We start from the raw sequence: 57671 nt of genomic DNA, 5'->3' as shown, positions 1-57671 counted from the left end.
AGTAATTATCAAACCGGTCTGAAAACCCTGCTGCCAAGAAATTATTCCATTATAATTATTCTTTCTTTTTTCCAAAAGTGCAAATACATATACAAGAATAGCAGGAATTGCAAATAAATTCGTAATAGTGGCATGGTTAGATATATTCTCGTCATGCAAACCCGAAAACTTTTCCATAGATATCCACATAAGACTCATAACGGAAAAAACTAAAGCCCATTTAAATTCAACAGAATATTTCTTCATAAAAATTAATATTTATAAAAACATTATTTAGTAATGCAAATATACGAGTAATTAATTACAAAAAAAAGCCTGACACATAATTGTATCAGGCTCATCTTAAAGATAGCTTGGCGACGACCTACTCTCCCACAAGGCTGCCCTAGCAGTACCATCGGCCCTGTGGAGCTTAACTACTCTGTTCGGAATGGGAAGAGGTGTACCCTCCACGGTATAGCCACCAAGCAAATTTTCTAAAAAATAAAAGAACTTAAACTGGAGATTTGAAGTAAGTTATAAGTCTGCTTAATTAGTAAGTACCAAATAAGCTTAGAAACTTTGATATAACAACCAAAGAAATTCGGAAAGCCCATGGATTATTAGTACTTCTCGGCTGAATGTATTACTACACTTACACCTGAAGCCTATCAACCAAGTAGTCTACTTGGATCCTTAGAGATACCTAATCTTGGGGTAGGTTTCGTTCTTGAGATGCTTTCAGAACTTATCCTTTGCGGACATGGCTACTCTGCAATGCCACTGGCGTGACAACAGATACACCGTCGGTCCGCTCACTCCGGTCCTCTCGTACTAAGAGCGGGTCCCCTCAAGTATCTTACGCCCACACTGGATAGAGACCGAACTGTCTCACGACGTTCTGAACCCAGCTCACGTACCGCTTTAATTGGCGAACAGCCAAACCCTTGGGACCTTCTCCAGCCCCAGGATGCGATGAGCCGACATCGAGGTGCCAAACCTTGCCGTCGATGTGAACTCTTGGGCAAGATCAGCCTGTTATCCCCAGCGTACCTTTTATCCTTTGAGCGACGGCCCTTCCACTCGGAACCGCCGGATCACTAAGACCTGCTTTCGCATCTGCTCGACTTGTATGTCTCACAGTTAAGCCACCTTATGCCTTTATACTCTACGCACGATTACCAACCGTGCTGAGGTGACCTTTGTAAGCCTCCGTTACCATTTAGGAGGCGACCGCCCCAGTCAAACTACCCGCCTAACACTGTCCCCGCGGATCCACTCCGCCGGGTTAGAATCCAGCTATAACAAGGGTGGTATTTCACCAGTGACTCCACAAAGCCCACAAGCTCTGCTTCGCAGTCTCCCACCTATCCTACGCATGTTATAACCAAACCCAATATTAGGTTATAGTAAAGGTGCATGGGGTCTTTCCGTCCCAGTGCGGGTAACCGGCGTCTTCACCGGTACCACAAGTTCACCGAGCTCGCGGTCGAGACAGTGCCCAGATCGTTACACCATTCGTGCAGGTCGGAACTTACCCGACAAGGAATTTCGCTACCTTAGGACCGTTATAGTTACGGCCGCCGTTTACCGGGGCTTCAATTCAGGGCTTCGCTTGCGCTAACTCCTCCTTTTAACCTTCCGGCACCGGGCAGGTGTCACACAATATACATCCTCTTTACGAGTTAGCATTGTGCTGTGTTTTTGTTAAACAGTCGCCTGGGCCATTTCTCTGCGGCCTCATTGCTGAGGCACCCCTTCTCCCGAAGTTACGGGGTCAATTTGCCGAGTTCCTTAACCGCGACTCACTCGCGCGCCTTAGTATACTCAACCCATCTACCTGTGTCGGTTTGCGGTACGGTCACCTATTCTCGCTTTTCTCGGCAGCTTAGAACCATACCGGGATAGCCATTAACCCGGCATGACATTTCAACTGCGTCACTTTTATTAAATAGGTGGTTCAGGAATATTTTATTTTGCCTGATTACCATCGACTACGCCTTTCGGCCTCGCCTTAGGAGCCGACTAACCCTGAGTTGACGAACAGAGCTCAAGGAAACCTTAGACTTTCGGCGTTAGGAATTCTCATCCTAATTATCGTTACTTATGCCAACATTTGCGCTTCTGTACGCTCCAGCAAAGCTCACGCTTCACCTTCACCGCCTACAGAATGCTCCCCTACCACTCAATAAATTGAGTTCTAGACTTCGGTGATATGCTTAGTCCCGGATATTGTCGGCGCTGAATCGCTCGACCAGTGAGCTATTACGCACTCTTTAAATGAATGGCTGCTTCTAAGCCAACATCCTGGCTGTCACCGCAACTCAACATCCTTTCTCTGTTAGCATATACTTTGGGACCTTAGTCGTAGATCTGGGTTGTTTCCCTCTCGGCCGTGAAACTTATCTCACACGGCCTCACTCCCGAGAAACATGTATCCGGAATTTGTGGTTTGTCAGGGGTCGGTACCGCTGTAACGGCCCTAGCCCTATCAGAGCCCTACCTCCGGGACACTATCTCGAGGCTGTACCTAAATACATTTCGGGGAGTACGAGCTATAACCGAGTTTGATTGGCCTTTCACCCCTATCCACAGTTCATCCAAATGGTTTTCAACCCAAACTGGTTCGGACCTCCACGTAGTGTTACCTACGCTTCATCCTGACCATGGATAGATCACACGGTTTCGCGTCTGCCGCTGCATACTAATCGCCCTATTCAGACTTGCTTTCGCTACGGGTACGTTTCTGAGAAACTTACCCTTGCATGCAACGAGCAACTCGTTGGCTCATTAAGCAAAAGGCACGTGGTCACTTTCGCTCCCACCGTTTGCAAGCATACGGTTTCAGGTTCTATTTCACTCCCTTCTGAAGGGTTCTTTTCACCTTTCCCTCACGGTACTGGTACACTATCGGTCACAGAGGAGTATTTAGCCTTGGAGAGTGGTCTCCCCAGATTCCCGCAAAATTCCACTTGTTTCGCGGTACTCAGGATACCTCATGCCCGAATCAGGATTTCACTTACAGGACTATCACCTTCTATGGTTGGCCTTCCCATGCCATTCTGTTATCCTTCAACGTAGCGTCTAGAGGTCCTACAACCCCGAAGTGCGTACACTTCGGTTTGGGCTTTTCCCGTTTCGCTCGCCGCTACTCAGGGAATCTCATTCGATTTCTTTTCCTCCGGGTACTAAGATGTTTCAATTCCCCGGGTTAGCTCACTTTCGTGTGACAGAACATTACTTCTGTCGGGTTTCCCCATTCGGAAATCTACGGATCACAGCTAATTTCCAGCTTCCCGTAGCTTATCGCAGGTAGTCACGTCCTTCATCGCCTCTCTGTGCCAAGGCATCCACCGTATGCCCTTAATATCTTAACGAATTTCTTTGGTCGAATATACCAAGTCTCTAAACTTGATTTATTTGATACTTACTAATTAAAAAGACTCTAACTTACTTCTGAGATATTATTAAAATATCCCCATTCCAATTATCAATGTACTAATTTTTGTGGACCCTAACGGGATCGAACCGTTGACCTCCAGAATGCAAATCTGGCGCTCTCCCAGCTGAGCTAAGGGCCCTGAAGTATTTCAAGAGCTTACCGCGCCTAACATGTGGGCCTGAATTGACTTGAACAATCGACCTCACGCTTATCAGGCGTGCGCTCTAACCAGCTGAGCTACAGGCCCATGTTTTCAAGGAACCTCTTAGGTATATCAGCATCTAGCTGACTGAGCAAAGGACCATTTACAATGAACACTAAGTTCACTGAAAACAGAAAGTATAAAAGTTAACAGCCTATTGTTTTATTATGTTTCTTGCGAAACTCTTTAAAGGAGGTGATCCAGCCGCACCTTCCGATACGGCTACCTTGTTACGACTTAGCCCCAGTCACTGATTTCGCCTTAGACGTTATTGCTAACGGCTTTGGGCGCCCCCAGCTTCCATGGCTTGACGGGCGGTGTGTACAAGGCCCGGGAACGTATTCACCGTGGCGTGCTGATCCACGATTACTAGCGATTCCAGCTTCATGGAGTCGAGTTGCAGACTCCAATCCGAACTGAGACAGGTTTTGGGGATTTCCTCAACCTCGCGGTTTTGCCCATTGTACCTGCCATTGTATTACGTGTGTAGCCCCGGACGTAAGGGCCATGATGACTTGACGTCATCCCCACCTTCCTCACCACTTGCGTGGGCAGTCTCCTTAGAGTGCCCAGCTTAACCTGCTGGCAACTAAGGATAGGGGTTGCGCTCGTTGCGGGACTTAACCCAACACCTCACGGCACGAGCTGACGACAGCCATGCAGCACCTATACAGATGTCCCGAAGGAAAGCTCCCTTTCAGGAACGGTCATCTGCACTTCGAGCCCGGGTAAGGTTCTTCGCGTTGCATCGAATTAAACCACATAATCCACCGCTTGTGCGGGCCCCCGTCAATTCCTTTGAGTTTCAACCTTGCGATCGTACTCCCCAGGTGGTATGCTTAACGAATTTTCTCCGGCACTAAGCTCTAGGAGCCTAACACCAAGCATACATCGTTTAGGGCGTGGACTACCAGGGTATCTAATCCTGTTTGATCCCCACGCTTTCGTGCCTAAGCGTCAGTTATGAGCCAGATAGCCGCCTTCGCCACTGGTATTCCTCCTGATATCTACGCATTTCACCGCTACACCAGGAATTCTACTATCCTCTCTCACACTCAAGACCTGCCGTATCAGAGGCACTTCCCGGGTTGAGCCCGGGTCTTTAACCCCTGACGCACAGATCCGCCTGCGCACCCTTTATACCCAGTAATTCCGGACAACGCTTGGACCCTACGTATTACCGCGGCTGCTGGCACGTAGTTAGCCGGTCCTTCCTTTGATGGTACAATCCCAGTCCCCCGAGGGGACTTTTTTTCCCATCCGACAGCGGTTTACAAGGCGAAGCCCCTTCATCCCGCACGCGGCGTCGCTGCATCAGAGTTTCCTCCATTGTGCAAAATTCCTCACTGCTGCCTCCCGTAGGAGTCTGGACCGTGTCTCAGTTCCAGTGTGGCTGATCGTCCTCTCAGACCAGCTACTGATCGCAGCCTTGGTAGGCCATTACCCTACCAACAAGCTAATCAGACGCAGACTCATCCCTATCCGTTACCTTTGACACATTGTGCCTCATCCGTTTTTAGCACCAATTTCTTGATGTTATTCCGGAGATAGGGGCAGATTATCTACGCGTTACTCACCCGTGCGCCAGTGACTCCGAAGAGCCCCTTGACTTGCATGTGTTAGGCACGCCGCCAGCGTTCGTCCTGAGCCAGGATCAAACTCTCCGTTGTGTTTAGTTTGATCTTTATTTTCTAGTTGAAAATTAGGCTATGGAATTGACAGTTCGCTCTATATTGCTACTGTCTTGTTAACTTTTTATACTTCCTGTTTTCAATGAACTTTTTTTTCATTCCCGTTCTTTAACGGGACTGCAAAAGTAATACTAATTTTTATTCTGTGCAAGAAAAATTTTAAATATTTTCTTTTTTCAGTTCTGCATTTTTGCAGGGCTTCAAAAATAATACTAATTTTTATTCTGTGCAAGAAAAATTTTACTTTTAATGAACTTTTTTTCGTTTCCGAAAATTTTCTCTGCAAATGTTTCTTAAAATCGCAATTGACAGAGCTTACAAAAGTAACACTTTTTCAAATTCTGTGCAAATTATTTTTTTATATTTTTGCAAATATTTTTTTTGCGACTTTCAATGAACATTTCTGAAAAACTTAATTTTATTCAAATCGTGTTTGACAGAGCTTACAAAAGTAATACTTTTTCAAATTCTGTGCAAATTATTTTTTTATATTTTTGCAAATATATTTTTTTTGCGACTTTCAATGAACATTTCTGAAAAACTTAATTTTATTCAAATCGTGTTTGACAGAGCTTACAAAAGTAACACTTTTTCAAATTCTGTGCAAATTATTTTTTTATATTTTGCATATTCTGATAAAATCTTATCAATATTTTTCTAAATAATAAAATGTTCGAATCACCATTATCACTCTAATTACGCTCATTATCAGCCTTTACAGAAATTTCATTTAATCTTATAATTTATAAAAAAACTGCAATATTTTTACAATATTGCAGTTTGTTCAAATAATAACAACTATTTCAAAATAGAATTTGTCTATTTTTTTGTATAACTTTCCATCATTTTTTTCAATTCATCAAGATTATCAGCCGACAAATTTTTTGCATTACTCATAAAAGGAGTCAGCAGGTCAATTGGAATCGGGAATAAAATTGTAGAATTCTTCTCGGTTGCCACGTCTGCAAGTGTTTGCAGGAACCTGAGCTGTAGTGCGATTGGCTGTTTGGATATTTGTTCAGCTGCATCAGCAAGCTTTTTCGCTGCCTGGAATTCACCATCAGCATTGATGACTTTAGCTCTTCTTTCACGCTCGGCTTGTGCCTGCTTAGCCATTGCACGTTGCATTTCGAGCGGAAGATCTATCTGCTTAACTTCAACAGCTGTTACCTTAATGCCCCATGGCTCAGTGTGCTCATCAATAATTTGCTGTAGCTGAAGATTGATTTTATCCCTATCTGAGAGAAGTTCATCAAGTTCGGACTGACCAAGTATACTTCTGAGCGTAGTTTGAGCAATTTGGTTTGTGGCATACAGATAATTCTCAATTGCTACTACTGCCTTATCCGGGTAGACAACTCTGAAATACAGAACTGCGTTGACTTTTACCGAAACATTATCTTTGGTAATGATATCCTGCGGTTCAACATCCATTGTAATCGTTCTTAAACTAACACGAACCATCTTATCAATTAATGGTACAAGGATTATAAGCCCGGGACCTTTGAAACCGATTAGTCTTCCAAGTCGGAAAACTACGGCACGATCATACTCTTTAATTACTTTTACCGATGAATATATCAAGTAAACTACTATAAAAACGAGAAAAATCATTATTTCCATAAATGCTCCATGTTATTTGAAAAATGTAAATAATTTTATGTAAATATAAGACTTATAATTTTTAGTTCAAAATTATATTTTGATAATAACAAAAAGTATATAATAATTGTTTACTGAACCTTTTAAATGATTACTTTTGCAATATATTTTTTTAAATTCAGGAATATAATAATGCTTTGTATATATAATAATTCAAATGAACCATATTATAATATGGCTGTTGAGGAGTATTTGTTCAAGAATTTCAATGATGATATTTTTATGTTGTGGCGCAATGATAATGCAATCATTGTTGGCAAACACCAGAACACATTAGCCGAAATTAATATTGATTATGTCAAAGAAAAAGACATTAAAGTAGTTAGACGCCTATCCGGTGGCGGTGCTGTTTTCCACGATTTGGGGAATCTTAACTTCACTTTTATTATGAATTCAGGAGAAGGCATGCCTGTTGATTTTCGTAAATATACCGAGCCGATACTTGATGTTCTTCAAAAGCTTGATGTTCCTGCAAAATTTGAGGGTAGAAATGATTTGACTATTGACGGGCGAAAATTCTCCGGTAATGCTATGCACGTTGTCAGAAGTCGCGTCCTGCAGCACGGCACCTTGCTTTTTGCCTCAGAGATGAAAGACCTTAGTGAAGCTCTCAAAGTCAACCCAGCAAAATATCAGGATAAAGCTGTTAAATCTGTACGCTCAAGAGTAACCAATATTTCCGAGCATTTAAAATCTCCGTTAAGCCTTGATGATTTCTCATCTATGATTATGCAACATATTATGGCTAAATATGAAGACTGCAAACTATATGATTTAAATGACCGCGATATAACGAATATTTCTGCTCTTGCAGAATCTAAATACTCAACCTGGGACTGGAATTTCGGCTATCAGGCAAAATACGATTTCTCGCACTTCATCAAATCAAGCGGCGGTAGTATTGAAATCAATCTGAATGTAACCGATGGAATTATTACAAAATGCAAGATTTTCGGCGATTATTTCAATACTAAGGATACTGAAGATTTGGAGCAGATATTCACTGGAATAAGGCATGAGGAGAGCTCCTTGAGAGAGGTGATGTCTAAAATCAATATCGAAGATTATTTCCGCGGAGTTCGTCTTGATGAGCTGATTGAGGGGATGTTTTAATTCTTTTGAAATACATTTGATATAGTCAATCACACTTCCTAAGGTTATTTATTTCGTATATCTGGAAGAAGAAGGTTTCTATATGAATTATTGAGCAATATATGATATTCACAAATGGAGATGCTTTTTTAAAATAATTTAAGTCTTTAATATAAGAAACGATGTTGAAGAAACAGGTCTCATTTGGATTCTGATTTATTTTAGTATATCCCTTAAAAAATCAGAATGATGGTGCATAGTATAATTTATTCATGGTTATTAAACCCATCTTCATAACAATCAGACTAATGACCGAAACCAAATATGAAAAAATAATATTTCATTACATTTTGAGCATGAATTTTAATATCGAATACTTCCAACGCCCTTCTGCGTCCTGCTTCTCCAAAAGATTTCAGCAAATCGCTGTCATTCATAAACTGAATAATTGCACTTGCAAGCTCCTTAGGATTTTTCTCTCCAACTAAGATTCCTGTTTGGCTAGTTACAGCTTCTCTAACACCTTTCACATTTGTTGCAATAACCGGTGTGGCGCAAGCCATTGCCTCAAAAAGAACCCGCCCCATCCCTTCAGTGCCCTCGTGAGATGGAAGCAGAAGCAAGTCGCTTGCCTGCATATATCTATGAATATTGCTTTGCTGTGAAAGTATTATGAAATTGTTTTTCAAATCATATTCATTGATTTTATCAATCATTTCACGATAAAAATCGTCGCTTGACGGTGTGCCGATAAGCAGAAATTTAAAATCAATATTAGTACTACTTGATTTTAATATTTTTGCGGCTTCTATAATATCATAAATTCCTTTTCCTATCTTGAATTGTCCTGTAAAATTAATCAGAAAGCAATTTCCGGGTAAATTTAGCTCACTCCGAATTTGATTTTTGTCATGAAGCGGAACAAATGTGTCGCACTCAACTCCATTATAAATAGTATGGTATTTTCTATCAATTTCTTTAAAATTTTCAAAACGATATTTTACATCATTTGAAATTCCGATTATACCGTCCGAAAATTTCACGGACAAATTATCTGTTTTTACTTTTCTTGTCAGTCTGACGTGCCAAATCATTTTTGCTTTGGTAAGTTTCTTTGCTAAGCCACCAATCAAGGAATCTCGCTCGTGGTCGGGATGAACGATATGAATATTATTTTGTTTAATGATATTTCTGATTGAAATAATATTTTTAATCTGTTGAAATATATGTTTTGGTTTAAGTGGAAGTAGCGGAACTATGAAACATTTACAATCTAATGCAGTTAAAACATCTTTTAGTTCGCCTTCTGATGGCAAGATTGCAAACGGAGTGATGCGACTTCTGTCCAAATTTTTAATTAAAGCAAGCATACTCTGCTGACCACCCATTTTTAAATCAGGAAAATGGCTTATATAAAGGACATTCAGCATATTGCTTTTCTATGAATAATCACAAAATTTAGCGTCAATTATTTTCCTCTGATAAACCATGCTTTAATAATTTTGCCATTCTGAACTTCGTAAATAGCTGTTGCGTGCACAATCTCACCTTCGACAAGACCTGCTACATGCTCTTCATCAATTACAAAATCACCGCAGGTGATTCTGCTTACTACTTCGCAATGCAGATTTTCACTTAGGTTGAACAAATCGCCATATATAGCAATAAGATTATCCCTGCCATCACAAAACAGCTCGCCGGTCTGCAATCTGAAAAGCTTAATATCATCAGAAAAGCAATTTACAAATTCTGATATACTTCTATTATTATAAGCTTCTAACTGCATTTTGACAGGCTCAGCCAGTTTATCGTCAATTTTTCTTTCCTGAACTGTAGAATGGGGCTCGCTTCGTTTAATTTCACTTTGTTCAATTCCTGATAAAACATAGATGAAAGCAAGAAGAGTCCCGAACATTACTAATAATTTTAACATTTTATTTTTTTAAACAACCTAATTTACAATACAAATTTATTTAAATACCTATCTATTTATAAGACTGAAAAAAGTCGAAAAAGTTTCATTATAATTTATAAAAATTAATTGAATTAATATCAGAATCGGTAATAAAACTATAAGCGAAAACTTGAACATATATGAGAAGAAATCAGGCATCTTGATTCCCTGCTCTTCGGCAATTGCTTTAACCATAAAATTAGGTCCGTTACCGATATATGTCATTGCTCCAAAGAACACAGCTGCAGTGGAAATAGCAATCATGATTTCCTGAGGAATACCAGCAACAATTGTGCCGTTAATCCGCTCAGGATTTACTGCCACAAGCCCAAGTTCCAAATAATAAAAAGTAACAGCTGTAGGAGTATTGTCTAAAAACGAACTTAATATACCCGTAGCATAATAAAACTGTCCGGCTGTCTGAATGCCCAGTTGGTTAGCATGTGCTTTCAAATATTCCAAAGCCGGTATCATAGTTAGAAATATTCCCACAAAGAGATAAGCTACTTCAAGAATTGGAGCCCAACTGAAATTATTTGCTTTTCGTATTTCATTTCCGGTTGTATATAAGGACAGCGATGCCATAACTATTAAAAATCCTTCCCTGAGAAATGAAAAATAATGATTACTATGAATGAAATCAACTGTTCCTTCATTTATAAAAGCAACTCCTATAACAACACCAATTAAAAATATGAAATTTCTTTTTCCAACAATTCTGATAGGCTTTATATTCGTTTTATCAAAGATTATATCCTGTGGCAATTCTTTACTATAAAAATATTTATCTACAAAATAATATACTGTAAGCAATAATATATTTGCGGTCAGCCACTCAGGAAACAACTTCAAAAACCAAAAGAACTCAGCACCACGCAAATACATCATAAATAATGGCGGGTCACCAAGAGGTGTAAGGAGTCCACCGCAATTTGCTACTATTGCTATGAAAAAAAGCACCGTATGAACTTTCAGTTTCCTTTCGTAATTTGTTTGCAACAGCGGTCTTATCAGTAGCATTGCTGCTCCGGTAGTTCCCATAAATGATGCAAGTACCGCCCCAATCATCAGAAATATCATGTTATTTTTTGGAGTTGCTTCAATGTCGCCCTTAATATGTATTCCGCCTGTGATGACAAATAAGGAGCCAAGTAAAATAATAAAAGGTATATAATCAAATAATAAAATATGCTCGATTTGATCTGAATAACCAACAAATATTAAATATATAGATGTTGGTATTGCAAGCGCTAATGATACAATCAACTTATTGCGATTGCTTTCCCAAAAATGATTTGCAAAAACAGGCATTGCAGCAATTGCGGCAAGCATAAGCACAAACGGCAACATCGAATACGCCGGCAAACTGTAAGTATGTTCCATTTCTTATAAATGTTCATCAATTTTAAAAAAGCAAAAGTATGAATTATTTTTCAGTTTACAATGAATAAAATATATTTTTATCATAATTTACTCAATTGATGTTATAATCGTGTCATTATATTTTATCACTTATCACTCTGCTGAGAAATAAACTTGACAGTGATACCACTTTTACAATTTAATATCCTAATTTAAACTATCTATCGTCTATAAGTTTTTATCATACTATATTATGTTAATTTATGCGAAATAAAACAGATAAGAATTCAGCTTATAAATTTTACTTTTCAGGTAAAATATTATTTACTTGTGTTTTATTTTTTTTTTCAGTTATAAATTTGCATAGTCAATGGATTCCTGCGGGTTCACCATCAGGTGGTTATATACAAAATCTTGTTTCTTTTAATGGCAATATATATGCAAATGCCATAAATTCAGGAATTTACAAAAGCACTTCACCTGATTATGTCTGGCAGTTAACTTCACCAAGAAATCATCCTTTAAGAGAAACTCAAGTTATATTTGCAGATAATTCTGTAATTTATGCTGCTACAATTCGGGACGGTTATTTTAAAAGCACCGATAACGGCAGTTCATGGGTCAAAATTCGAAATGGTACAGGTACCGGCGGAAAACCTCTGTTTACAAATAATATCAAAAAATACAGAAATGGAATAGCGTTTTGCACTGATGACGGAATATATATAACCAACGACCAAGGCGATACATGGATTCCTTTATTGACTGAAATCAATATGAACGTAATTGATATAGCCGAAGTTAATGAGACTACTTATATTATTGATATTAATGGCTTCCTTTTAGTCAGCCCAAATGGCACGCAATGGAACAGACTTACTTTTCCAAATTCTCCCAATCTGGAATTCTACAAATTATTCAGAGATGATAATTCACTCTTTTTTTGTGTTCATGACAGTCTTGGCTTCAGCGGATACAACTATAATATATTTAGAAAATTTGATTACGAAGATACTCTAAGACTTTATAATCCACAAGATTTTCAAAACAGATATATAATCAATACAAGCCAAAAAGGCTTAGACTTTGCTGTTTCCACATACAGAATACAGGATAACGCAATAGATTATAATGTGTTTGTATCCAATGATGAGGGTTTAAAGTGGAATTCTGTATTTGATACAACTATGTATTACAAGCTTATGCTTTCGCCTGCACTTACATTAGAAGGCAATTATGTTTTTGCCGGTACATATTTTGATGGCATAATTAGAATTAATGTTACAAACGGGCAGAAAACATTTCAAAGCAATAATATACATAATTTAATGATTACCTCACTTGCATTCAGAGGCAATGATTTTTATGCCGGAACTGCATTAACAGGTATTTACTATTCAGGCAACTCAGGATTAGGTTGGCAACAGCTTAAAGAAAGCCCCAAGCAAAATTCTGAAGAATACCTCCAAATTTTTAAGATTGGCTTTCTTAATGAAACTGTAATTGCAGCAACCCGCCAAGGTTTTCATAAATCAACCGATAAGGGTGAATCATGGCAAAGTATGGGTTTGTCTGACTATGTTATAATTGATATGTATATCGAAGGGAACCAAATCTTTGCAGCAGGGAATGTCTTTACGGGCAGTGTTTTTATATCCACAGATTCAGGGAATTCCTGGACAACAAGACAACTACCTGATGAATCTGTTATACAAGGGTTTTACAAGGATGGAAATAATTTTTTAGCAGTCACAAATCATGGTATATACCGTTCAACAAATATGGGAAATAACTGGAGTAAGGTTTTCTCGGATTTACCCGCAACCTCAGGTTTGCAGCGTATCATCCGAAGCGGAAACAACCTTCTTTCAACTTCTTCTGAGGGTGTATATATTTCAGGTAACAATGGCTTTTCATGGTTCAAAGCTGATAACACTTTGAGTAATTCCAATATTATAGATTTGCGAACATTTGGGAATTATGTATTTTGCTCTACTGACAGCAGCGTTTATATCTCTATGGATAATGGTTCAAACTGGGAGGATGTTAGTAAAGGACTTGGCAATAAACCGATAAGAGGATTTGCATCCAGACAAAATGATATATATTCATATTCATTCTATGATGCAATATTCAGAACAAATTTACAAACATTGTCAAAAATTAAAATTTCCCCTTTAAATGAAAATATTTTTTGCAATGATTATGAGTTCGTTATTAACTATACTTTGGATTCTGATATTGAATTTTCGAGTGATAATTTTTTCATAGCCGAACTATCAAATTCAAGCGGAAGTTTCGTAGATAATACAATAATAATTGGAACAATTCAGTCAACAAATTCAGGTATTATCTCAGCAAAAATACCTTCTGATATTACATTCGGTACTAATTACAGGATTAGAATCCGCTCGACTTCCCCTGAATATATAGGAATTGATAATCTTGCTAATCTGATAATTTTAGAAAGAAGTATTCCTCAAATAACAGGCGAAAACAGCGTTTGCTTAGGCGATACGACAGTTTTCAGCACTGAATTTAAATCCGGCTTTACTTACAAGTGGGAAGTAGAAAATGGTGAAATCATCGGAAATGATAACAACAGCACCGTCAGTATTGTCTGGAGTAATCCCGGAAGTGGCTCATTGAAAATTTTGCAGCAAAGCATTTCTGCTTGCAGTGATTCGAATTCTTTTAGTGTAATTATTAATCCGGCTCCTGAAAAACCTGTCATTACAGAAATTGATTCAATGCTCATCTCCTCAGCTGCTATTGGAAATCAATGGTACTTGGATGGTGATATTATATCAGGTGCAACTCAGCAGTCAATACGACCTGAGCAGGATGGCTATTATACTGTTCAGGTTGTTAATGAATGGGGCTGCAAGTCAGAAGTTTCGGATGAATATGCCTATATAAAATTTGAAGATAAGCTTGTTATATCAATTGATGATGCTGAAGCCACAGATGGAGAAATAGTTAGAATTAATGTCAGGCTATTGAAAAATTTGAAATTTTACGAATTAGATGTCCGAAGTATCAGGGCAAATCTTGTATTCAATGCCTCTCTTCTCTATCCATTATCTGATGACAAGGGCGTAATCATTGATGGCAAAAGATATATTCAGATAACACTTGATACAAATTATATCAATCAGGATATAATTAAGGTACTTGAGTTTACAGCAATGCTTGGAAATGCAGAAAGTACATATCTTGAGTTTGAAAATATATTCATAAATGAACTCCCTGAAAAAGATGTTGTTATTAATTCCGGAAAATTCTCACTACTTGATTTATGTTATGAAGGTGGAGTAAGACTTGTCACGAGTATGCAGTCTGCATCAATCATCAGCTTCAGCCCAAATCCTGCACTTGATAAAATCAGCTTTGCTGTAAGGGCAACAGAGCCTGCAAATGGAAGAATATACTTTCTTAATTCTGCGGGTGTAATAGAAGCAGAGATTTATAATGGACTTCTAAGCGATGGAATAAGTGAATTTTCTTACCCATTGAATAATTTTTCTTCAGGTGATTATTTGCTTGTACTTGAAAGCAATGGTGGTAAATCTGTTCAAAAAATTATTATTGCGAGGTAAGTTGTGAGGAATTTGGTTCATATAAACATAATACTAATAATCTTAGCCTCCTTAAATTTATCAGCAAATGACAGCAATAATTCATTCAAGCGATATGGTGTCTATGCTGGCTATGGTTTAGTTCGTGGAAATTCTGCTTTTTCTGCATTTCAGGGTATTCCGAACTGCTGTCCTGAATTTAAGAGAACCGACGGATACCAAGCATTTTTTGGTGGAATTTACGATTATTCCTTTGGAGAATATGGCATCGAAGGAAGACTTGGCGGGGAAATATACAGTGGCAGCTTTAAGCACAAAGAGCCAAGAATCTTTGGAATTAATGGAACCCCAACTCCCGGAAATTTCGAACACCATATTGATTTTGATATATATTCTATTAATTTTGACGCTCTTTTCAGAATGAATTTTTTGAAGAATTTCGGAATTTCCGCAGGAATTGGAACAAACTTTAACTTTTCCGGAAATTTCATACAATTTGAATCAGTTAGCTCATCAGCCGGAAGAGTAACTTTTGCAGATGCTGAGGGAAATAGCACAGGCTCTTCTGTGAGAAATCAATTCGAAGGTGAAATTCCCGAGCTTAGTAAAGTTCAATTTTCAATTCCGGTTAATATATACTATGAATTTAATTTAAAGAAAGACCGTTCATTGATATTAAGACCTGAGGCTGGATTTAGATATACTTTTAAAGAAACTGTAATGAACACCGACTGGAAATATTATGCAGCAAGAATTGGTGTATCACTGATTTTCTCAAACAAATCTTTTGAAGTTATTGAAGAACCCGAAATATCAGATACTGATTTATTAATGCTTGAACTTGAGGAAATTCGTCTGCGTGAAGAAAAACAAAAGCTCAGGCAAGCCGAACTTGAAGCAGAACTACTCAAAAAGCAACTCGAAGCCGAAAGTTTAGCACGCGAAATCAAATTAAGAGACAGTATAAATGAAGCTTCTGCTAAAAAAATGGAATTGCTTAGAGAAGAATTTGATATGCAAATCAAAGAGGAGAACCAAAAATATGGTGAGATATGCAAGTGCTATATAGTGCAGTTTATAAGCACAAGTAACAGGTCTGAAGCAGTTAAAGTAAAAAATTACATAACGAATGCCGGCTATACAAATATCATAATGACTGAATATAAGGAGCCCTATATGGGCGAGATTTTCTACCGAATTACATCCGATTGCTTCGATAATCATCTTGAAGCATTTGATTACAATGCTAAAATAATGCAGTCTGATTTAATTCTCAATTCCCGAATAATATGCAATAGGTAAATCCATAATGAAATATATTATAACTATACTCTTATTTATTATCTTTGCAAATTTATCAGCTCAGGATGAGTTGGGCGAAATGAGGCTGATTTTATTCAACAAAGTCGGACAAAAAGAAACCGTTAAGACATCAGAAAATATATCAATTATCTTCGGTTCGGATATTAATACGGATTATACATATTTATCATACTCAAGCGGAAAAAACAGAGGAGAATACATAATCGAGCTCAAATCTAACGAGCCTTTTTATAAAGCTCTCAGACAGTTAAAAGACGAAGTAGATGTGCTTAAAAGCGACTCAAAATCACATGACCCCAAAATTGATACTATATTTTTGGAGCCTCCCGGAATTCCTGAAAGTTCAAGGCTACCACAAATATTAAGAGTATCGGATATAGCAGATAGTTTGAGCGAAGAACTTTCCAAAAGAGAAAAACAGGATATCGTCGCAAAAATATCAAAGTCAGGTTTCGATGAATATTCTGATAGTATATTAATTAATGCCAATTTAAAAACAATAAAAAATAACGAAGCCGAGATTGACCGGAATAAAAATAGAATTGATACTCTGCTATCAGCTATTGAGGAGTCACGCCGTTCTGGAAAAGGACTTGAAAAAATTGATATGTTTTATGACGAAATTGACAGTTTAAGAGCAAGAAATATTGAAATCGAGCAAATAAATGACAGACTAAAAGCACGCAATTCAATTCTTTCAGCTGATTTGCGTGCAAGAGAAGCAGAATATACAGCACTAATCAGGCTGATATATTTTATTTCAGCAATTGCAGTAATAGTAATTCTTGTGGCTGTTTTCTTTTATATAAGTTATAAACAAAAGAAAAAATTCAATATTGAACTTGGCAAAGTAAATGTTGAACTTGAGCGCATAAACAAACATCTCAAAGTTGCAAATATAGAGCAGCAAAAGTTACTCAGAATTATAAGAAAAGAGCTTGATACTGCTTCAAAATATATTTATTCGCTTCTTCCTGAGCCATTAAATATGGATAATATAAAAAGCGAATGGGTATTTATACCTTCATCGCAACTGGGTGGTGATTCTTTTGGATATAGAAGTATTGATGACAATAATTACTCAATTTATATAATTGACGTTAGCGGGCACGGTGTTGGAGCGGCGTTGCACTCAGTTCAGGTTCTGAATATTCTTAATAATAAAGCACTTCCGGATATTGATTTCGCAAAGCCGGGTGAAGTACTAACCAAACTTAACAAGCTATTTCAAATGAGCAAGTACAATGGTATGTACTTTACTATTTTCTATGGAGTTTATAACAAAAGCACAAGAATACTGAATTATTCCTCAGCCGGCCATCCGCCGATGCTCCTTTTTGAAGGTGTTAAATATTCTGAACTTGCTGCTCAGGATATATTTATAGGTGCAGTTCCTGATTTGGAATATTCATCTACTCAGGTCGAGATCAAATCTTCAAGCAGCTTGGTGTTATTCTCGGATGGCGCTTTTGAAGTTGAAAAATCGCAGGGTGAGATGAATACTTTTTATGATTTCGCTTTTGATGTACAGTCAAGAATATTCAAAAATAAGAATAGCATCAAATCACTTTATGATAATGCCACTAAAATCAGTAATAAGACTGAACTTGATGATGATTTTTCATTTATAAAAATTGATTTTAAATAATATTACACTCGACTGAGATACAAATTGTAAAATTTTAATTGCAAAATTAACAAATATTTGCTAATTTTACATATTATTAAACAACATATTTAAAAAATAATTATGAAAAGATTAATACTGATAACTTTGATTGGAATCTTTGCTTATTCCATAAATCTCTTTTCCGCCCCCGGAGATAAAACAATCGTTCGGACAATTGAGTTTCAGGAGCGGCGTGCCGGATGGTACGACTTCCCATCGCAAGATAAGAAATACCAGCAAATCCTGTTGCACTACAAACTTCGATGTCCTCCCGGCAAGCAGTGCGGCGAATGGGATTATCTTTCCTATATATTCCTTCATGAATGGTATGCTCCAAGTTTCAGAGCCGATAAGAAAGTCGTTGAAACTCTTGCTTATATGAAAGATACATCATGGAATTTTTCATGGGTTGATAATCAAATCGTTAAAACACCCAAAGAATCTATTTTGCTTGAACTATATTCTGATACAGAAAATCCAACCAAGCTTACTGATTCCTTCAGGGTTTGGCCCACTTATTATGACAATTATTCGTTTGATAATTCAGGCAAAGCAATTGATTCCTCACTTGTCGAGCCGGATGAAGTGATCAATCTGACTAAAATCAGAGTAAATTACAATAACGATATTACATTTAGTGACAGGTGGGAAATTTTCAGATATATTACACCTTATGGCAACAGCTTAAATCTTGGCGATGGTGTAACCTGGACTCTTGATGTTACAGATTTCGCACCTCTTCTAACAGGAAGAGTCTATCTCGCTTCTCCAAATGGCGGATGGGGTGACCCCTATGACCAAAATGATCAGGAAGATTTGGAACTCACATTTGAATTTATAGAAGGCACTCCTCCAAGAGATGTTATTAATTTGAAAAGGTTGTGGAGTTTTTACGGTATTACATATGATAAACATTTTGAGGATAAAGTAGCACCTGTTGAATATACTTTCTCTGAAACTGAGAAAACCGCTGTAATGAGAGTTGTTCAATCAGGACATGGTTTTGGAGGTACTTCAGATAATTGTGCTGAATTTTGTCGTAAACTTGGAATGGCAAAAATTGATGATGTTATAAGATATCAGCAATATGTCTGGCGAAATTGCGGAAACATTCCGGTTTATCCTCAGGGTGGAACATGGATTTTCGACCGAAGCAACTGGTGTCCCGGAGCCGAAGTCAGACCATATCACTACGAACTGACGCCATATATTACTCCGGGCGGCACTCACAAAATTGATTATGATATGGAATATTATGACCTGCAATGGGCAGGTGGAAGCAATACTAAGCCTAATTGGGTAATAGCGGGATTTCTTATTACCTATGGCGACATAAATCATAATTCAGATGCCAGGATTACGGAAATTATTTCACCTAATGACGATAGAATTTACAACAGATATAATCCCGTTTGCTCGAAGCCTGTAATTAAAATTCAGAATGTGGGCAAAGAAGATATTAATTCAGTTGAAATTGAGTATGGATTTAATGAAAGTTTTTTAGTATTAGAAGTTAAATTAGATAGTCCATTGAAATTTATGGACGAAAGGGAAATTGAACTTTCTGATATTATTATTGAAGCAGGCAAATCTCAGCATACTTTCTCTGCTGAAATTGTAAAAGTAAATGGAAGCTCTGATGATAATACTTATAACAATATTAAATCAGTCACATTCACTCCTGATATTCCTACTTATTCTGATAAATTTACTTTGGAATTAAAAACTCCGAATTCAAATGTATTAGGGATTGGTTCGCCTATCAAATATTATTTCGAGGATATGGATGGCAATATTCTATATTCTCGTGATACAACACTCAATGACAGAGAATATGCCGATGAGATTGAACTACCTAAAGGTTGCTTCAAGTTCACAATAGTCAATACTGCCGGCTTTGGACTTGGATTCTGGGCTTATCAGAATGCAGGATTAAGAAGTGGCTACCTTCGCTTCAGTATAAATGGTAATTCATTTAAATCATTTCCAAATGATTGGGGCAGTTATCTCATTCAGGAATTCAGAACGGGCAAACTTCCTGAAATTACATTGAATATTGATTCAGACACATTAGATTTCGGTGATGTGCTGCTGGGAGAATTTGCAGACCTTGAATTAGAAGTTTCACCTGCAAACGAAAGTGGATTAATCGTTGATGATATCGAATTATTACTTGCAACAATGAAAAGGTTTGAATTACTTTCTGTAGAACCCCAAAGCAGCGATGGAAAGTATAATTTGGAAGAAGGCGAGAGCATTACTTTAAAACTCAGATTTGAACCCAGAACTCAAGGTATGAAATATACTCCCTTACAGATAACAACAAATGATTTTCTGAATTTCAAGAAAACAATTACCCTTAAAGGCAGAGGTGTTGACCCGGCGGGCATAAATACCGATAAATTACAAAATACATCACTTATGATGAGTGCTAATTTAGATTCTAAGTCCGGCAATATTGAACTTAGAGTTTCAACTGATAATATTGGCTATAGTGCTTCAATTGACATTTTTGACCTGCTTGGAAATAGAAAAATCCCGACAATGAGTGAATTTTTTGGCAATTATGATAACTCGATTTTTATTAATTCAGGCATTTTACCAAATGGTGTCTATATTTTGAAATTGCAATACAACGGAATCATAAGAACTTTGCCGATTTTGATTACGAATTATTGATGAGTACATAATCAGTAATTTTTTTTATCAAGCCGAAATACTCAAGCAGATGTTTCGGCTTTTTTTTGTTATTTCTCTTATAATCCTAAAGTTAAATGTAATAGTGAAAAATAAAGTATTATGAGCAGATAGGACAAAATATGAGTTTAAATAATAAAAAAACCGCCAATTATTTTAATGAAATTACTATAATTAGCGGTCTGTTTTATATTGAGTATTTATTAAAAAATAAATTATCTTATTGATGTTTTCAATCCGACTAAAAATGTTCTCGGTCTTGACGGACCATAAATATAACCTGCATCCCTTCCTATGCCGCTATCAAAATCGTTCTGGAAACTATTCAACATATTTTGAACACCAATCTGAAGTTCTAAATTGCCAAGTTTTGGCAATTTGTATGAAATCATAGAATTAATTTCAATAAATGAGTCGCTTCTTTTCAATTCGTTTTCTGGACGTTCATTGCCATCAATGCCAATTCCACCGGCAAAATGAGGAACCCACATCGGACCGGTATATACCCCTGACAAATCAAAATTAAGATTTTCAGTCAGAGCATACTGAGCTGTAAAAAAGCCATAGAAGTCGGGTGTTCGCATAATGTAATCAGAATATGCAGATTCTCCTTCTTCAGAAACAGCCCACTCAACAGGTTGAGCATATAGAGAGCGTTGCAACGTCAAACCGCCTTTCAAGCTCAGATTATCAGTTACTGTAGTCATAAGCTCAAGTGTTGAGCCATAGACCATCGCTGCTTCGCCATTTCTTCTTTCTATCAATAAATCACCATTTTCATTTCTTCCGGCATCTTCCAAAATAAATACATTTTGTAAATTAGTATAAAAATACTCATTTGATATCGAAATATTAGTACCGAAAAGCTTAAGATTATAATCTGCCGAAAAAGATATACTCTGTGAATACTCAGGTTCCAAGTCCTCAGCCAGACGAATCACCATACCTTCGCCACCGACCTGAGTAATATGCAAATCTTCGTCAAATGCCTGCGGAGCACGAAAACCTGTGGAATAGCTTGTTCTTAGACTTAGTTTATCATTTGGCTTATACATGAAGTTAGCTCTTGGACTAAAAATTATTCCGTCTATTAAATTATGATTATCAATTCTGCTTCCAAAAACAAAATATACTTTTTCGCTTATTCCCCAATCGTCCTGAAGATATAAACCATGGCTGATAACATGCTGGTCAATTGTTCTGTTGTATGCAGGTGCAAGGTCAATCATTTTGTCGCTATTTAACTCATAACCGGCTGTGATAACATGATTACCGGCAAACTTTTCAATTAAATGTGAATACTGAACTCCACCTGCAATAGTACTATTATCAGTTGTACCGTAAGCATTTGGATCTTGTTCTGCACCGTAATAACTTTCTCTGTTGGTCATTTGCCCCGATGCATAAACAGACAATTTATTTCCACCATTTCCCAGGTACCTTTCATACTGAACCTGAAGCATATTTGTAGTGTGTTTTGTCATTTCTGTTATGTCAGCCTCATGGGGCAACAAGTCAAGATTATTACCACCCCTGATTTCGTGGAATATAGCGTGATATTGCACATTTAAACGACTTTTATGGTCAGGCTTGTAAAAGAAAGAACCACCTAAATTCGAGACATCAAGTCTTCCGACTTCTGTAAAACCGTCATTATTAGCGTCCCATTCTGCACGATTCCGATTCATACCAAAAAGATAGACTCCCATATTCCCTTCCGAATTTACAATAGCACCATTTAGTTGCACAGTGGCATCTGGCGCAGTGCCTTCAATTGTGCTGTAAAATCCGGAGGCATTAAGGAAATTATCAGAAGGTGTTTTTGTAATTATATTAACAACACCAGCAATCGAATTCCCGCCATATAGTGCTGAGCCTCCACCTCTTATTACTTCTACCCTGTCAATCATATTGCTTGGAATCTGCTCCAAACCGTAAACACCATTGAGGGAAGAATAAATCGGTTTTCCATCTATAAGTACTTGTGAATATTTACCTTCTAAACCATTCATACGAATTTCAGAAAAACCGCAGTTCTGGCAATTTGTTTCAATTCTTAAACCGGGCTGGAAGCTAAGACCGTCTCTCAAATTCATCGAAACAGTTGCCTCAAAGATTTTATCAGTAAGAACTGATATTTTAACTGGCACATCTTCGTATAATTTTTCGGAGCGGGTTGCAGTCACAACAACTCCGGGTGAAGAAATGTCAGTCTTTTCGAGAAATACAGTAAATTTAATATTACTGTCTAAAGAAATTTCTTTTGTATTTACAACTTGTGGTTTATATCCAACCGCTGTAATTAGTAATGTATTGTAGTCTTTGTGCATATTTTTGAGCGTAAAATTACCGTTTTTATCTGCATAAGTACCAATAACGGTATTTTCAACGCGTATTGTAGCACCCGGTATTGGACGGCCAGATTGACCACTACATACAACGGTGCCTGAAATATTGTTTGAAAAGGCTGAGTAATTAGCCATAATAAAAACAAATATATATATAAAGTGATATCTTTTCATGATATTGAACTCCAAAAATAAATTAATTAAAAAGTGTTATTAATTGAAATAAAAACTATTTTTAATTAATTTTCCGGAGGGGCACGAAAATGGTTTAGTAGAAGATATTCGGTATTGCAGTGTCCAAATTCATCAGTTTTAAAGATTTCCAATATGTTATTAACAAATAAATTTGTTACTACCAACATATTTGTTGCACTCAGAAATTGATGCCCGAGTTTATCGAAATTAACAAACTGAATATTTGAATGATTGTGATTAGCGTCACTGCTTTTATTGTCGGAATTTTTATGAGGATGTGAGTGAGAAACAATTTTTCCATCATCAGTTACATGCACGTGATAATTAGCGACTTCATTATAACATAAGAGCGTAAACCCGAATATCAATATCAGGGACACTAACTTATCTATATGTAAATATCTGAATAACACAAATGCCTTTTAAGCTTACTCTAAATATTTTTTAAATGATGATGATGTTTTTTTTGAATCAATCCATCATTATGCTACAAAAATATCAATAAATTTTTAAACAAACAAATTATTTTTGGATAATTGTAAAAATAATCAGCATTTTCTCAAAAAAAAGGCTTCAATCTCAATATGAAGCCTTCTTGACAAAATAAATCAATTCTAAAAAATTAGAACAATTGCTTAGCAAGCTCAATTAGTGAGTTGGGCAAAATTCCAAGCAGAAATACAAAAATAACTGAAATTGCAAGTGTTATTCTGGCTGAAGAAATGTCGGTGACAACAAAGGGATTGTCATTATCCTTGAAATACATATTAAGAACAAGCCCTATATAGAAATACATAGAGATAATAGTTGAAACAACAGCAACAATAGTAAGCCATGTAAACCCTGACTCAACTGCTCCGACAAAAAGCATATACTTGCCCGGGAATCCTGCAAATGGAGGAATACCAGCAAGAGAGAACATAAATATTGCCATTAGTGCCGCAAGCCAAGGATGATTCTTTCTAAGTCCTGAATAATCCTCAAAATTCATACGTTCATTGTTACGTTCGATTACGCCCACAATAACAAACGAGCCTATTTGCATAAACATATATGCAGTAGCATAGAACATAATGCCACTCCAGCCGTTCTCATTATTTGCAACGATACCCATCATAAGGTAGCCCGCATGAGCAACTGATGAATAGGCAAGCATCCTTTTTACATTCTTTTGAACGACAGCCGAGATATTGCCTATAAGCATAGTAAGAGCTGCAATAATTGCAATAATCATTCTTGATGTATCAGTAAAATCAGCAAGTTTAATAGTTACGTCTGTAATATTTGAGACTGCAATATCTGTTGGGATAATTGCTTTGGCAACAATAATAAAAGCAATTAGTGCCGCTGCTTTACCGGCTGTGCTCATAAAAGCAGTCGAAACTGTAGGTGCTCCATGATAGACATCAGGTGCCCATTGATGGAATGGGAAGGCTGCTGCTTTGAATGCAAGACCTATTAGAATTAGTGCAAAACCAACTCTGATAAAAGTCATATCGGCACTACCGGAAAGTATGCTTTTTAGTATTTCAGGGAACACAATTGTACCTGTAGCTCCGTATAGCAAAGCCATTCCATATAGCAAAAAGCCGGAAGCAAACGAGCCAAGCAGGAAATATTTCAATGCTGATTCGACTGCCGTAACTCTTGTTCTGATGAATCCGGATAAAACATAAAATACAATTGACATTAGTTCGATACCAATAAACAGCATAAGAAGACTGTTTGAATGTGATATCAGCATCATACCGGTAATTGCAAACAAAATCAGAGAGTAATACTCTTTATATTCGCCATACTCACGCTTTAGGTATGGTCTGGAGGCAAAGATTGTCAATATACCGGCAACACAGAATATAATATCAAAAAATGCTGCATATCCGCCAAACACCATTGAAGTTCCGCTCATTGGTGTTTCGATAAAACCCGGATCTACATCAGGCGATATTGTAAGAGCTGCAGAAGCAGCAACAACAAGCAGTGAGAAAATAGAAAAATAATATGCGATTATTTTATTTTTTCCTGTAAAAGCATCAACTAATAACATCACTACGGATAGCGCCATTATCAGCAAGAGAGGCATTCCGTAAACTACTTCATTGGTCATATTTATAATACCCGTATATTATTTATTCAATTTTTAGTTATTATCCTGCTCAGCCGGTGCAATTGACGGCAAGTCGAAAGCAGGTTTATTAAATTTTAAAATTTCGATTTTATTAACAAGCTTCTTTGTATATGTATCTGATACATTTAAAAATGTTGCAGGATAAAGACCTATCCACACAATAAACACAACGATAGGAACAAGCATTGACCATTCCTTTGTTGATAAATCTTTAAGGTTTCTGTTTGCAGGATTATCAATAGTTCCAAACATCACTCTCTGATACATCCACAAAAGATAAACAGCAGCGAAAATCACACCTGTAGCGCCAAAGATTGTATACCAATAAGAACCAAGTATTTTGGAATCAAAGGCACCTTTCAGAGTCAGGAATTCACCAATAAATCCGTTAAGTCCCGGAAGACCTACCGATGCAAACATTGCAATTGCAAACATTACTGCAAAATTAGGCATTACCCGTGCTATACCGCCATACTCACTTATAAGGCGCGTATGCCTTCTTTCATAGAGCATGCCCACACAAAGGAAAAGCATACCGGTCGAAAGTCCGTGGTTAACCATTTGTATAATACCGCCCTGAAGACCTTCAGCAGTCATGGAAAATATACCGAGAACTACAAACCCAAGGTGAGAAACAGATGAATAAGCCACAAGACGTTTGATATCGGTTTGTACCATAGCAACAAGAGCACCGTAAATTATACCAATTACAGCAAGGGTTGAGATGATGCTTGCATAATTCATTGATGCAGTCGGGAATATTTCGAGATTGAATCGAATTAAACCGTATGTACCCATCTTCAAAAGCACGCCGGCAAGTATAACTGAGCCGGGAGTAGGCGCTTCGGTGTGTGCGTCAGGAAGCCATGTATGCAGAGGGAATAAAGGTACTTTAATCAAAAATGATAAAGCAAAAGCAAGGAACATCCATTCCTGAATATCAACAGGAATTCTTGAGCCGACTTCTTTTATCAGGAAGTAATTAGTAGTGAATCCTGTTGAGGTTGAGAGCAGTTCAGTGCCGGCATAAAATCCCAGCCAAACAACCGCAACCAACATAAAGAGCGAACCTACAACTGTGAAAAGGAAAAATTTGACTGCTGCATAAAGTCTTTCCTTTCCGCCCCAAATACCGATTATGAAATACATCGGAATAAGGATTAATTCCCAGAAAATGTAGAATAAGAATAAATCTGCGGCTAAAAATACTCCTGTCATTGCAAACTGAAGTATTAAAACCATAATGTAATATTCTTTTTCGCGTTTTTGGATAGCATCAAAGGAAGATAGTATCGCAATTGGTGTGATGAATGTTGTCAACATCACCATTAAAAGTGACATTCCGTCAACACCAATTCTGAAGCCTGCATCAAATGCTGTAATCCAGACTGCTTCATAAACAAACTGAAATTCCGGGTTATTATTATCAAATCCGAAAAACAGAATAAGCGATACACAAAATGTTACCAGCGAAACGCCAAGGGCTGAATTTTTCAACAATCCAACTTTGTCCCTGTTTACAAAAAGTAAAAACAGAGCGCCTGCAAGTGGCAAAAATAAAGTTAAAAATAGTGCTGTCATATTTATAAGCTTCAGTTCAAATTATACAAAATAGGGATTATAAAAACATTACCCAGGCTAAAATCACTACAATACCTGCTATCATCACAACAGCATAATTTTGAGCTATACCTGTTTGCATTAGTTTTATTCTGTTACCGAGCATTTGAATTGACTTGGCAGAGCCATTGACAATGCCGTCAATAATACCAATATCAGTGAATTTCCAGAAGAAAGATGTAGATAATTTATTAATAGGGTCAATTATCATAGCATAAAAAATTTCGTCAAGCCAGTATTTATTCCAAAGTGCCTGATATATACCGTTAAAACTCTTTGAGAGTTTGCGCGGAGCAGCCCACTGTGGATCTGAGTACCATTTCTTAGCAAGTGCCCACATACTGAAAGCAACTAGAGTTGCTATAATCATCAGCACGTACATCATAATTTCAATACCGTGATGAGAATGACCACCCAAAACCATATTCGCATTAGCAAAAATCGGCTTTAACCAGCTTTTAAGAAGTGGGTCTGAATGTAGCCAAGGAACAAGTGCAGGAGGAATATTCATCAAGCCACCGATAGTCGAAAGCACTGCAAGAGTTATGAGCGCAAAGGTTACGGTCTTCGGTGATTCGTGAGGATGAACTTTCTTGTGGTCAAACCTTTCCTCGCCCTCGAAAGTCAAATAATATAGTCGGAACATATAGAATGCTGTAAACATTGCAGCAACAGCAAGAGTTCCCCAAACCAGCCAACCGCCGCCATGACTTGATGACCAGGCATACCAGAGAATTTCGTCTTTCGACATAAAGCCACTGAAAAATGGAATACCTGCAATAGCCATAGTTCCGATAAAAAAGGTTTTGGCAGTCGTAGGCATATATTTTTTCAATCCGCCCATACGTTTGATGTCCTGCTCACCGTGCATACCATGAATTACAGAGCCAGAACCAAGGAATAACAAGCCTTTGAAAAATGCATGTGTAATTACATGGAAGATAGCGATATAATATGCTCCTACACCCAAAGCTACGAACATAAATCCAAGCTGACTTACGGTTGAATATGCTAAAACTTTCTTAATATCATTTTGAACCAAGCCGATTGATGCCGCAAGGATTGCGGTAAGAGCTCCAACGATGACAACCACACTCATTGTTATTTCAGACATAGCAAATAGTGCAGAATTTCTTGCAACTAAAAATACGCCTGCCGTAACCATTGTTGCGGCGTGGATAAGAGCTGATACTGATGTCGGACCTGCCATTGCATCAGGAAGCCATACTGCCAAAGGAAGCTGTGCTGATTTGCCGGTGCAGCCAAGGAATATCATTATTGTGATTGCAGTAATTATGCCGGCATTCATATAAACATTATAGTTTGCGGAAGCGATATCAAATACTTCGTTATAATTTAAAGTATTGAAAGTAACTAAAATAAGAAACATTGCTATCAAAAAGCCAAAGTCACCTATTCTGTTAACAACAAATGCTTTCATGCCTGCATCGCCTGTCCAAGTGATTCTAACTCCCGGGAATTTTGCATCATACCAGAATCCGATAAGTAAATACGATGCAAGGCCTACACCTTCCCAACCCAGGAAGGTTAGAAGGTAATTATCTGCAAGAACCAAATTTAACATCATAAAAACAAACAGGTTCAGATAAGCAAAGAACCTGTAAAAACTTCTGTCCCCGTGCATATATCCAATTGAATATACATGTATCAGGAAGCTTACACCTGTGATAAATAAGGCAAACGTAACTGATAACTGGTCAACCTGATAAGCCCAGTCAACATTAAAATTGCCAACTGAAATCCAGGTGAACAACTTAACGGATTCCGAAGTACCGGAGGACAATAATTCGAAGAATATTAGTGCTGTTATAATAAATGATATACCAACAGTTGTGCTGGCTAATCCTCCGATAAGAGCCTCATTTTTGATTTTCTTACCGAAAAGTCCCAGGATTAAAAAACCAATTAATGGCAACAATGGGACTAAGTAAATCATTTCATGCATATCTTTACCTAACGGTTTTACTTTATTTCAATTTATTTTTACAGTTTACAAGTTAGCAAAAATAACTTTTTTTGCTTAAGATTAAAAATATTGTTTTAAACTTATTTTAAAAAAATGATATTTTAACCAGAAAAAAAAGAAAAATACGAAAGTTTGAGCAATTTTCAATAATTAAATCGAAAAAAACTATTTTTAAACTACTCTCTTTTTTATTTTTCTTAAAATTTTACAAATTTATCAAACAGGGTTTCATTATCAGTAGAAATTTCTATAAAATAAACTCCGCATGATAAATTCGAAATGTCAATAAATTGTCTATTACGAATTAATACATCAATTCTTTCACCTAAAATGTTAAAAATGCAAATATTATTTATTATTCCCGGATAAATTATTTCGGTAAAATTACTGTTTGTAATAATTTTAAATTTTTGAGTTTTTTCATTAACTGATACTGCCTGCTCATCTTCCAGATAAAGCCCAACAACAGCATCAAGATCAAAACCATTCAGCAAAAAATCCGGATTTTTGTATTTGTGACCTTGAGGAAGCGACTTTATGATATTTGTCGTGTCTTTAATTTTTATATATTTAATATAGTCGAGCTTGAGAACTTCCAAATCGAAAGCATCTCCTCCTGAAATTTCAGGATTGAAAGGATCTTTGTCTCCTCTTGTCGGACTTAATCCGGCTAATCCTTCAAGCGTTTGGGAGTCAAAAGGAAATTCAATAAAACGAATTCCGTCCTGACTTACAGACACAAGTCCAGGCTCGGCAAATATTCCACCGGTAACCTGATTGATGAATGCATTTTCAAAAATTATGAAGTCGGCACCCTGTCCATTTCGTAAGACTTTGCCCTTGAATCCAACAATTATCTCACCACCTGTTCCGATTGCCTCAATCTCAGCAGGTGAACTTTCTGGTAAAGTCCTTGTGGCATTTCTTGAGGGCAATCCGAAGATATTGTCCGGAAAATATGGGTTGTTCTCAAATGCAGGGTCGCCTTCACCCTGATAATAGTAATAAACAGTATCAATCGTACCTGATTCAATCGCTTGAGTGTTTCTAATACTTAATGCATATATAATCAATATATAAAATATAAAATACTTTTTCATAATAATATTTTTTTTATACTCCAAAAGAAGCTCCTATTCTAAATAATCTGCCCGGCATCGGAAAATTTCTGACGACAGAATATCGCTCATTCGTAATATTATCAGCAGATGTAAAAAGATTGATGTTGTAATTGCTGAAAACTATACTTTTTGATATTTTTAAATTCAATGTGAAATATTCTGGCAAAACAGATGAAATATCGTTGCTCTGAAGTGAATATCTGAATGAAGTATAATTAAAATTTACAGCAAACGAAAAATCAAGGGGGAAAATATAATAAATATTGGCATTTATTAATTCTTGTGGTACATAAACAAGTAAATTACCATTATTTATTGAGCCTTCCGTTATTTCGCGAGCTGATTGATAAGTATAGTTAAGATTAATTTTAAAATTATATTTTTCAGGTTCAATCTCACTGACTAATTCAATACCCTGAGTCAGAGCTTTACCAATATTTTTTGCTGACCAGACTGCAGGCGATCTTGGTACAGCAATTATTAAATCATCTGTCAAATTTGCAAAAGCATTAATTTCAAAATTGAAATTTTCGCTCTTATAGCAGATACCGGCATTGAAATTTTTTGATTTTTCGGGTTTTAAATCAGCAGTGCCATAATTAAGATAATATAATTCGTTAAAATTTGGCATCCTGAAATTGGCAGATACATTCAGTTTAGCAAAAAAGTCGGAATTTACAGGGTTAATAATCAGTCCGATAAAAGGCGAATAAGCAGGCGAATTATCGCTGAATATGTCCAGTCTTATGGCTTCAGAGTGATTGATTTCCCAGTTTTCAAAAATTTCAATTATATCACTGAAAATGAATGATGTGGCAAAACCATTACGAAACGGGTTTGTGGATATTCCGGGTTGGAGCATATCACCTTTTAGTGATGAATGAAATGCTTCTACGATAATTTGAGATGTTGATTTTTTGTATTCGTTTTTTAAAGTCGTTGAAAAATTATACTCATTTGAAATGAAGTCATTATCAAGCGGCTTACCACCTAAGCCGAGCATATTTCTGTCCTGATAATTCATGTCATTATATCTGGCAGAGAGTCCGGCATTCAAACTCAGATTTTTGCTAAATTGATGTTGCGACGATGCTGAAACTAATACTCCTCTTTCACTCAGTGTGGCTGTTTTTGACTCAATTTGTCCTTGCAAAACAGCACCGGGAACTCCACGTTTGGAGTCAAATACTAAAGTGTATAAACTGATGTTTGTGTTGTTAAGATTATAATTAGCGTTAATAGCTGCAGAGTAATTTGTAAACATCGCATTTGAGCGTCCGACGGTGATTTCGTTGCCGAAGTTTATCATATCAATTGGATAATTACCATCTGAATGTTTGTATTCAATAGAAGTATTTAAATTAAATTTATTGAAATTCTTTACGGCGTTAATAGCCAGAAAATTTTCGTTAAAACTTCCGTAACTTGCAAGGAATGAGGCTTTGTCAGACTTTTCATTATCTGGCAAAATATTGACTACTCCACCTATAGCATTTCCGCCATAGACAGCCGAAACTCCCGACCGGACAATTTCCATACTGCCAATAAAAGATAGCGGAATATTTGACAAATCAGTCATTCCGGTTTGATTAGAATTTAGACGTATTCCATTAATCATAATCAGCGTTTGATTAGCAGATGTACCTCGAAGCGAAACTGTTTTCATGCCACCCAACCCGCCGTAATCCTTAATAAAAAGTCCGGGCATATATAGCATTGCTTCGGATATTTGATTGTGGCTGAGTCTTTGAATTTCAGATTTACTTATCATTGTGTTTGGTGAAAATTCAGCAAGCGAATTGCTCAAAATTCTTGTTGCTGTTACCTTAACCTCAGGAAAAGTCCTTTTCAAAGTATCCCCGGAAGAATGTTCCTGAGAATGAGCAATATTAAGAGTAAACAGACAAATTGCAACATTATAATACAAAAGGAATTTCTTTTGGAAACTTAATATAAAAAAAGAAAAAGATGCTGTCTCATAATTAAATTTCACCAATTTTGTCTTTTTGAACAAGGAGAAGAATCCAGCAAATTTAGAATAACTTAAATTCTCCGGATTCTTCTCCTTCAATTCAGAATGACTATAAATAATCACTAATGAAACAGCACCTATTTTTATGAGAAAGAGATAATTTCATCATCTAACAATATTGAAAGGCATAGCCTTAATTTCCTTACCGCTTACAATATTGAGAATATAAGTTCCTGAAGCAAGTCCAAGACTACGAGCATCAAAAGTATGGCTAATATTCATACCTGAAGGCACTACAACAGATGCAACTTTGTTACCATTCATAGAAATTATTTCAAATGTTACTGTCGGATGAATACTCTCACGAAGCTGTGCTTCAATTGTAAAATAATCAATTGCCGGATTTGGATAAATTTTGATACCTGCGATATCACCTTTTGAAAATTCTCTGACAGAAGTTTCATCATCAGTCAATATATAAACAAATGAATTTGGAGAATCGAAATCATAATCAGCAGGACCTGTAGCAGCAACAAAAAGCTTGCCCTGATCAGGGTTAACTGATGCAACAACAGATGAAATAGGAATTCCTATTGGTAGAAATTGCTGCAAACGAACTATTGTGATATCGAATTCTTCCATTTCTTCATAAGTTACTGGACGCAAGTCACCCCAATTAGTTCCGGTAAGAACTCCAATACCGCGTAAAGCAGCAAATGCCATCGGACCGTAAGGAATCTGTGCTCCTAAAGCTATGCTTGATACTTCGTGATTTTGAGCATCTACAAAATATACTTCTCCGGAGATATATGAAGCAACAGCAATTTTATTAACGAATGGTAAAGCAAGTGAAAAACCGCCTTTTCCAACTGGAACTTCATTTTCCAGCGAGAAATCTGCCATGTGGCTGATTGGACCATAGAGCAATTTGGCGCTATAGTCTTCATCACCTTCGTCTTCGTGTGTCAGGATTGCAAGACTGATTACCGGTTGCTGACTGCCTTCAACAAACATAGGGTAATACTTTACATCAGTAACCATATTTCCTGCAGACACTTTTTGAAGTACTGTACTTGTCTGTAGATTGATAACAACAATAGAGTCAGCTCTGTCAGGATACTGAACAGCCGCCATAAGATGAGTTCCTGCCATGTCAAGAGCAACGGCATCAAACTCGGCAACCATGTCATCATCAAGAGTAAAATCATCTACATTATAAGATTTTATTACTCCATTACCTGCAATAAATAATGTTCTTGTTTGAGCACTAAAAGCCGGTTTAAATGGGAATTTCAAATCACCGTGATTGAACTCATATCTTTTTTCGCTGACAAATTCATTGCCAGCCATTGAAATAGTCCACCATGATGGTGCTTCATTTATATCTTCGTCACCCATACAAAATACATGTAAATAATCTGTATCGTTTAGCAGTCCAATTGGAGCAGTGCCTACTTCAATTTTCTTAAGCATCTCGGAAAGTTCATTTTCCTCCTTCCCCCACATATAAAGCATATTGGAAGGGGAATACATAAAATCATAGGGATTGGCACTGAAGAAAATATCATCATTATAAAATGACATATTTTCTATTTTATCACCATAACCTGATTCGTATAAGTTAATCAGTACACCTGTTTCAAGGTCAAATTCACGAACATCACCACTATAAGTAGTAACAAACAGTCTATCGCCTCTGACAACTGATTCGCGTGGTCCGTCCCAGCCTGTAGTACCTGTATGCCATGTTTCAATTTCTCCTGAAACAACATCAATTACTTTAATCCAGTGAGACATATTGACTGCAACATAAAGTTTACCATTATGATGAAGGATGTGATTAGCGGCATCACCAACAACAACTTCCTCATCAAGTTGGAAGTCGAACATGTGGTTGATTGAACCATACATTACAGTAGAATTATCGGTACCGAATTCACCTTGATTTAATAACGCAATACTAATTCCGCCAGGACCGGGATAATATATGCAATCAAGAATATTTATACCACCTTCAACTGTTTGTAATATCTGACCGGTTGAGACATTCAGTACATCAAGTCTTCCTTTCTCGTTCATTCCGGGACTAACTGTTATAAGCAAATGTCCGCCTGCAAAAGAAATGCTTTGAGCATCAATTTCAGCAACCAAGTCATCTTCGACTGCTTCACCTTCAAGGTCTAAAGCAATAATTTTCCCAATCATGGGTACATAGAGGGTATTTGTTGCATTGTCAAGAGCCGGTCTGAATGGTCTGTATTTTAAAAATTTGTCAAAATCTAACACTTTACGTGGAGCAACATTCGGATTATCCATTATCCACCATGATGGCAGTTCTTCGCCTTCCTGATACTCATCATCGTAATTCAAATCCTCACCTGCACAGAAAATATGAATACTTTCAGAGCCGGGAAGTTTTATGATTTTGAGTGGTGATTTACCAACGTTAAAAACATCATAAGACTCATATACATGAGTATCAATAGAAAATACACTTGTACAAGTCAATACTAATGCAAGAAACAATGTTATTAAAAACCTTTTCATGCTTTACCTCAATTTTAAAAAATGAATAAATACGAATTGAAAATGCGGAATTTCTCAGAATTATGCTACACATGCTTAGAAACAATGTGCACTCCCATTTTCTCATCGCGTTTGTAAATCGCAAACTAATCAATGAGCTCAATTAATATTTCGTAAGATATTCTGACTCAGCCATCCTCCTCATTATCCCGCCTTCCCATAGAATTCTATAGTGGCTGCCTTTTTCAGACCAGGGACATTCGTCCGGCTATACAGCGGCGATACCGTGCAGGATTCACACCTGCTTCCCTTTTTAGCAATCATGTTTGCTAAACCGAAATAATCAGAAGGCAAAAATATGCTTTTTTCATATAAAAAGCAAATACTTTAACAAATTCATTAAGGTTAAAACCAAAATATAAATAAATTTGTATAATTTTAATTAAAAATTAATATCATTCGTCATATTAACATTGTATAATTTTGTGCTTTATTTTTAGGAAACATGGAAACCTTACCACTGGATAAATTTAGAAATTTTTGTATCATTGCTCACATTGACCATGGCAAATCCACACTCGCTGACAGGTTGCTGGAATATACCGGCAGAGTGACAGCACGTGAGATGACAATGAATCAGATTCTTGATGATAATCCGCTCGAACAGGAGCGTGGCATTACTATTAAGCTTCATGCAATTCAAATGAATTATATCGCCGATGACGGTCAGGAGTACATTCTAAATCTGATTGATACACCGGGTCACGTTGACTTTACTTACGAAGTTTCCCGTTCTCTTGCTGCCTGTGAGGGTGCATTGCTTATAGTTGATGCTACACAGGGAATTGAAGCGCAGACAATCAGCAATTTGTATCTTGCAATTGGTAACGACCTGGAGATTATTCCTGTTTTAAATAAAATTGACCTTCCCTCAGCAGCAACAACAATTGATGATGTTAAGCATCAGGTTATGGAACTAATCGGCTCAAAGGAAGATGAACTAATTCTTGCATCAGCTAAGCAGGGTATTGGGATTAAAGATATTCTTGAAGCTATAGTAAAAAGAATTCCGGCTCCAACCGGTGACCCAAATGCACCTTTGAAAGCATTGATTTATGACTCAATTTACGATTCATACCGTGGTGTAATTGTTAATGTAAGAGTCTTTGAAGGCACTCTCCGCGAAAATGAAAAAGTATTTTTTATGATGACCGGGAAAGTTTACGAAACTGAAGAGGTTGGCATTCTCTATATGAACAGGCAACGCACAAAAATGCTGCAAGCCGGAAGTGTTGGATATTTTACTGCAAGTATTCGTGATTTACATGATACGAAGGTCGGCGATACAGTTACTTATGACAAGAATCGCTGCCAGGGAGCTATTGAAGGTTTTCAGGTTGTAAAGCCTATGGTATTTTCAGGTATTTATCCTGCTGATGCCGACGATTTTGAAGATTTACGTGAGGCTTTATCTAAGCTTGTTCTTAATGATTCTGCAATAACATTCGAGCCTGAGTCATCAAATGCGCTTGGCTTTGGTTTCCGATGCGGTTTTTTGGGACTTCTTCACATGGAAATTGTTCAGGAAAGATTAGAGCGTGAATTTAATCAAACTATCGTAACAACTGTTCCCAATGTAAGATATAAGGTCATCAAAACCAATGGTGATGAGGTTTATGTTGATAATCCCGCAGAACTTCCCAAACTATCGGAAGTTGTGGAAATTCAGGAACCGTTCATTAAGGCTCAAACTCTTACTCCCCATGAATACGTTGGTAATTTGATGAAACTCTGTATGGACCGACGTGGAGTTCTAAAAAATCAGACATATTTATCGCAAACACGAGTTGACTTGCATTGGGAATTACCTTTAGCTGAAGTTGTTTTTGACTTTTATGATAAATTGAAATCCCTTACAAAAGGATATGCATCACTTGATTATGAATTTTATGAGTATCGTAAAGGAGATTTAGTCAAGCTGGATATTATGCTTAATGGCGAACCCGTAGATGCACTTTCATCTATTGTCCATAGGAATAAATCTTATGAATGGGGTAAGAAATTATGCGATAAGCTCAAGGACTTAATACCTCGTCAAATGTTTGAAGTAATTATTCAGGCGTCAATTGGTGCAAAAGTTATCGCACGCACAACTGTTAAAGCATTACGAAAGAATGTTACAGCAAAGTGCTACGGTGGCGACATTTCACGTAAGAGAAAACTTCTTGAGAAACAAAAGGAAGGTAAGAAACGTATGAAACAAGTAGGAAGTATCGAAATTCCGCAGGAAGCATTTCTTGCAGTGTTGAGTATTGATTAATTTTTTATAAATTGGAATTAGAAAAATGAATGATAAACCGGCATTTAGTTTTGCATCATTATTGAAAAAGAAAAAAGAAGTAAAAAAGCCCGAAACAGCTAAGGAACAATTCATTTCCTGGGTTAAAACAATTTTTGGCGCTATAATAGTCGTAATGTTTATAAATGGTGCTGCTGTAGCATCATTTGTTGTGCCGACAGGTTCCATGGAAAATACAGTTATGACAGGTGATTTCCTTTTTGTAAATAAATTCCTTTATGGTCCTACTACACCTCAGTTAATTCCATTTTTGAATATACCTCTTCCATTTTACAAATTTCCTGGAATTAAAGAGCCTGAGAAAAATGACGTAATCGTATTTATATATCCGGGTGACCGTGACCAGGCAGAGCCTACAGAATTTGTTTATTATTTGAAAAGATGCGTAGCTACTGCAGGCGACTCTTTGGAAATCTTAAATAAAAAACTTTTTGTTAACGGAAAAGAAGTAGAGCTTCCTGAGCATGGCAGATATGACCGTAATTTACCGATTTATCCCGGTGATAAGCAACGTACATTCCCACCGGGTGCCGATTATACCCGTGATAATTACGGTCCAATCAGAATTCCTAAAAAAGGCGATGTACTTGATTTAACTCCTCAAAACATTCGCCAATGGGATGTATTTATAACCCGTGAAGGACACGAAGTAACTTCCACTTCCACAAATGTTTATATTGATGATAATATTGTAACTCAATATACTGTTGAGAGGGACTATTGTTTTGCTCTTGGAGACAACCGTGATAACAGCCTTGACAGCCGTTATTGGGGATTTGTTCCTTTTGACAATGTTGTTGGCTCACCTATTGTAGTTTATTGGTCATGGAATACCGATATACCTCTATCAGATTTTTTTGCTAAATTAGGGTCAACAAGATTAGGCAGAATGGGTACACTCATTCGTTGATAAAATGAAAATAAATCAAATAGAAAACACTTCAGAAACTGATATATTCGCAAGCTTGAATATTCGCTCAGTTGCTGAAGTGTTTTTTATTATTATTTTGGTGATACTTTTTCTAAAGTCATTTGTACTCGAATTTTACAAAGTCGAATCCAGCTCAATGGAGCCTGAACTTGCTAAAGGTGATATAATTCTTGTCAGTCGTTTGGCTTACTTCTTTGGGTTTCCAACAAGAATTCCTGTAATTGCATATAATCCCGGATTATATTTGCGAATAAATTATTCCGAGCCTAAGCTTGGGGATATTATTGTAATTGACGCTAAAGAAACTGTGAATATTCCGGAAAGTAATTTTATAATCAAGCGTGTTACCGGCATTCCGGGAGATACTTTATTTTTGAGAAATACTATTTCAGGAGAATATATTTATAATTTGAAGCGAAATGCTGTTAATAAATTTGGGCGTGAATTACTTATTCCCAAATTCGGTGACTATGTAAATATTGATATAAATAATTTGAAATTTTATGCCCAAATATTACTAAATGATGGAAAAAACGGCAAGATTTTAATTGATTCAATTAATCAAAATCCTTTGTTTACTAAAAAATATAAATTTCAAAACAGCTATTATTTTGTTACAGGTGATAATTCAGAATTAAGCCTTGACTCACGTAAATTTGGATTAGTTCCGGATAAGTCTATTATTGGCAGAGCTGAATTGCTAATTTTTCCCAGAGATAAGAGCAACAGATTCAATTTACTTTAATATCTCAATCGGAATTACCGGATAAATAATCAGATACATACTTGACAATAGAAATCATTTTGGAATAATTCATCCTTTTTGGTCCGATAAGACCTATCGTACCACAAGCTGTACCAACTTTGTAAGTACTTTTTATTAAGCTGTATTCCTGAAGAGTATTGTTGTTAAGCTCTTTACCGATATAAACTTTGACCTGTTCGCTGTCATCAAGTTGCTCAAGCAAATGAATAATTATATCTTCATTTTCAACCAATTCAATTACACCTCTGACCCGCTCTAAGTCCTCAAATTCGGGATAATTCAGAAGATGGTGAGTGCCTGTTATGGCAACTCTGTCGCCTGACGTTTCGCGGGAGAATATTTTGTCAACCGAGCCGGTGAAAAGCCTTATCAATGGTGCATTTTTAAGTGATAAATCGCTTACAATATCCTTGAAATTATCTCTGATAAAACTAAGTTTTCTGCCTGAAACTCTTTCATTTATATTCCTCGAGAGTTCATCCAATTGACCAAAATCTGTATCAAAATCAGCTTCTATGGTCACAGTACGAACAATATTTGATTCAAGAGCAACAACTACAAGAATTTTGCTTGAACTAAGTTCTATAAGTTCAATTTTTTGAATAGTCAAATCGCGGATATTTGGGAATTGTACAATTCCCAAATACTTCGAAAGCATGCCCAAAATTCTGGAAGCATTTTTAAATATAGCTACATCTTCGGGTTGATTAAGTGAATCTTGTACCGAAAGAATCTCTTTTTTATTTAATTTCTCAATTTTGGAAATCGTATCAACATAAAAACGGTAACCCTTATCAGTTGGAATTCTTCCGGCTGAAGTATGAGGATGGCTGATATATTCCAGCTCTTCAAGGTCAGACATTATATTCCTGAGAGTCGCAGGTGACAGCTTCAAATCGTTATTGATATATTTCGACAGGAATCTCGAACCTATCGGATTTGCTTTCAAAATATAAAGTTGTACAATTTGACGTAAAATCTCCCTTTCGCGGTCGGATAGATCGCGATGAATTTGTTTTGCTATGTTGATATTTTTAGACATTATTAATGAGACGATTTAAAGTCGCTTTTAATCATTTACTTTATCGCCTGCAAGAAATTTAATTACAAAAACACTTCTTTGCTTCTCGAATACTTCACGGAGTTCTGATTTGAGTAAATCCATAATTAAATCATAATCACCTGAAATTTGCGTGCTGATATTGTTCTTAAGCACACTAATGCCATCACGTTTGTCAAGTTTTGAAATAAATTCTTTTATTACTGGAATAAATTCCTCAGTTAGAGGATAAAGACTGATATCTAATGAAATTTTCATTTGCGAATCTCAATTTACATTTAAATAAGTAGTAGATAATAAAATTGTAAAATTATTGTAAAGTAGATAGATTGTTTGTGACATTTTCAATTAAAACTTGTTGAATATAAAATAAACTGCAAGGATAAGACATACAAATCCGGCTAAATGATTCCAGCGCAGTACTTCATCCTTAAAAAATAGAAATGTAAATAGTGTGAAAACAGTTAAAGTAATGACCTCCTGAATTACTTTCAGCTCTACAAGTGTAAATGTGCCGCCATTTTGAATGTATCCATATTTATTTGCAGGCACTTGAAAAATATATTCAAAAAAAGCAATTCCCCAACTTATAAGTATTATCATAAATAAACTCAAGCGGTTGAATTGTGGCATTTCTTTGAATTTAAGATGTCCGTACCACGCTAATGTCATAAATATATTTGCTAAAGTGAGCAAGCCGATAGTAGTAATTGATTTCATATTAAAAATATTCTGTAATTAATGAATAATGTATATTTAAAATGCCATTATCGAAATATCATTTATATTATTTAGTAACGTATAAAAAAATATAAGTTTTCTTACTTAAAAAAAACAAGTCTGCCATAAAAATGTAGTATTGTAAGAATTGAGCTTATGAAGTACTCAATATTATAACAAAAATCACATTTTTAAGACAGACTCGACTTATCTAAAATAAATATTAAAATCCCAAAAGATTAAAATTTTATAGCAATTCCTTTTTCGAGGTTTTTATCTGTAAGAGCTTGTAAGAAAGTTTTGATGCTCTTAGTTTCATCTGCTGTGAGCTGCTTTCCTAAATTGATATCAGCCATTGTATTGATTGCTTCGTCAAGCGATTCTACAGCACCATCGTGATAATAAGGGGCTGTCAGAGTAACATTTCTTAGCTGAGCCACTTTGAAAAAATATTTATCTAAATCGTTTTTAGTAACATCATATCTTCCTAAATCTTTAACATTAGCGTAAGGTTTGATCAAGCCCATTTTTTGATACATAGAGCCCCCAAAAAGCGGACCTGTGTGACAAGTGATACACCCTACATCTATAAAAGTTTTTAAGCCGTTTAGCTCTGCATTTGTAAGTGCAGTAGGATTCCCGTTAACATAATCATCAAATCTTGATTTGGAAATTAATGTTCTCTCAAAAGCTGCAATAGCGTGAGCTAAATTATCATAAGTAATAGCATTTTTTACGCCTGGGAAAGCTTTACCGAACATTTCCTGATATTCAGGTATACCCGAGAGTAATGTTTCGCATTCCTTTTCGCTTGGCATTGCCATTTCATCCGGATTTAGAATCGGTCCTTTTGCCTGACCATGCAAATCCGGTTCACGTCCATCCCAAAACTGTACAAACTGAAAACCAGCATTCAGCACAGTCGGAGAATTTCTAACGCCCTCTTTGCCTTCGATTGCACCCGGAGATACACGCAAATTGTCATCACCGGCTTTTCCGTTTGTGATGTCATGACATGTGTTGCAGGACTGAGTATTGTTAACTGATAATCGTGTTTCAAAATATAATGTTTTTCCAAGTTCTACCAATTCCGGAGTGTCATTTTCGCTTCCAGGCATTTTGTCAGGCAATGCGCCGAAAATTTGTTTAGCACGTGCAAGTAAATCAGCTTTTGCCTCAGCTGATAGTTCTATTTTCTGTTCTGGCGTATCGCCACTCTTGTCTTCACCGCAAGATGAAAGTAGAAGTATTGTTATGAAGAATAAAGATAATATTTTTTTCATATCCTACCTTATTATAAATTAAATGAAAAATGTTATTTAAAAGTATCTTTACGATTTTGAGACTTGATTATTATTATAAATTGCTATTAAGCAATATTAAACCAAAAAATAATTTTTTAAAAAATTAGTGCATATTTAAATATCTGTGCCCAGTTAGTAAACATAAACAAACGATAGCCAATAAATCCACCAAAGCCTATAAAAGTAACACCTGCAAATTGTTTAATGCGTAGAATAGATGAATTTGAAAGTTTATGACGATTTCTAATAACAATCAAAGATAGCACATAAAGCCAAAGGAAATTACCTAATCCAAAGCCAATCGAAAATATTATATTCTCATTAAATGAATTTGGAAAAAGACCTATTTTATGTACCCAAGCCGACATAATAGTCAGTGATGGTACAAATGTAGGATTTGCAAGATTAGTGAGAGCGAGAGCAACTCCTAAAAACAGAGGACCCTTATTCTTTAAATTTTGGATAAATTTTGAGGAAGATACCTGAGGGTTTTCTTGGAATTCTATTTCCGAAACTCTATTGGCTCGAAACTGAGTAAATCCGAAATAAATTAAGCCTGCTACAATTATGGATTGAAATGCAATAGATACTATCGGATTTTCTACAAGATAACTATCTACAGCACTATGAATTGCTGATGCAGCAAAAATTGCTACTATGCAATAAATCATATCCATACTTGCTGTGCCAATTGCAAACTCAGCACAATCTTTCCTGCTTTTTTCCAAACCAAGCCGGATATTCGCCATCGCTATTGGTCCCGGCGGCATGGCTAAGATGAAGCCAATTACGGCACCTACTATTATCGCTGTGACCATTTCAATATCCTAAAAAGTATCAAAATATTCAATAATTAAACCAAATTTTTAAAAGTGTGCAAAAAATCTGACACAATGTAACATTTTTTTTTTGATTTACCAAAATTTTAAAAAATTTTATTAATCGGACAGTTAAAAAATTAATCTCAAAAAATTTTTTTTTCTGACTCCAAATATTTCCAAATAAAAAAAAGATATTAGCGTTTAAGCAGATAATGTATTATTTTATTAAATGTCTATTTTCAACAAAAGAAGGTATTATGGAAACCTCACAAAAAGGAAAGTGCCCTGTAATGCACGGGGCAAATACAGAATCAAGCAACTCTGTAATGAGTTGGTGGCCCAATGCCCTCAATCTTGATATTCTTCATCAGCACGACACAAAATCAAACCCCTTAAGCTCGGACTTCAATTATCGCAAAGAATTTAATAAACTGGATTTTGAAGCATTAAAAAATGACTTAAGAAAACTAATGACTGAAAGTCAGGACTGGTGGCCCGCAGACTGGGGACACTATGGCGGATTGATGATTCGCATGGCTTGGCATAGCGCCGGTACATACCGCACTTCTGACGGTCGGGGAGGAAGCAATACAGGTAATCAACGATTTGCTCCACTTAACAGCTGGCCTGACAATGCAAATCTTGATAAAGCTCGCAGATTACTTTGGCCCATCAAGAAGAAATACGGCAACAAGTTATCATGGGCTGATTTATTCATTCTTGCAGGTAATATGGCTTATGAGTCAATGGGATTCAAGACATTCGGTTTTGGCGGCGGTCGTGAAGACATTTGGCACCCCGAGAAAGATATCTACTGGGGTGCAGAAAAAGAGTGGCTTGCACCTACAAAAAGCCGCTATTCAAACGATGAAGAACGTGAATCACTTGAGAATCCTTTAGCTGCTGTACAAATGGGACTTATTTATGTCAATCCTGAGGGTGTTGACGGTAAACCAGACCCACTCAGAACTGCACAGGACGTACGCACAACATTCAAACGCATGGCTATGAATGATGAGGAAACTGTTGCTCTGACAGCCGGTGGACACACAGTCGGCAAAGCTCACGGTAGTGGTGATCCATCTCTTTTAGGACCGGCTCCTGAGGGCGAGGATTTGCACGAGCAAGGGTTCGGTTGGGTAAACCCAAAAGGTAAAGGTAATGCTGAAGACACATTGACGAGTGGTATTGAGGGAGCATGGACAACAACTCCTGACCGGTGGAATCATACTTATTTTCACCTTTTATTGAATTATGAATGGGAACTAAAGAAGAGTCCTGCCGGAGCATGGCAATGGGAACCAATTAATATCAAAGAAGAAGACATGCCTTTTGATGCTCATATTAAAGGAGTTCGTAGAAATCCCATTATGACCGATGCCGATATGGCAATGAAGATGGATCCGGAATATCGCAAAATTTCAGAACGATTTTATAGTAATCCCGAATATTTTGCTGATGTTTTTGCAAGAGCATGGTTCAAGCTCACTCATCGCGACCTCGGTCCGAAGAGTCGTTATTTAGGTCCGGATGTACCAAAAGAAGACCTTATTTGGCAAGACCCTATTCCATCAGCAAACTATACTTTGACTGAAACTGAAATTGAAGAATTAAAAGCTATGTTGCTAAATAGCGGTTTATCACATACTGAGCTTATAAATACAGCATGGGACAGCGCCCGTACTTTCAGATGCTCAGATTACCGTGGTGGAGCAAATGGAGCAAGGATTCGACTTGAGCCTCAAATATCTTGGGAAGGAAACGAACCTGAAAGTCTGAAAAAAGTTCTAAATACACTTTATGAAATCCAAAACAGCTTGCAAAAGAAAGTCAGCATTGCCGACTTAATTGTTCTGGGCGGTAGTTCTGCAATTGAACAAGCAGCAAAATATGCAGGTTTCGACATCAAAGTGCCTTTTTATCCGGGGCGCGGGGATGCAACTCCCGATATGACCGATGCTGAGTCATTTGATGTGCTCGAGCCGGTCCATGATGGCTTTAGAAATTGGTTAAAGAAGGAATATGCAGTTAAAGCAGAAGAGTTACTTTTGGACAGAGCTCAACTTATGGGACTGACTGCACCTGAAATGACTGTTTTAGTTGGTGGAATGCGTGTTTTGGGAACTAATTATGGAGGTACTAAACATGGCATTCTAACTGATAAAGTTGGTATTTTGAGCAATGATTTCTTTGTTAATCTGACAGATATGAATAATAAGTGGCTGCCAATTAATGAGAACATTTATAATATTGTTGATCGTAAAAACGGAGCAACTAAATGGACAGCTACAAGGGTTGATTTAGTCTTTGGCTCTAATTCAATCTTACGGGCATATTCTGAGTTTTATGCACAGGATGACAATATGGAAAAATTTGTCAGGGACTTTATTAAAGCTTGGGTAAAGGTTATGAATGCTGACCGCTTTGATTTAGCAATGTAGTTAAAATATATTTTGGGGCTGCATCACAAGTGTTATTAAAATGCTATAATGCAGCCTCATTTATTATGTGTAAGTTCTTTGTAAATACCAAGATACTGCCGGGCAATAATATTAACATCGTAAATCTTTGCTTTTTCTGCTGAAGCTTCAGACATATCTGCTAACTTGACTTTATCATTCATAACATTTTCAATTATTTCTGCAAATTTGATTGCATTTCTATTTTTAACTATATAACCTGTTATACCACTTTCAATAATTTCCTCAGGACCACCACAATTAGTTGATATTACAGGCGTGCCGCAAGCAAGTGACTCAATAGTAATTTGAGAAAATGACTCAAATTTTGATAAAATTAAACAAATATCAGCTGAGCGGTAAATATCAGCAAGCTGATTCTCATCTGAAACAAAACCAATTTGAACAATTAATTTATGATTGCAATAAATACTTGTATTTTTTCCAACAGCGATATAATTAAATTTATCTCCCAAAATATTTACAATTTCTATAAATAAATCAGCTCCTTTATTCGAAAGTTTGTGGTCATCTGAAATAAATATAATATTTCTTTTATTGTTATTGGGGAATTTTGAATTTTCGGAAAATGCAATTCTTTTATGAGAATTATAAATATTAAAGTCTACACCATGAGGAATAAATTTAATTGACTTTTCCGGAAAAAGACCTGATTTAATAACTTCGTTCTTTTGAAATTCAGAAGGGTTTATTACTTTTAAATATTTCGCTTTTGAATATGCATTTTTTTTTATCTCAATATTACGAGCAACATATTTTTGAAATTTTGAAATATCTGAATCGGGCCAATGATTGCCTCCCGAAATTGGGTTGAAATCATGAATAGTCCAAACAATTGGTTTGGTGTTTTTGTTAAAGAAAGATTTAATATCAACAAAATCGGCAATATGATGAAGGTGGATTATATCAGCCTTTTTGAATAATTCATGTTTAGTTATATCAATCAAAGTATTTGGAAAAGTAAATATGTTTTCATCTAAGTTTTTAATACTATGCACGATTTTTCGGTATGTTGGCAGGAAATGTCTTTGGAATAAACTTAGTGGCTTTAAAGCCAGAATTCTATCTTCAAAAAAACCTGTAAAACTTACATCATTGCCTCTTTTATCAAGGGATAGAATCTTTGAATTTATACCCAAAGAATTCAGCCCGGCTGAAAGTCTTTTAGCCGCAATCGCCGAGCCGCTTGTATCAGTTGTATTTATGTGCAGTACATCCATTTAATCAACGGTTTGGGAATGCTGTTTTAGTAGAGTTGACCTCAATATTTGAAATTGTTTGATAAAAATATTCTTTGTAAGATTTATTATATTCCTGCAAATTATAATATTCAATAATTTCTTTTTCATCGGATTTAATGCGATTGACAATAGCGATGAGCACATCATCGGATTCTTCATCGTAACTGATCAAAATATCCATACTGAAGGTTCCTGCAACTGTTTTATTAGCACGTAAGGATCCGGTTTCTTCGTTTGTTGATACAACAGCAAAGCCACCTTCTTTCAGAGTTTCAGGAGTTGACAGGAAGAAACTGCCAATTCCTAAATTGGACTGAAATTTAACATATCTGTTTTGAGAAAAATCTATAGAGCTGCATGATGTAGCCAGCATCAAAACTAAAAATAAGGGACAAACAAATAATTTCATAATATTAATTTGATAATAATTGATAATAAATATCTGAAAAGTAACATTTTTAAGTGTAATAATCAAGTTTTTTGAATAATTTTTTGTAAATTTGCTTGAATTTATTTCTACAACAATTTAATTTTAATTAGGAGGTGGTTATTTTGGGTAATTCACGGAAATATTCCCACGAGGAAATTCTGATTAAAGGTTAGGGCGGGCGGGACAGTTTTTTACATAATTCGATTATTTTACATTCAAAATTTGATAATTTGAAATTTTTTTTGAATTTTTTGCTGTATTTCATTATTTTGGTATTTTAAAAATTGTTATTAATTAATTTTTTCCGATAAAATTGGAGTTTTATTATGTTTAAATTATTTAAATTATTAGTAATAATGTTATTAACATCGTTATTACTTTTATTGCAGAGTTGTTCGGAATCCTCAACACCTACCCCTACAAACGATCCGGGTAAAGTTGAAATAATCAATTCATCTACCGGTGGTTCGGTAAAAACAGATAAAGGTGCAGAAGTTATTGTACCGGCTGGTTCAATAGCAAACAGAAATGACGGAAGTTCCGGTTCAGTATCTTTTTCTATCGAATCAGCTGTAAATCAGTCAGACCTTCCTACACCTATTCCCACTATGTATAAGGTTATCGGCTCAATCTATGCTTTCGGTCCATCAAATTTTGTTTTTACTGAGCCAGTGCACATTTTTCTTCCGGCAGAAAGCGAAAGCTCACCTGAAGGATTAACAATTATCTGGTATAATGAATCTGAGAAACAATGGATACTTCTTCCTTTAAGCGATATAGACGCTACTAACAAACGTCTGGGAGTTAGTGTTTTTGAGCTTGGTTATTTTGCTGTTGTCAGATTTCAAAACCCATCCTCCATTTCAAAATCAGATGAAATAATGAACGATAAAAGAGTCGGCGGAATCAGGTATTCACATCCATCAAACACTGAATATTACTTTACACTTACAATCAAAGCAGTTACTTATAAATATCCTGAAATAGGTTGGCCAAACCTTATTGGATATAATGTCGGTACGGGTTCTAATCCCACAGGTGGTCCAAGGCCAAAAACTCACATGATGAACATTCCTCAGGGGACTTACACAATCGAATTGAGTCGTGTTAAAAGAGGCACTTTGTCAAGGCTTCCCGGAGAAAGAGAAACTTATTCAAACCCAATATTGGTTACAGTTGGACCTTATACGAGTGTGTTTGGTTGGGATGCTGAAAGTTTTCAGGGTTGGACAGAACTAAACTTAGGCGGAGGAGACTGGAGAAAAGGCAATCCGGCAGATTGGCCTCAGCCAACAGTTCCTTATGGCACTGGTCAGTTTCAGGCGACTTTAAGCTGGCAGAATGCCGGGTCCACTTGGACAGATCTTGATTTACACGTATTCGGACCTAATGGAATACATGTTTATTTTGGAAATGATGTTTCACAAGACGGCTCATTAATGCTTGATGTTGACTGGATAGATGAACCGGGTAACGCTGTAGAAAATATTTTCAGCACAAAGCCGATGCCTAAGGGTGAATATAAAATCGGAGTTTTTGTATATGATGGTTTTGTACCTAAACCTTACGAAGTTAGAATTATAAGGCAAGGATCAATTGTAAAAACACACAGAGGAACTGCAACAAGAGTTGGCGATGAGGAGGATGACCTTATAGTAATTCAGACGTTTAGAATTGATTAATTTACTTTTTGATTTGTATATAATTGAGGGCTGTTTAAAAGCAAAATATCTGCTTTTACAACAGCCCTTTAATTATCATAACAAATAAACGAAATAAATTTTCAAATTAAATTGCTTCAACGTAAATATTTTTTCCGATTTCGTGACCGATGATTGACTCTTTGTCATTATGTATAATTACAATCGGACCATTAAACGGAGCTCTTGACATAAGCATTATCTCTAATCCGGGAAGGTATCCCTGATCTTCAAAATAAGCAATCATCTCATGATTATCATCCGAGATTTTCTTTATAACATACGTTTTATTGAGCTCAACTACTGTTAGAGGCAGCGAGTTATCCTCTGGAAGATTACCATCCTTATCAGGTATTGGATTTCCTAAGGGGCTGTATTTAGGATGTCCGAGCAGTTTGTCAATTTTATCAACAAATTCATCTGATACAGCATGCTCCATTGCACAAGCTTCGTCATGCACCTTTGATAAGGCATAACCCACGTGATTTTTAAGGAACATTTCGATAAGTCTGTGTCTCCTTAATATAGATAGGGCTTCAAATTCACCCTCTTCAGTGAGAGTAACACCTTTGTAGGAATTATAATCTACAAGCAAGGCGCCTTTTTTACGTTTGGACTCCATTTCAGACAACCTTTTAAGCATTCCGGTAACAGATGCACCGGAAAACTCCAACTCATTTGCTATGCTGGTTGTCGAAACCGGTTTTTCATGAGCCTGTAACTTATATATTGTCTTTAAATAGTCTTCTATAGACTGGGTACGTGCTTTTTTTTCTTTCATCTTTATAACTCTATTCTAAAACATTTTCAAAAAAATTATTTTAATGACAACTAAAATAATATTTTTTTTTGAAAAATTATAATAATATTTGAAATTTTACAATTTATTTGGTTTATTTTTTAAAATAAATTCCTTTAGATAAACTATTAACTACTATTTACCAAGTAGATGCCTCTAATGATTTTAATATACACTGCAAAATATTATAATAAATAAGTAATATCTCTGAAAGAATTCATACTACCAATCTCCTTAAAAAGTCCTTCATTGTATTATTAAATAAAAGAAAAGCTGCTTCTCATAGAAAAACAGCTTTTTTAAAAAATATTTAACAGTCTTGTTTGTTACTTAGCGATTCTTTCGAGCCATCTAAGCATAACAAGCATTGTTAACATTGATATCAGACAAGCTACAACAAAAATAGTCCATGTTGCAGATATAGGAATACTTTCATAGAAAACAGCACCAAGGAATAAAAGCTGATTACCAAGAGCAGTTGCTCCGAGCCATCCGCCCTGCATCAAACCCTGATACTGAGGTGGTGCTACTTTAGATACAAATGAAAGCCCAAGCGGGCTGATGAATAATTCAGCCACGGTAAGTATGAAATATGTTAGAATTAGCAGAAGCGGAGTCACTTTAGCTGCCTGATCAAGAGGAGTCCCACCGACATTAGGATTGATTTCGGCAAATGCAGGCAAATCCAACGAACCAATTGCCATTACAACAAATGCAAGAGCAGCGATAAACATACCGATAGCAATTTTCTTTGGAGTTGAAGGTTCTTTCCCTTTGCTTCTAAGCCATCCGAAGAAAGCAAGAAGAACCGGAGTGAGAAATACTACAAAGAACGGATTGATTGACTGGAATAACTCAGCCCCCTGAATATTCATAAATCCCAGGTTCAGCTTCAAACTTGACAGGTCCGTATAGTCACGTGCAAACAGAGTAAGAGTAAGACCATTCTGATGGAATGAGAACCAGAAAAATATGACAACTGCAAACACAGCAAGAAGTGCATAGAGGCGTTGTTTAACTTCAGCGGCATCCATAGCAATATTGTCTGATGAAGCTGCTGCGCCTTTAGCTTTAGGATCGGGGAAGTTTTTCTTATTGACAAGGAATATAATTATTGATATAACCAAGGCACCAATAGCAGTAGCAAACGCATAATGGAATCCGGTTGAAAATACGCTAAGATAATTCGGTACGAATGCTGCGATATCAGTTACTACACTACCGCTTGCCTGATTTGCAAGTTCCTGAAGTTTAGCCATTGCATCGCCGGTGATAGTATTATTTGTAAAGGAGTGGCAAAGAGCAGGAAGGTCTGCATTATACTGAAAACCGTTTCTTTCCAACCACCAGTTTCTTACACCGATTGCAAATAATGGAGCGAAAATAGCACCAACATTGATAAACATATAGAAAATCGAAAAGCCTTCGTCGCGTTTTTCTTTGTATGTATTATTATCATACATTTGTCCGACAAGTGCCTGAAGATTGCCTTTGAATAAACCATTACCAAATGCAATCACAAAAAGTGCACCGCAGGCAAGTATTAAATTCGTATTAGAAGCGACAGTAGGTATTGAAAGTAAGAAATAACCTATTGTCATTATTGACAGACCAACTAAAATTGTGCCTTTATAATTCCTGGTTTTATCAGCAATAAAACCGCCAACTAAATTGAGGATATATATTAATGCATAAAATGCTCCATAGATATATCCGGCGTTAGTTCCATCAAGACCGAATTTCGCCTGAATGAAAAGAACCAGAATCGCCATCATTACGTAAAACCCAAATCTCTCACCCATATTAGCAAGAGCTGCAGGTATCAAACCTTTTGGTTGTCCTTTAAACATATACGTTCCTTAAATAGTTTTGTAAAAAATGTCCATTTTCAATTTATAAAATTAATATTTTTTTTGATTAAAATTTACTTTTTTTTTTGATTTCCATAAATATATGCTATTTAATGCACTTTTTGATAAAAAAATTTATAGTTGAATTGTGAAAATATGATGAATATTGTTTTATCATGCTCAATATTTTTTTTAGACTGTGTAAATTCTGAACAAAAAAATATTCATATTTAATCTTCGTTACTTATTTTTTATACTACCAAAAATAACGCAAATGACCTTTCATGAATTTATTTCAAATTACGACCATGAGGGAACTATTGTTCTTCTTGAAGGTAAGAGAGCTGTAACAGAAAAAGATAAAGTAAAACTGATAAGTTTAAGTAAATTGCTTGCTATGAATTCCCGGCACATCAAATTCAGAAGCGGGAATGCTTCCGGTGCTGACAATTATTTTTCTAAAGGGTTTTCCGGCAAAAATTCTTCAAGATTTGAAGTAATTGTTCCTTATCACGGACACCGAAGCTACGATAGCGCCGGATTTGACATCATAAACATAGAGGACATTCCGCTTACTGCCGAGTCTACCCTTGTTGTACAGTCAAAAGAAAACCGCAGAAATCTAAGGATATTCGATGCGTATATTGCCGGAGAGCGAAACTCTATGGCTTATAAAGCAGCATACCTGCTAAGAGATACATTAAAAGTTATAGGACATTCTCCAAATATTCCCCCAGCCGATTTTGCAATTTTTTATGATGATTTACTTAATCCAAAATCCGGTGGTACTGGCCATACGATGGTGATTTGTGAAAGAAACAAAGTTCCGCATATAGACCAAAAGACATGGTTTAATTGGATCTGAAATATTTTTTTTACAAATTGCTTTTATATCATTCAATTTATTGATATTTTTGTAATAATTCATTTCTATCAAATAGGAAATAAAAAAATGATTAGTCCTGATAGACATCAAATTAAAAAAGCTATAGTCTCTGTATCTGATAAAAGCGGTATAGTAGAGTTTTGCAGGGAACTTGTAAGCCTTGATATTGAAATTTATTCTACTGGTGGCACCGCTAAACTTTTAGAAAATGAGGGAATTGATGTAAAAAGCGTGTCTGAAATTACAAATTTCCCTGAAATTTTAGATGGTCGGGTCAAAACCCTTCACCCGGCTATACACGCAGGTTTACTTGCTGATTTGGGTAAAATTGAACATAAAAATCAATTGGAAACAATGTCCTTCGAATCAATTGATTTATTAGTTGTCAATTTGTATCCTTTTGAAGATACACTTAAAAATCCAAAAGCAACTCACGAAATGCTGATTGAAAATATTGATATTGGCGGTCCGACTATGCTCCGTTCAGCGGCAAAGAATTACAAATGGACTTTGCCTGTAATCAATCTTTCCCGCTATAACGAAATTATTGATTTGCTTAAAAATAATAATTGCACAATTCCGGAGAAATACCGCTCACTGCTTGCAGGTGAAGTATTTACTTTTACGGCTTATTATGATTCTCTTATAAGTGGATATCTGAATAAATTTAATCAGGTAGAAATTCCCGAGAAACTTACAATACCGGTTGCAAAAGAATATGATTTGCGATATGGAGAAAACCCGCATCAGAAAGCAGCTTTATTAGGTAATTTTAGCTCACTATTCGAAAAACTTCATGGCAAAGAATTATCTTTTAATAACATAATTGATATCAATGCAGCTAGTCAGCTTATTTTGGAATTTGACGAGCCGACTTTAGCAATCATTAAGCATACCAATCCTTGTGGAGTAGCAACGGGTAAAAATCTGAAAGAAGCTTGGGAAAAGGCTTTCGCAACAGATAACGTATCACCGTTTGGCGGTATTGTTGCTGTGAATCGCAAGATTGATGCCGAAACAGCAGAAGCAATTCATGATATTTTCCTGGAAGTTATAATTGCCCCTGACTATAGCCAGGAAGCATTAACAATACTGACTAAAAAACGTGACCGAAGACTTATCAGGACAGATTTTGATAAGTTGCGTGATGCTATTACTCATGATATAAGATCAGTTGCAGGCGGGTTACTTATGCAAACTGCAGATAACGAACTTAAAGATGATGCAAATATCAGAGTCGTTACCGAAAAGCAGCCAAGTGAGTACGAACTTCGCGCTATGATGTTTGCATGGAAGATTTCCAAACACGTCAAATCAAATGCGATAGTTTATACAAGTGATGACCGCACACTTGCTATTGGTGCAGGACAGATGTCGAGAGTAGACTCTTCAAGAATAGCTGTCGAAAAAGCTAAAACTATGGGTATTGACCTCGCAGGAAGTGTCGTAGCATCTGATGCATTTTTTCCGTTTGCTGACGGTTTGCTTCAGGCAGTTGATGCAGGTGCTGTTGCTGTTATTCAGCCGGGTGGTTCGGTTCGGGACAATGAAGTAATTGAAGCAGCAAATCAAAATAAAATAACTATGATATTTACAAATATGAGACATTTCAGGCATTAATATGGCATTCACATTTTTTTTTCGTGACAGACATACTCTCGAGCTTCTAGCAAAGCTACTTAAAGACTATGCAACAGGATTTTCCAGAATAAAAATATGGGATGCAGGCTCAGCAATGGGACCCGAACCATACACATTTGCAATGATAATGGCTGAAACAATTGGAGCCGAGGCATTCAAAAGAGTTCAAATTATTTCATCTGATATTGATGAGTATGATAAATACGGCGAGACAATCAACAATGCTGTGTATCCTAAATCAGAACTTGTTAGAATGCCGGATGATATATTCGAAAAATATTTTGTTTCTACTGAAGACCCGAATTTATTCAAAATTGTTGAACCTATAACTTCCCGAATGAGTTTCATAAAGCACGACCTGTTGACATTAAAACCTTTTGAAATGAATTTTCATGGAATTATTTGTAAGAATGTGCTGCTGCATTTTCAGCCTGAGCAAAGAATTGAAGTTTTCAAGATGTTTCATAATTGCCTCGAACCGGGTGGATTTATTGTCAATGAGCAAACTCAGCAGTTACCCTCAGAGGTTTCACATTTATTTGAAAAAGCAGTTCCGGATGCAAATATCTACAGAAAAATTTAATTATGAGAATTAGTCTTTTAAGGTCAGACCCTAAGGTATATTCATGCTTTTCATATTTAGTCAGAGGAGACTGGAATGCTATTCCTGATATCAATACTTTAGTTGATGTCGGGACCGACGGCTCAATTTCGGTTGAATTGAATAAAATCTCAACAGGTGTCGGTAAAAGGCGGGTAGAGCAAATTATTATTACACATGAACATTTCGACCATGTAGGTGGTCTAAAAAAAATCAAAGAAATGTATGGCAATCCTCCGACTTATGCTTTCAATAAAATCCAGGGTATTGATTATCAGGTTCATGATGGAATGAATATCAAAATAGGCGATGAATTTGCTGAAATTATACACACGCCGGGACATTCACATGATTCGATTTGTATATATTTCCCTAAATCAAAAATTCTTTTTTCAGGTGATACAGTTTTATTTATTAAATCACGCGGTGGAACTTATTCAGATTCGTATCTGGGTATGCTGAAAAGATTTTATAAAATGAATTTGAATGCAATATATGCAGGACACGATGTCCCGCTGACTGAGAATATTAACAATTTACTTTCATTTTCTATTTCAAATATTGAAAATAGTGAAATTATTAATTAAAATTATGGTAAAATATTTTGCAATTATAATACTGATTCTCTTTGTATTTAAACAGGCAAATTCTGAATCAGCTAAAAACCTTACTCCTGTCCAGATTTGTGAAACAGTGTTTGGACCTGATGGCTATGACTATGAACAAATTCTTCCTTTTTGCTGTGAAATGCATGAAGTTAATTTCAGGGATACTTCTTTAGGTCAGATGCTTCCTTATGATACAAAGAGAAATTATAAGCTTTTAACAGAAGAGGATTCAATGGCTGTTGTAGCTTTATCACTTACTTATGGTGAGGATTTCGAGGATTTTTATATTTTCCTGAAAAAGCTCGACTTTTGGCATATTGATGCAATCAGGACATTATCCAGGCTTGAATATGTCAAATATACCCTTTACGAATTATCACATTTAACCCCGGACTCAGCAAGGAAACAAATTGCAGAAGCAGGGTATACAAATTTCGATAAATTTGTAAATCGTAATAAATTACTTCTTGCATCAGATAAAGATATTGAGGAATACTTTTTAGAGAATAAATCAAAATTTCAGCAAATTGCAGATTATATCGAAAACAATGGATTTGCAAAGTCAATAGAATCATTAAATGATTCAAATAAGGATGAAAAAGTCGTCCAAATGCTTGATGAGCTTTTAATAGACAGTATTGTTTCTTCAGAAGAAGGATTTTTTACAGGATTTATGATTGGTGGAATTCTTGACAATACAGCAGGTTATTTCTATCAACCTGACTCATCAAAAGTACCTAAGATGAGCAAAGGATTATATATCTTGATATACCCTCTCGGTGGTGGCTGGTATATGTATAAAACAACTTAATAGTCAAATTAGAAGCAAGATGATACTAAATACTGTTCAATACAATTATTTATTTCTCAATCAAATATCATCTGATTTAAAAAAGGGTCTGTAACTTTTAACAGATACAGACCTAAGTTTAGAACTATAAAATAATGTTTAATCAGTTTTCTTCGATTTTTTCATAATCTTCCTGAGTTGCATGGAAAATATTACGATATTCTTCCTCAAAGAAAAATTCCTTTTCACCGAAAGCAGGTTGTAAATCATCTATCCAAACTGCATCAGGATTATACTTAGCAAAGAATGGTCTTTGAACCCAGTCTTTATCACGTCCCTGAATAAACCTTAAAATAAATATTTTCTCGTTTTGAATTTCAGTCACACCAAGAACCTGAATCTTACCTGGTCCGCAAGACATCGAAGGTCCTCTGACTGTTCTTGCAAGACCACTAACCTCACTATACGCTTCTCTGAAAATCTGCCATGCACGCTCAAGAGTTACACTGAAATAATGCTGAGCACCTGTATCCCTTGCAATAAACATATAATAGGGAACACAACCAAGTTTGACCTGCTCACGCCACATTCTCGACCATACTTCCGGTGAATCATTGATATTTTTAAAAACAGGAGATTGAGTTCTGATGCGAGCACCGGTATCATTGATTCTTTGAATTGCTTCTTTTACAGAAGGAGTAGAAAGTTCGACATAATGATTAAAATGTGCCATAAACGCAAGATGAAGACCACTGTCAGTAACTTTTTTGAACGTATTGAGAACAGTTTGACCATTTTCAGTCAGGTACATATAAGGATAATATGCAAGTGATTTTGAGCCGATTCGAATATTTTGAAGATGGGGAATTTTTGCATCCAAAACTGCATCAATATACTTAGCGAAGCGATTGGCATTCATAACCATAGGGTCACCCCCTGTAAAAAGTAAATCTGTAATTTGAGGATTTGCTCTAATATAATTAATAACATTATCAATGTCGCTGGTAGCAAATCTCAATCCATCCATTCTTACAAATTGGGGCCAACGGAAGCAAAAAGTACAATATGCGTGACATGTTTGACCTTGAGCCGGAAAAAAGAGTGTTGTTTGATCATACTTATGTTGCATACCGTCCAGCTTTTGGTCATCTATTGAAGGAATATTTAGTTTTGACTGTCCGGCAGGATGAGGATTAAGTTCGTGTCTGATTTTATTTATTTCATTTTCGAATACTATTTTATCTAAATCCTTTTTCAGTAACTGCTCTACTGCCTCAAAATGATGTGGAAGCAACATATCACGATTAGGAAATGTAAGATGAAAAATCGGGTCCTTACGGGGATTATTCCAATTAATCAATTCATCTACTACATAACTGTTGGCTTTGAATGGCAGAACTTTAGCGACAACTTCCATCTCGTACATATCACGTTCAGAAAAATTATCCTGAATCTGAGATATTTTTCTGAAATTTCTTGATGTAAAGGCTTTGTATTTAGGTATATCAGGATATTCATCGGAAAATATATTTTCGGTTTCATGCAGTTTGTTATTGCTCATTTATGCCTCGTTATATATTAAATTAAAGTGTATGTTTTACTAAAAGGATAAGTACTGAAAATATTTTATTTAATTAATAAATTTTTGATATTATTAAGTTTATAATATTTTATCAAACAAAAAAAAACCGGCTAATTAGTGCCGGCTTTCGATAAAAAAACGATATTTAAAATATTCTTTTACAAGTTCTCATTAATCAGATTGATTAAATCCGTATCCATATTGTCAGAATATCCGGACATAGATGTCAATATTGTTCCATCCTTGCTAATTACATATAGAGTTGGAAATCCCGTTACACCATATTGCGAAGCAACTTGCTCGCCTAAGACCAATGAGTTATATGTAATGTTGTTATCTTTAAGGAACTTTTTGGGGTCAGCACCTTCTCTTTCGTTACAACTTATACCAAGGACAATGACATTTTTTCCTTTGTATTTTTCATGTACATTCTGTAATTTCGGCATTGCCTTGACACACCAATGGCACCAGGTTCCCCAAAAATCAAGAATTACAATATTTCCTTTCAATTGTGATAGAGTAACATTTTTACCGTCTAAATCTTTTAATGTGAA

Annotated in this window: 39 protein-coding genes, 2 tRNA genes, 3 rRNA genes and 1 riboswitch (2 of these 45 only partly in view); of the genes, 15 read left to right on the top strand and 29 right to left on the bottom strand. The window is 36.2% G+C overall.

Going from position 1 to position 57671, the window contains the following annotated elements:
* The 7 genes from KF896_09940 to KF896_09910 form a co-directional block, all read right to left on the bottom strand.
* Positions 1-246, bottom strand: the 5' end (the start) of a protein-coding gene (locus KF896_09940) for a DUF4199 domain-containing protein (protein MBX3044023.1). Its footprint begins 255 nt before the window's first position; the window shows 246 of its 501 coding nt (coding positions 1-246); it begins with the start codon at positions 244-246; the stop codon falls past the left edge of the window.
* Positions 247-351: 105 nt separating this feature from the next.
* Positions 352-468: ribosomal RNA gene (gene rrf / locus KF896_09935) — 5S ribosomal RNA — on the bottom strand.
* 114 nt (positions 469-582) lie between these two features.
* Positions 583-3356: ribosomal RNA gene (locus KF896_09930) — 23S ribosomal RNA — on the bottom strand.
* Between the two features lie 131 nt (positions 3357-3487).
* Positions 3488-3560 (bottom strand) — tRNA-Ala (locus tag KF896_09925).
* 34 nt (positions 3561-3594) lie between these two features.
* Positions 3595-3668, bottom strand: a tRNA-Ile gene (locus tag KF896_09920).
* 143 nt (positions 3669-3811) lie between these two features.
* A 16S ribosomal RNA gene (locus KF896_09915) occupies positions 3812-5293 on the bottom strand.
* Together the 16S, 23S and 5S rRNA genes with 2 tRNA genes alongside form the textbook arrangement of a ribosomal RNA operon.
* An 840-nt stretch (positions 5294-6133) precedes the next feature.
* A complete protein-coding gene (locus KF896_09910) occupies positions 6134-6937 on the bottom strand; it encodes a slipin family protein (protein MBX3044022.1) in 804 nt (267 codons plus the stop codon).
* 171 nt (positions 6938-7108) lie between these two features.
* Between KF896_09910 and KF896_09905 the strand changes: the two genes are divergently transcribed.
* The gene (locus tag KF896_09905; GenBank protein MBX3044021.1) at positions 7109-8089 is read left to right on the top strand and encodes a lipoate--protein ligase; all 981 of its coding nucleotides are present in this window, start codon (positions 7109-7111) and stop codon (positions 8087-8089) included.
* Between the two features lie 284 nt (positions 8090-8373).
* Here the strand turns inward: KF896_09905 and KF896_09900 are convergent, their stop codons facing one another.
* From KF896_09900 to KF896_09890, 3 genes are read right to left on the bottom strand one after another with little or no spacing between them, the layout of a single operon-like run.
* A complete protein-coding gene (locus KF896_09900) occupies positions 8374-9498 on the bottom strand; it encodes a glycosyltransferase (protein ID MBX3044020.1) in 1125 nt (374 codons plus the stop codon).
* 38 nt (positions 9499-9536) lie between these two features.
* Positions 9537-10001: a nuclear transport factor 2 family protein gene (locus tag KF896_09895; GenBank protein MBX3044019.1), complete on the bottom strand. Its 465-nt coding sequence runs from the start codon at positions 9999-10001 to the stop codon at positions 9537-9539.
* A gap of 48 nt (positions 10002-10049) precedes the next feature.
* Positions 10050-11405, bottom strand: a complete 1356-nt coding sequence (locus KF896_09890; GenBank protein ID MBX3044018.1) for a sodium:proton antiporter — start codon at positions 11403-11405, stop codon at positions 10050-10052.
* A gap of 338 nt (positions 11406-11743) precedes the next feature.
* Between KF896_09890 and KF896_09885 the strand changes: the two genes are divergently transcribed.
* From KF896_09885 to KF896_09870, 4 genes are all read left to right on the top strand, one after another.
* The gene (locus KF896_09885) at positions 11744-14983 is read left to right on the top strand and encodes a hypothetical protein (protein ID MBX3044017.1); all 3240 of its coding nucleotides are present in this window, start codon (positions 11744-11746) and stop codon (positions 14981-14983) included.
* A gap of 3 nt (positions 14984-14986) precedes the next feature.
* A complete protein-coding gene (locus KF896_09880) occupies positions 14987-16264 on the top strand; it encodes a hypothetical protein (protein ID MBX3044016.1) in 1278 nt (425 codons plus the stop codon).
* A gap of 7 nt (positions 16265-16271) precedes the next feature.
* On the top strand, positions 16272-17933 hold the full coding sequence (locus KF896_09875) for a PP2C family protein-serine/threonine phosphatase (protein MBX3044015.1): 1662 nt from the start codon (positions 16272-16274) through the stop codon (positions 17931-17933).
* Positions 17934-18035: 102 nt separating this feature from the next.
* A complete protein-coding gene (locus tag KF896_09870; protein MBX3044014.1) occupies positions 18036-20633 on the top strand; it encodes a hypothetical protein in 2598 nt (865 codons plus the stop codon).
* 233 nt (positions 20634-20866) lie between these two features.
* On the opposite strand, the gene KF896_09865 is transcribed toward KF896_09870, so the two are convergent.
* The 8 genes from KF896_09865 to KF896_09830 form a co-directional block, all read right to left on the bottom strand.
* Entirely contained in the window at positions 20867-23173 is a 2307-nt protein-coding gene (locus tag KF896_09865) for a TonB-dependent receptor (protein MBX3044013.1), read from the bottom strand.
* Between the two features lie 65 nt (positions 23174-23238).
* On the bottom strand, positions 23239-23574 hold the full coding sequence (locus KF896_09860; GenBank protein MBX3044012.1) for a hypothetical protein: 336 nt from the start codon (positions 23572-23574) through the stop codon (positions 23239-23241).
* Positions 23575-23816: 242 nt separating this feature from the next.
* Entirely contained in the window at positions 23817-25301 is a 1485-nt protein-coding gene (locus KF896_09855) for an NADH-quinone oxidoreductase subunit N (protein MBX3044011.1), read from the bottom strand.
* Positions 25302-25334: 33 nt separating this feature from the next.
* Positions 25335-26903 (bottom strand): NADH-quinone oxidoreductase subunit M, encoded by a 1569-nt coding sequence (locus KF896_09850; protein ID MBX3044010.1) that lies wholly within the window; start codon positions 26901-26903, stop codon positions 25335-25337.
* A gap of 37 nt (positions 26904-26940) precedes the next feature.
* On the bottom strand, positions 26941-28908 hold the full coding sequence (gene nuoL, locus KF896_09845) for an NADH-quinone oxidoreductase subunit L (GenBank protein MBX3044009.1): 1968 nt from the start codon (positions 28906-28908) through the stop codon (positions 26941-26943).
* A gap of 218 nt (positions 28909-29126) precedes the next feature.
* A complete protein-coding gene (locus KF896_09840; protein ID MBX3044008.1) occupies positions 29127-30029 on the bottom strand; it encodes a T9SS type A sorting domain-containing protein in 903 nt (300 codons plus the stop codon).
* 13 nt (positions 30030-30042) lie between these two features.
* Complete coding sequence (locus KF896_09835) at positions 30043-31977, bottom strand: TonB-dependent receptor (protein ID MBX3044007.1); 1935 nt, start codon at positions 31975-31977, stop codon at positions 30043-30045.
* A 210-nt stretch (positions 31978-32187) separates the two neighbouring features.
* Entirely contained in the window at positions 32188-34569 is a 2382-nt protein-coding gene (locus KF896_09830; GenBank protein MBX3044006.1) for a T9SS type A sorting domain-containing protein, read from the bottom strand.
* A gap of 134 nt (positions 34570-34703) precedes the next feature.
* Positions 34704-34902: riboswitch (cobalamin riboswitch) on the bottom strand.
* Between the two features lie 151 nt (positions 34903-35053).
* Here KF896_09830 and lepA point away from each other — a divergent pair.
* The 3 genes from lepA to lepB (KF896_09815) are packed head-to-tail and all read left to right on the top strand — an operon-like array spanning position 35054 to position 38583.
* Positions 35054-36868, top strand: a complete 1815-nt coding sequence (lepA, locus tag KF896_09825) for a translation elongation factor 4 (protein ID MBX3044005.1) — start codon at positions 35054-35056, stop codon at positions 36866-36868.
* 25 nt (positions 36869-36893) lie between these two features.
* Positions 36894-37817 (top strand): signal peptidase I, encoded by a 924-nt coding sequence (lepB, locus tag KF896_09820; GenBank protein MBX3044004.1) that lies wholly within the window; start codon positions 36894-36896, stop codon positions 37815-37817.
* 4 nt (positions 37818-37821) lie between these two features.
* The gene (gene lepB / locus KF896_09815; GenBank protein ID MBX3044003.1) at positions 37822-38583 is read left to right on the top strand and encodes a signal peptidase I; all 762 of its coding nucleotides are present in this window, start codon (positions 37822-37824) and stop codon (positions 38581-38583) included.
* 4 nt (positions 38584-38587) lie between these two features.
* Here lepB (KF896_09815) and hrcA read toward each other — a convergent pair whose 3' ends face one another.
* The 5 genes from hrcA to KF896_09790 form a co-directional block, all read right to left on the bottom strand.
* Positions 38588-39646, bottom strand: coding sequence for a heat-inducible transcription repressor HrcA (hrcA, locus tag KF896_09810; protein ID MBX3044002.1), 1059 nt, complete (start codon positions 39644-39646; stop codon positions 38588-38590).
* A 27-nt stretch (positions 39647-39673) separates the two neighbouring features.
* Positions 39674-39922, bottom strand: coding sequence for a hypothetical protein (locus tag KF896_09805; protein ID MBX3044001.1), 249 nt, complete (start codon positions 39920-39922; stop codon positions 39674-39676).
* A 90-nt stretch (positions 39923-40012) separates the two neighbouring features.
* Positions 40013-40384 carry a DMT family protein gene (locus KF896_09800; GenBank protein ID MBX3044000.1) on the bottom strand — a complete coding sequence of 124 codons (372 nt, stop codon included), beginning with the start codon at positions 40382-40384 and terminating at the stop codon, positions 40013-40015.
* 239 nt (positions 40385-40623) lie between these two features.
* Positions 40624-41667 carry a cytochrome-c peroxidase gene (locus KF896_09795; protein ID MBX3043999.1) on the bottom strand — a complete coding sequence of 348 codons (1044 nt, stop codon included), beginning with the start codon at positions 41665-41667 and terminating at the stop codon, positions 40624-40626.
* Positions 41668-41783: 116 nt separating this feature from the next.
* Entirely contained in the window at positions 41784-42506 is a 723-nt protein-coding gene (locus KF896_09790; protein MBX3043998.1) for a LysE family transporter, read from the bottom strand.
* A gap of 260 nt (positions 42507-42766) precedes the next feature.
* On the opposite strand from KF896_09790, the gene katG reads away from it, so the two are divergent.
* Positions 42767-44950, top strand: coding sequence for a catalase/peroxidase HPI (katG, locus tag KF896_09785; GenBank protein MBX3043997.1), 2184 nt, complete (start codon positions 42767-42769; stop codon positions 44948-44950).
* Positions 44951-45006: 56 nt separating this feature from the next.
* Here the strand turns inward: katG and KF896_09780 are convergent, their stop codons facing one another.
* Together KF896_09780 and KF896_09775 are read right to left on the bottom strand one after the other, a co-directional pair.
* Positions 45007-46209, bottom strand: coding sequence for a glycosyltransferase (locus KF896_09780; GenBank protein ID MBX3043996.1), 1203 nt, complete (start codon positions 46207-46209; stop codon positions 45007-45009).
* 4 nt (positions 46210-46213) lie between these two features.
* Complete coding sequence (locus KF896_09775) at positions 46214-46639, bottom strand: hypothetical protein (GenBank protein MBX3043995.1); 426 nt, start codon at positions 46637-46639, stop codon at positions 46214-46216.
* A 347-nt stretch (positions 46640-46986) separates the two neighbouring features.
* On the opposite strand from KF896_09775, the gene KF896_09770 reads away from it, so the two are divergent.
* On the top strand, positions 46987-48342 hold the full coding sequence (locus tag KF896_09770; GenBank protein ID MBX3043994.1) for a hypothetical protein: 1356 nt from the start codon (positions 46987-46989) through the stop codon (positions 48340-48342).
* A 106-nt stretch (positions 48343-48448) separates the two neighbouring features.
* Here KF896_09770 and KF896_09765 read toward each other — a convergent pair whose 3' ends face one another.
* Both KF896_09765 and KF896_09760 read right to left on the bottom strand, forming a co-directional pair.
* On the bottom strand, positions 48449-49141 hold the full coding sequence (locus tag KF896_09765) for a metal-dependent transcriptional regulator (protein ID MBX3043993.1): 693 nt from the start codon (positions 49139-49141) through the stop codon (positions 48449-48451).
* A 344-nt stretch (positions 49142-49485) separates the two neighbouring features.
* Positions 49486-51009: a peptide MFS transporter gene (locus KF896_09760; GenBank protein MBX3043992.1), complete on the bottom strand. Its 1524-nt coding sequence runs from the start codon at positions 51007-51009 to the stop codon at positions 49486-49488.
* A gap of 274 nt (positions 51010-51283) precedes the next feature.
* Between KF896_09760 and KF896_09755 the strand changes: the two genes are divergently transcribed.
* The 5 genes from KF896_09755 (at position 51284) to KF896_09735 (ending at position 55556) form a co-directional block, all read left to right on the top strand.
* On the top strand, positions 51284-51874 hold the full coding sequence (locus tag KF896_09755; protein MBX3043991.1) for a hypothetical protein: 591 nt from the start codon (positions 51284-51286) through the stop codon (positions 51872-51874).
* 87 nt (positions 51875-51961) lie between these two features.
* Positions 51962-53515, top strand: a complete 1554-nt coding sequence (gene purH, locus KF896_09750) for a bifunctional phosphoribosylaminoimidazolecarboxamide formyltransferase/IMP cyclohydrolase (protein ID MBX3043990.1) — start codon at positions 51962-51964, stop codon at positions 53513-53515.
* 1 nt (position 53516) lies between these two features.
* Positions 53517-54119, top strand: coding sequence for a chemotaxis protein CheR (locus KF896_09745; GenBank protein ID MBX3043989.1), 603 nt, complete (start codon positions 53517-53519; stop codon positions 54117-54119).
* A gap of 2 nt (positions 54120-54121) precedes the next feature.
* A complete protein-coding gene (locus tag KF896_09740) occupies positions 54122-54724 on the top strand; it encodes an MBL fold metallo-hydrolase (protein MBX3043988.1) in 603 nt (200 codons plus the stop codon).
* Between the two features lie 4 nt (positions 54725-54728).
* The gene (locus KF896_09735; GenBank protein ID MBX3043987.1) at positions 54729-55556 is read left to right on the top strand and encodes a hypothetical protein; all 828 of its coding nucleotides are present in this window, start codon (positions 54729-54731) and stop codon (positions 55554-55556) included.
* 142 nt (positions 55557-55698) lie between these two features.
* Here the strand turns inward: KF896_09735 and KF896_09730 are convergent, their stop codons facing one another.
* Positions 55699-57096 (bottom strand): lysine 2,3-aminomutase, encoded by a 1398-nt coding sequence (locus tag KF896_09730; protein MBX3043986.1) that lies wholly within the window; start codon positions 57094-57096, stop codon positions 55699-55701.
* Positions 57097-57275: 179 nt separating this feature from the next.
* Positions 57276-57671, bottom strand: the end of a protein-coding gene (locus KF896_09725; GenBank protein ID MBX3043985.1) for a TlpA family protein disulfide reductase. The gene runs 765 nt beyond the window's last position; 396 of the gene's 1161 nt are visible here — the last part of the coding sequence; its start codon lies off the right edge, out of view; its stop codon occupies positions 57276-57278.

Source organism: Ignavibacteriota bacterium (assembly GCA_019637995.1).
Classification (GTDB): domain Bacteria; phylum Bacteroidota; class Ignavibacteria; order Kapaibacteriales; family UBA2268; genus JANJTB01.
This window is presented reverse-complemented; position numbering and strand designations above follow the sequence as displayed.

Coding starts and splice junctions, on each gene's coding strand:
- KF896_09910 (MBX3044022.1), bottom strand. CDS start 6,937: ATGGAAATAATGATTTTTCTCGTTTTTATAGTAGTTTACTTGATATAT.
- KF896_09905 (MBX3044021.1), top strand. CDS start 7,109: ATGCTTTGTATATATAATAATTCAAATGAACCATATTATAATATGGCT.
- KF896_09900 (MBX3044020.1), bottom strand. CDS start 9,498: ATGCTGAATGTCCTTTATATAAGCCATTTTCCTGATTTAAAAATGGGT.
- KF896_09895 (MBX3044019.1), bottom strand. CDS start 10,001: ATGTTAAAATTATTAGTAATGTTCGGGACTCTTCTTGCTTTCATCTAT.
- KF896_09890 (MBX3044018.1), bottom strand. CDS start 11,405: ATGGAACATACTTACAGTTTGCCGGCGTATTCGATGTTGCCGTTTGTG.
- KF896_09875 (MBX3044015.1), top strand. CDS start 16,272: ATGAAATATATTATAACTATACTCTTATTTATTATCTTTGCAAATTTA.
- KF896_09870 (MBX3044014.1), top strand. CDS start 18,036: ATGAAAAGATTAATACTGATAACTTTGATTGGAATCTTTGCTTATTCC.
- KF896_09865 (MBX3044013.1), bottom strand. CDS start 23,173: ATGAAAAGATATCACTTTATATATATATTTGTTTTTATTATGGCTAAT.
- KF896_09855 (MBX3044011.1), bottom strand. CDS start 25,301: ATGACCAATGAAGTAGTTTACGGAATGCCTCTCTTGCTGATAATGGCG.
- KF896_09850 (MBX3044010.1), bottom strand. CDS start 26,903: ATGACAGCACTATTTTTAACTTTATTTTTGCCACTTGCAGGCGCTCTG.
- nuoL (MBX3044009.1), bottom strand. CDS start 28,908: ATGCATGAAATGATTTACTTAGTCCCATTGTTGCCATTAATTGGTTTT.
- KF896_09840 (MBX3044008.1), bottom strand. CDS start 30,029: ATGAAAAAGTATTTTATATTTTATATATTGATTATATATGCATTAAGT.
- KF896_09830 (MBX3044006.1), bottom strand. CDS start 34,569: ATGAAAAGGTTTTTAATAACATTGTTTCTTGCATTAGTATTGACTTGT.
- lepA (MBX3044005.1), top strand. CDS start 35,054: ATGGAAACCTTACCACTGGATAAATTTAGAAATTTTTGTATCATTGCT.
- lepB (MBX3044004.1), top strand. CDS start 36,894: ATGAATGATAAACCGGCATTTAGTTTTGCATCATTATTGAAAAAGAAA.
- lepB (MBX3044003.1), top strand. CDS start 37,822: ATGAAAATAAATCAAATAGAAAACACTTCAGAAACTGATATATTCGCA.
- hrcA (MBX3044002.1), bottom strand. CDS start 39,646: ATGTCTAAAAATATCAACATAGCAAAACAAATTCATCGCGATCTATCC.
- KF896_09805 (MBX3044001.1), bottom strand. CDS start 39,922: ATGAAAATTTCATTAGATATCAGTCTTTATCCTCTAACTGAGGAATTT.
- KF896_09800 (MBX3044000.1), bottom strand. CDS start 40,384: ATGAAATCAATTACTACTATCGGCTTGCTCACTTTAGCAAATATATTT.
- KF896_09795 (MBX3043999.1), bottom strand. CDS start 41,667: ATGAAAAAAATATTATCTTTATTCTTCATAACAATACTTCTACTTTCA.
- KF896_09790 (MBX3043998.1), bottom strand. CDS start 42,506: ATGGTCACAGCGATAATAGTAGGTGCCGTAATTGGCTTCATCTTAGCC.
- katG (MBX3043997.1), top strand. CDS start 42,767: ATGGAAACCTCACAAAAAGGAAAGTGCCCTGTAATGCACGGGGCAAAT.
- KF896_09780 (MBX3043996.1), bottom strand. CDS start 46,209: ATGGATGTACTGCACATAAATACAACTGATACAAGCGGCTCGGCGATT.
- KF896_09775 (MBX3043995.1), bottom strand. CDS start 46,639: ATGAAATTATTTGTTTGTCCCTTATTTTTAGTTTTGATGCTGGCTACA.
- KF896_09770 (MBX3043994.1), top strand. CDS start 46,987: ATGTTTAAATTATTTAAATTATTAGTAATAATGTTATTAACATCGTTA.
- KF896_09765 (MBX3043993.1), bottom strand. CDS start 49,141: ATGAAAGAAAAAAAAGCACGTACCCAGTCTATAGAAGACTATTTAAAG.
- KF896_09760 (MBX3043992.1), bottom strand. CDS start 51,009: ATGTTTAAAGGACAACCAAAAGGTTTGATACCTGCAGCTCTTGCTAAT.
- KF896_09755 (MBX3043991.1), top strand. CDS start 51,284: ATGACCTTTCATGAATTTATTTCAAATTACGACCATGAGGGAACTATT.
- purH (MBX3043990.1), top strand. CDS start 51,962: ATGATTAGTCCTGATAGACATCAAATTAAAAAAGCTATAGTCTCTGTA.
- KF896_09745 (MBX3043989.1), top strand. CDS start 53,517: ATGGCATTCACATTTTTTTTTCGTGACAGACATACTCTCGAGCTTCTA.
- KF896_09740 (MBX3043988.1), top strand. CDS start 54,122: ATGAGAATTAGTCTTTTAAGGTCAGACCCTAAGGTATATTCATGCTTT.
- KF896_09735 (MBX3043987.1), top strand. CDS start 54,729: ATGGTAAAATATTTTGCAATTATAATACTGATTCTCTTTGTATTTAAA.
- KF896_09730 (MBX3043986.1), bottom strand. CDS start 57,096: ATGAGCAATAACAAACTGCATGAAACCGAAAATATATTTTCCGATGAA.